50 protein-coding genes, 1 tRNA gene and 1 pseudogene (1 of these 52 only partly in view) are annotated in these 56439 nt (G+C 71.2%); 32 read left to right on the forward strand and 20 right to left on the reverse strand.

Annotated elements, in window-relative coordinates:
- The coding region (locus ACYVOO_RS00745) for an EamA family transporter (RefSeq protein WP_461013718.1) at positions 1–1021 on the reverse strand (1021 nt) is incomplete at its 3' end.
- Between the two features lie 84 nt (positions 1022–1105).
- Here ACYVOO_RS00745 and ACYVOO_RS00750 point away from each other — a divergent pair.
- On the forward strand, positions 1106–2020 hold the full coding sequence (locus ACYVOO_RS00750; RefSeq protein ID WP_461013719.1) for a LysR family transcriptional regulator: 915 nt from the start codon (positions 1106–1108) through the stop codon (positions 2018–2020).
- Between the two features lie 1650 nt (positions 2021–3670).
- Here the strand turns inward: ACYVOO_RS00750 and ACYVOO_RS00755 are convergent.
- Positions 3671–4570, reverse strand: a complete 900-nt coding sequence (locus tag ACYVOO_RS00755) for a DUF4231 domain-containing protein (RefSeq protein ID WP_461013720.1) — start codon at positions 4568–4570, stop codon at positions 3671–3673.
- Between the two features lie 481 nt (positions 4571–5051).
- Entirely contained in the window at positions 5052–5303 is a 252-nt protein-coding gene (locus ACYVOO_RS00760; RefSeq protein WP_461013721.1) for a hypothetical protein, read from the reverse strand.
- Between the two features lie 314 nt (positions 5304–5617).
- Here ACYVOO_RS00760 and ACYVOO_RS00765 point away from each other — a divergent pair, with 314 nt between their 5' ends.
- Positions 5618–6412 carry an NUDIX domain-containing protein gene (locus tag ACYVOO_RS00765; protein WP_461013722.1) on the forward strand — a complete coding sequence of 265 codons (795 nt, stop codon included), beginning with the start codon at positions 5618–5620 and terminating at the stop codon, positions 6410–6412.
- Here the strand turns inward: ACYVOO_RS00765 and ACYVOO_RS00770 are convergent.
- Positions 6396–7496, reverse strand: a complete 1101-nt coding sequence (locus tag ACYVOO_RS00770; protein WP_461013723.1) for an XRE family transcriptional regulator — start codon at positions 7494–7496, stop codon at positions 6396–6398. The two genes, ACYVOO_RS00765 and ACYVOO_RS00770, sit on opposite strands and share 17 nt — an antisense overlap.
- A 1085-nt stretch (positions 7497–8581) precedes the next feature.
- Here ACYVOO_RS00770 and ACYVOO_RS00775 point away from each other — a divergent pair.
- From ACYVOO_RS00775 to ACYVOO_RS00845, 15 genes and pseudogenes are all read left to right on the forward strand, one after another.
- Positions 8582–9244, forward strand: coding sequence for a GGDEF domain-containing protein (locus ACYVOO_RS00775; RefSeq protein WP_461013724.1), 663 nt, complete (start codon positions 8582–8584; stop codon positions 9242–9244).
- Between the two features lie 168 nt (positions 9245–9412).
- On the forward strand, positions 9413–9715 hold the full coding sequence (locus ACYVOO_RS00780; protein ID WP_461013725.1) for a hypothetical protein: 303 nt from the start codon (positions 9413–9415) through the stop codon (positions 9713–9715).
- Positions 9716–9825: 110 nt separating this feature from the next.
- Positions 9826–10053 carry a DUF6284 family protein gene (locus tag ACYVOO_RS00785; protein WP_461013726.1) on the forward strand — a complete coding sequence of 76 codons (228 nt, stop codon included), beginning with the start codon at positions 9826–9828 and terminating at the stop codon, positions 10051–10053.
- Positions 10053–10262, forward strand: coding sequence for a hypothetical protein (locus ACYVOO_RS00790; protein WP_461013727.1), 210 nt, complete (start codon positions 10053–10055; stop codon positions 10260–10262). The genes ACYVOO_RS00785 and ACYVOO_RS00790 overlap by 1 nt, the downstream gene beginning before the upstream one ends.
- Positions 10253–11962, forward strand: coding sequence for a hypothetical protein (locus tag ACYVOO_RS00795; RefSeq protein ID WP_461013728.1), 1710 nt, complete (start codon positions 10253–10255; stop codon positions 11960–11962). The genes ACYVOO_RS00790 and ACYVOO_RS00795 overlap by 10 nt, the downstream gene beginning before the upstream one ends.
- Positions 11962–12292: pseudogene (locus ACYVOO_RS00800) on the forward strand (RRQRL motif-containing zinc-binding protein). Before ACYVOO_RS00795 ends, ACYVOO_RS00800 begins: the two are co-directional and overlap by 1 nt.
- A 114-nt stretch (positions 12293–12406) precedes the next feature.
- Complete coding sequence (locus tag ACYVOO_RS00805) at positions 12407–14353, forward strand: hypothetical protein (RefSeq protein ID WP_461013729.1); 1947 nt, start codon at positions 12407–12409, stop codon at positions 14351–14353.
- 82 nt (positions 14354–14435) lie between these two features.
- The gene (locus ACYVOO_RS00810; protein ID WP_461013730.1) at positions 14436–16634 is read left to right on the forward strand and encodes a hypothetical protein; all 2199 of its coding nucleotides are present in this window, start codon (positions 14436–14438) and stop codon (positions 16632–16634) included.
- 223 nt (positions 16635–16857) lie between these two features.
- Entirely contained in the window at positions 16858–17373 is a 516-nt protein-coding gene (locus ACYVOO_RS00815; protein WP_461013731.1) for a hypothetical protein, read from the forward strand.
- A gap of 10 nt (positions 17374–17383) precedes the next feature.
- Positions 17384–17833, forward strand: coding sequence for a single-stranded DNA-binding protein (locus ACYVOO_RS00820; RefSeq protein ID WP_461013732.1), 450 nt, complete (start codon positions 17384–17386; stop codon positions 17831–17833).
- Between the two features lie 83 nt (positions 17834–17916).
- On the forward strand, positions 17917–18825 hold the full coding sequence (locus ACYVOO_RS00825; RefSeq protein ID WP_461013733.1) for a bifunctional DNA primase/polymerase: 909 nt from the start codon (positions 17917–17919) through the stop codon (positions 18823–18825).
- A 370-nt stretch (positions 18826–19195) separates the two neighbouring features.
- On the forward strand, positions 19196–20440 hold the full coding sequence (locus ACYVOO_RS00830; RefSeq protein WP_461013734.1) for a DUF3631 domain-containing protein: 1245 nt from the start codon (positions 19196–19198) through the stop codon (positions 20438–20440).
- 157 nt (positions 20441–20597) lie between these two features.
- Positions 20598–20768, forward strand: a complete 171-nt coding sequence (locus tag ACYVOO_RS00835) for a hypothetical protein (protein ID WP_461013735.1) — start codon at positions 20598–20600, stop codon at positions 20766–20768.
- 1 nt (position 20769) lies between these two features.
- Entirely contained in the window at positions 20770–20961 is a 192-nt protein-coding gene (locus ACYVOO_RS00840) for a helix-turn-helix transcriptional regulator (protein ID WP_461013736.1), read from the forward strand.
- A gap of 77 nt (positions 20962–21038) precedes the next feature.
- Positions 21039–22403, forward strand: a complete 1365-nt coding sequence (locus ACYVOO_RS00845; RefSeq protein WP_461013737.1) for a tyrosine-type recombinase/integrase — start codon at positions 21039–21041, stop codon at positions 22401–22403.
- A 144-nt stretch (positions 22404–22547) separates the two neighbouring features.
- On the opposite strand, the gene ACYVOO_RS00850 is transcribed toward ACYVOO_RS00845, so the two are convergent.
- The 4 genes from ACYVOO_RS00850 to ACYVOO_RS00865 form a co-directional block, all read right to left on the reverse strand.
- Positions 22548–22635 (reverse strand) — tRNA-Ser (locus tag ACYVOO_RS00850).
- A 197-nt stretch (positions 22636–22832) separates the two neighbouring features.
- The gene (locus ACYVOO_RS00855; protein ID WP_461013738.1) at positions 22833–23831 is read right to left on the reverse strand and encodes a hypothetical protein; all 999 of its coding nucleotides are present in this window, start codon (positions 23829–23831) and stop codon (positions 22833–22835) included.
- Positions 23832–23880: 49 nt separating this feature from the next.
- A complete protein-coding gene (locus ACYVOO_RS00860; protein ID WP_206969986.1) occupies positions 23881–24054 on the reverse strand; it encodes a hypothetical protein in 174 nt (57 codons plus the stop codon).
- Between the two features lie 237 nt (positions 24055–24291).
- On the reverse strand, positions 24292–25998 hold the full coding sequence (locus ACYVOO_RS00865; protein WP_461013739.1) for a S1C family serine protease: 1707 nt from the start codon (positions 25996–25998) through the stop codon (positions 24292–24294).
- Positions 25999–26199: 201 nt separating this feature from the next.
- On the opposite strand from ACYVOO_RS00865, the gene ACYVOO_RS00870 reads away from it, so the two are divergent.
- From ACYVOO_RS00870 to ACYVOO_RS00880, 3 genes are all read left to right on the forward strand, one after another.
- A complete protein-coding gene (locus ACYVOO_RS00870; protein WP_461013740.1) occupies positions 26200–27036 on the forward strand; it encodes a glycerophosphodiester phosphodiesterase in 837 nt (278 codons plus the stop codon).
- A gap of 266 nt (positions 27037–27302) precedes the next feature.
- Positions 27303–27812 (forward strand): ATP-binding protein, encoded by a 510-nt coding sequence (locus tag ACYVOO_RS00875; protein ID WP_461013741.1) that lies wholly within the window; start codon positions 27303–27305, stop codon positions 27810–27812.
- A gap of 307 nt (positions 27813–28119) precedes the next feature.
- Positions 28120–29091 carry a DUF5926 family protein gene (locus tag ACYVOO_RS00880; RefSeq protein ID WP_461013742.1) on the forward strand — a complete coding sequence of 324 codons (972 nt, stop codon included), beginning with the start codon at positions 28120–28122 and terminating at the stop codon, positions 29089–29091.
- Between the two features lie 234 nt (positions 29092–29325).
- On the opposite strand, the gene ACYVOO_RS00885 is transcribed toward ACYVOO_RS00880, so the two are convergent.
- Both ACYVOO_RS00885 and ACYVOO_RS00890 read right to left on the reverse strand, forming a co-directional pair.
- Entirely contained in the window at positions 29326–30042 is a 717-nt protein-coding gene (locus ACYVOO_RS00885) for a hypothetical protein (protein WP_461013743.1), read from the reverse strand.
- Positions 30043–30353: 311 nt separating this feature from the next.
- Complete coding sequence (locus ACYVOO_RS00890) at positions 30354–31136, reverse strand: bifunctional DNA primase/polymerase (RefSeq protein ID WP_461013744.1); 783 nt, start codon at positions 31134–31136, stop codon at positions 30354–30356.
- A gap of 721 nt (positions 31137–31857) precedes the next feature.
- Between ACYVOO_RS00890 and ACYVOO_RS00895 the strand changes: the two genes are divergently transcribed.
- The 3 genes from ACYVOO_RS00895 (at position 31858) to ACYVOO_RS00905 (ending at position 36143) form a co-directional block, all read left to right on the forward strand.
- The gene (locus tag ACYVOO_RS00895; RefSeq protein WP_461013745.1) at positions 31858–33303 is read left to right on the forward strand and encodes a PP2C family protein-serine/threonine phosphatase; all 1446 of its coding nucleotides are present in this window, start codon (positions 31858–31860) and stop codon (positions 33301–33303) included.
- A 184-nt stretch (positions 33304–33487) separates the two neighbouring features.
- A complete protein-coding gene (locus ACYVOO_RS00900; RefSeq protein ID WP_461013746.1) occupies positions 33488–34927 on the forward strand; it encodes an aminopeptidase P family protein in 1440 nt (479 codons plus the stop codon).
- Positions 34928–35141: 214 nt separating this feature from the next.
- On the forward strand, positions 35142–36143 hold the full coding sequence (locus tag ACYVOO_RS00905; protein ID WP_461013853.1) for a PP2C family protein-serine/threonine phosphatase: 1002 nt from the start codon (positions 35142–35144) through the stop codon (positions 36141–36143).
- Between the two features lie 52 nt (positions 36144–36195).
- Here the strand turns inward: ACYVOO_RS00905 and ACYVOO_RS00910 are convergent, their stop codons facing one another.
- The gene (locus ACYVOO_RS00910) at positions 36196–36723 is read right to left on the reverse strand and encodes an ATP-binding protein (RefSeq protein ID WP_461013747.1); all 528 of its coding nucleotides are present in this window, start codon (positions 36721–36723) and stop codon (positions 36196–36198) included.
- Between the two features lie 227 nt (positions 36724–36950).
- Between ACYVOO_RS00910 and ACYVOO_RS00915 the strand changes: the two genes are divergently transcribed.
- The 6 genes from ACYVOO_RS00915 (at position 36951) to efeB (ending at position 43857) form a co-directional block, all read left to right on the forward strand.
- Complete coding sequence (locus ACYVOO_RS00915) at positions 36951–37874, forward strand: hypothetical protein (protein WP_461013748.1); 924 nt, start codon at positions 36951–36953, stop codon at positions 37872–37874.
- A gap of 290 nt (positions 37875–38164) precedes the next feature.
- Positions 38165–38896: a YcnI family copper-binding membrane protein gene (locus tag ACYVOO_RS00920; protein WP_461013749.1), complete on the forward strand. Its 732-nt coding sequence runs from the start codon at positions 38165–38167 to the stop codon at positions 38894–38896.
- 207 nt (positions 38897–39103) lie between these two features.
- Positions 39104–39808, forward strand: a complete 705-nt coding sequence (locus tag ACYVOO_RS00925) for an SCO family protein (protein ID WP_461013750.1) — start codon at positions 39104–39106, stop codon at positions 39806–39808.
- On the forward strand, positions 39805–40320 hold the full coding sequence (locus ACYVOO_RS00930) for a copper chaperone PCu(A)C (protein WP_461013751.1): 516 nt from the start codon (positions 39805–39807) through the stop codon (positions 40318–40320). Before ACYVOO_RS00925 ends, ACYVOO_RS00930 begins: the two co-directional genes overlap by 4 nt.
- A gap of 101 nt (positions 40321–40421) precedes the next feature.
- Complete coding sequence (locus ACYVOO_RS00935; protein WP_461013854.1) at positions 40422–42476, forward strand: copper resistance protein CopC; 2055 nt, start codon at positions 40422–40424, stop codon at positions 42474–42476.
- Positions 42477–42606: 130 nt separating this feature from the next.
- A complete protein-coding gene (efeB, locus tag ACYVOO_RS00940) occupies positions 42607–43857 on the forward strand; it encodes an iron uptake transporter deferrochelatase/peroxidase subunit (RefSeq protein ID WP_461013752.1) in 1251 nt (416 codons plus the stop codon).
- 66 nt (positions 43858–43923) lie between these two features.
- Here efeB and ACYVOO_RS00945 read toward each other — a convergent pair whose 3' ends face one another.
- Positions 43924–44574, reverse strand: coding sequence for a TIGR03086 family metal-binding protein (locus ACYVOO_RS00945; protein WP_461013753.1), 651 nt, complete (start codon positions 44572–44574; stop codon positions 43924–43926).
- 109 nt (positions 44575–44683) lie between these two features.
- Between ACYVOO_RS00945 and ACYVOO_RS00950 the strand changes: the two genes are divergently transcribed.
- Positions 44684–45688 carry a helix-turn-helix transcriptional regulator gene (locus ACYVOO_RS00950; protein WP_461013754.1) on the forward strand — a complete coding sequence of 335 codons (1005 nt, stop codon included), beginning with the start codon at positions 44684–44686 and terminating at the stop codon, positions 45686–45688.
- Positions 45689–45730: 42 nt separating this feature from the next.
- Here the strand turns inward: ACYVOO_RS00950 and ACYVOO_RS00955 are convergent, their stop codons facing one another.
- The 4 genes from ACYVOO_RS00955 to pheA form a co-directional block, all read right to left on the reverse strand.
- Complete coding sequence (locus ACYVOO_RS00955) at positions 45731–46198, reverse strand: MarR family winged helix-turn-helix transcriptional regulator (protein WP_453344342.1); 468 nt, start codon at positions 46196–46198, stop codon at positions 45731–45733.
- A 155-nt stretch (positions 46199–46353) separates the two neighbouring features.
- A complete protein-coding gene (locus ACYVOO_RS00960) occupies positions 46354–47256 on the reverse strand; it encodes an HAD family hydrolase (protein WP_461013755.1) in 903 nt (300 codons plus the stop codon).
- Positions 47253–48530, reverse strand: coding sequence for a serine--tRNA ligase (gene serS / locus ACYVOO_RS00965; protein ID WP_461013756.1), 1278 nt, complete (start codon positions 48528–48530; stop codon positions 47253–47255). Before serS ends, ACYVOO_RS00960 begins: the two co-directional genes overlap by 4 nt.
- A gap of 580 nt (positions 48531–49110) precedes the next feature.
- Positions 49111–50040, reverse strand: a complete 930-nt coding sequence (gene pheA, locus ACYVOO_RS00970; RefSeq protein ID WP_461013757.1) for a prephenate dehydratase — start codon at positions 50038–50040, stop codon at positions 49111–49113.
- Positions 50041–50309: 269 nt separating this feature from the next.
- Here pheA and ACYVOO_RS00975 point away from each other — a divergent pair, with 269 nt between their 5' ends.
- Together ACYVOO_RS00975 and ACYVOO_RS00980 are read left to right on the forward strand one after the other, a co-directional pair.
- Complete coding sequence (locus ACYVOO_RS00975) at positions 50310–50996, forward strand: FadR/GntR family transcriptional regulator (RefSeq protein ID WP_461013855.1); 687 nt, start codon at positions 50310–50312, stop codon at positions 50994–50996.
- A 168-nt stretch (positions 50997–51164) separates the two neighbouring features.
- A complete protein-coding gene (locus ACYVOO_RS00980; protein WP_461013758.1) occupies positions 51165–52502 on the forward strand; it encodes a CynX/NimT family MFS transporter in 1338 nt (445 codons plus the stop codon).
- Positions 52503–52696: 194 nt separating this feature from the next.
- Here the strand turns inward: ACYVOO_RS00980 and ACYVOO_RS00985 are convergent, their stop codons facing one another.
- The 4 genes in view from ACYVOO_RS00985 to ACYVOO_RS01000 are tightly spaced (at most 14 nt apart) and all read right to left on the reverse strand, a layout consistent with a single transcriptional unit that may run on beyond the window.
- Complete coding sequence (locus ACYVOO_RS00985) at positions 52697–53419, reverse strand: ABC transporter permease subunit (RefSeq protein WP_461013759.1); 723 nt, start codon at positions 53417–53419, stop codon at positions 52697–52699.
- A gap of 14 nt (positions 53420–53433) precedes the next feature.
- Positions 53434–54351 (reverse strand): ABC transporter ATP-binding protein, encoded by a 918-nt coding sequence (locus ACYVOO_RS00990; RefSeq protein ID WP_453344336.1) that lies wholly within the window; start codon positions 54349–54351, stop codon positions 53434–53436.
- A gap of 5 nt (positions 54352–54356) precedes the next feature.
- Positions 54357–55316, reverse strand: coding sequence for an ABC transporter permease (locus ACYVOO_RS00995; protein WP_461013760.1), 960 nt, complete (start codon positions 55314–55316; stop codon positions 54357–54359).
- On the reverse strand, positions 55306–56439 hold the 3' portion of the coding sequence (locus tag ACYVOO_RS01000; RefSeq protein WP_461013761.1) for an ABC transporter ATP-binding protein. The gene runs 9 nt beyond the window's last position; 1134 of the gene's 1143 nt are visible here — the last part of the coding sequence; its start codon lies beyond the right edge, outside the window — the gene reads right to left on this strand; it ends in the stop codon at positions 55306–55308. The genes ACYVOO_RS00995 and ACYVOO_RS01000 overlap by 11 nt, the downstream gene beginning before the upstream one ends.

Genomic DNA, 56439 nt, shown 5'->3' on the forward strand with positions numbered 1-56439 from the left:
CGGAACCGGAACCGGAACCGGAGCCGGAACCGGAGCCGGAGCCGGAGCCAGCGTCGGACCCCGTCACGGAACCGGAACCGGAGCCGGAACCGGGGGCGGGAGCGGTGTCGCGTCGGCCCGTACGGATCGCGCCGATACCGGCGATCACGACGCACACGACGCCGACCGCGGAGGCCGCACCCGGCACCTGACCCAGCGCGACGAGGCCGACGGCGAGGGCGATGGCCGGTTCCAGGCTCATCAGGGTGCCGAAGGCGGTGGTCGTCAGCCCGCGGAGGGCGAGGAACTCCAGGCTGAACGGGAGCACGGGGTGGAGCACGGCAAGACCCAGCCCGGTGAGGATCAACGGCCAGGTCAGCGCCCCTGCCAGCTCGCCTGGTCCGGCCACGAACGTGGCGACCAGCGCCGCGACGGGCATCGAGACCGCCAGTCCCTTCAGCCCGGTCACCTGGTCACCGACGCGCTGGGTCAGCAGGATGTACCCCGCCCAGCAGGCCGCGGCGGCGAGCGCGAACCCGACGCCCACGGGGTCGATGCCGCCGTGCCACGGCTCGGTGAGCAGCACCACCCCGACGGCGGCCAGCAGCGCCCACGCCCTGCGTCCGCGCCCACGCCCACGCCCGCCTCCCGCACCGAACATGGAGACGGCCAGCGGCCCGAGGAACTCCAGCGCGCTCGCCGTCCCCAGCGGAATACGGGCCACCGCGAGCATGAACAGCAGCATCAGCCCGCCCGTCACCACGCCGAGTGCCACGCACGCCAGCAGCCCGCGACGGGTGAAAGCGGAGGGTCCGGGCCGCACCAGTACCAGCAGCAGCACACCCGCCCACGCGAGGCGCAGCCACGCGGCGCCCAGCGGACCGAGCTGGTCGAAGAGCTGCACCGAGACGGCGAGCCCGAGCTGGATGCACGCCATGGACGCGACGGCCATGAGGGCACCGCTGCCGGGCCCGGACGAGGCGAAGACGGGACGAGGCCCCGAGGCCAGAGGTTCGGATCCCGGGGGAGAGAAGGAGGACATGACCCCGAGTAGACGATCTGCGAACCATCCCTGTCCACGTGCCGATCATGGACGGTCCGTCCACGATTGCTTAACAATGGAGCCATGGAAACGCGCCGTCTGGAGCTGCTGGCCGAACTGTCCCGGCTCGGCTCGATGCGTGCCGTCGCCGATGTGCTCCGCACCACCACGTCGACGGTCTCCCAGCAGCTCGCCGCCCTGTCCCGCGAGACGGGCACGGCGCTGACGGAGCCCGACGGGCGCGGGGTGCGGCTGACCCCCGCGGGCCGTCGGCTGGCCGAGCACGCGGTGACCATCCTGGCGGCGGTCGAGGCCGCCCGCCTCGACCTCGGCCCCGGCGCTGAGCCCAACGGCACGCTGCGGATCGCCGGGTTCAGCACGGCCATCCGTACGCATCTGCTGCCCGTCGTCGCCGAGCTGGCGGACAGCCACCCACAGGTGCGGGTCCTCATCCGCGAGCACGAACCCCCTGAAGCGCTCGCGGTGCTGGCCGCCGACGAGACGGACCTCGCGCTGACCTACGACTACAACCTCGCGCCCGCGCCCGCCGACCCCACCGTGAAGTCGACGCCGCTGTGGACAGCGGCATGGGGCCTGGGCGTCCCCGCGCACACGCCGTCTCCGTCGCCGTCGCCGTCGCCGTCGGAGAGCGCGGTGGAGGTCTTCGCCCGCTTCCGCGCACAGGACTGGATCGTCAACTCCCGCAACACGGCGGACGAGACGGTGGTCCGCACGATCGCTTCCATGGCCGGGTTCGACCCCCGTGTGACGCACCGGGCCGACAGCCTCGACCTGGTCCAGGACATGATCGCCGCTGGCCTCGGCGTCGGCCTCCTCCCCACGGACCACGCGGACCGCGCACCGTCCCCCAACGTCCGCCTCCTCCCCCTGACCGCCCCGCACGTCGAACTGCGCGCCTACGCCGTCACCCGCCACGGCCGCCTCAACTGGCCACCCCTCACCCTGGTCACCACCCGCCTCACGCCTCCCCCTCCGTGACCACGTCACGCGCCCTCGGCGGAGGTTGGCCACATGTCGGCCACACACGCTGGTCAACGGTGGGATCAGGTGGGACAGGCTGACACGCTCCGTAACGCAGAAGGGGTGCCCCGATTCGGGGCACCCCTTCTGACGTGCGGTGATGCTGACGTAATCAGCTACGCGGAGGCGGTGGGATTTGAACCCACGGTGACGGGTTACGCCACGACGGTTTTCAAGACCAGCCGCTCTGCGAGCCTTTGACCGCTACTGACCTGGCAATACGTGTGTCGTTGGGCGCCGGTCCCCCGCACCTTGGCCGCAGGTTGGCCGTGGAGTCCCAGTACGCGCACCCAGCCAACTGCTCTAGGCATCGTCCTAACCATGATTCTGAGGATCGTGCTCGCACGACTCTCGCGGTTCATAGCTTCCTGGGACGTCGTCACCCATCGCCTGCCAGAACGGAACGGCTTCCCGTTCGTGTCCTCCTAATGTGTGCCAGGCGACCCCTGGGTTGTCGGAGCGCAGCGCCGCTAGGCCAGCTCTGGCCAGACCGCAGCGCTGGTAGTCAGGTGCGGTATAAGGCCACTCCACCCACGCGCGGCAGCACCTATTGCAGACCCAGTACGTGACGGCGAACGCTTCCTCGTCGTGCAACTCGGCTGCTCGTACGCGCCAGCCGGTCCGCTCGAAGGGGCTGGCCTTACGGTCGATCCACGGCCCGGTGGAGCTGGACCGCTGGTCTGCGCCTCGCAAGAACCTTCGCCACTCTTTGGGCTCCCCTATGAACCGAGTCTCGTGCGCTCGATGTGCCAACTCCCGAGCTGCCGCTTGAGCATCATCATTCGAGTTCATGTCCTGGCTCTTCCCCAGCCAATGCGGCGGGAAGAGTCCCGCCCTATTCAACTTGCTCGCTTCGCGCGGCGGGGCATTCAGCCTACGGCACCTGCGTCCTCAAGGCTGTCGGATGCCTCCGCGAGCTTCCGGCGTCGCCCATTGAGCTGGGGAGACTACCGCTCGAACGTCCGTCGTTGTCCGTTAACCTCGGCCTTTCATGACGGTCTGCCGACGGAGTCGGCAGACCGTCATGAAAGGCCGAGGTTAATGCAGAGTCAAGGTGAAGCTCAAGAACCATATGGCGTGGTGGGCACTTCCCGTCGGGCTTCCTCGCGACGTGAAGCACTTGCCTTCGTGCGTGTCCGTGTGAGCCTGCCCGCATAGCTACATAGAAGTCGAACATCTCGGGCGTCAATCAAAAATCAAGCAGAGCCCTGAGCGTGCACTTGAAATGTTCGCAACTGTCATTGTTGAAACGCCAGAAACCGAGGACGCCGCGCGACGGGAAGAGGGTCCACCTATTCACCTGCTGCGATGACGGTTAAGCCGTCCGCCACGTCCATCCAGTGTCGCCTCGTCGTGGTGCAGTTGGCTCCCATCACGGGGTCCAGGAACGCCCATAAATCACCGCACCAGCCGCTGCCACGCTGCCAGCTCACCATCAGGTTAGGATTCCGAGGCACGGGCCCTAAATTTAGGATTCGCCGTGCGATCGGCGAAAGTTGAGACGCCAATCGGCTCATCTTCACACTGAAGTCAATCGACCTGCCAGAGCACCATTCATGGAAATTAGTCAAACTTCCTGAAATTCAATAGCCGGTCATCACCAGAACCTCACTCTGCCAGATCCGCTCTTGGCCTACGACCCGCTGCCCACATGGTGTGCTCTCGCGAGATCGCGGTTTCCGCCTGACTCACGAATTTAGCCCACTGGTCCGCATCTGCATTCTCCTCCAAGAGGGAAAGGATATGCCTGATCTCGCGAGCAGTCAGGCTGTATGCGGTTGCTTCTGTGTCGAGCCGGTGAGCCTGAAACCATGCTGTCATTCCCGCGACGCCTGCACTCACTACCCCCAAAAGGTCAATCGGAACAACACCATATGCCTTGAGCGTTCCCGCTATGATTCCTAGCAACTCTCCTGCTAGCGCACAGCTCCGCCACCTGCGAGAACCCTTATCACGAACTGTCGCCATACGTGAATACCAGTCGACCTGCTCCATCAGACGATTGGTTTTGTAGATTTCGATACGTTCAGCCCTACTGCTGCTGCGACATTGTTCCATCGCCTCATTCACATCAGTACCGGTGGAGACGTCTACGATCTCAAGCCCAAAGCTAATTTCTCGCAAACGACTAAGAAATAGCCTTCGAGCATCATTGGCCGACATGGATTCAGGAAAGGGATCGCCGCACACCGCATAACGCCAAGAAAGCGTCTTACAGGATTCCGCAGCAGCGCGACACTCATACCATCGTCGCTCATCCCGCTGCTGCTCAATATAAAGTCTGACGATGATCGAACCAATGAATGCTAGTGCAGCTAACGCCCCAGCCCAATCGATACCTTGGATATTAAACGTGGCTGCCCCGCACAAGGCTGCCAGAAACAACAGCAAAAGGCTTGCGCGCAGCTGTCCGAAGTAGCGGCGCTTCGAGCGGATGGAACCGGCATCAGCATCCTGAAAGAAAGGGGGAAGCTGATGCCAATTGAACCCTTGCGAGGGATTAATCATATATAACACCTTGGATGGGATGATTGCTCCGTCGGGCATCATACTGACTGGCGACCGGCTACAGGAACAGTACGAATCAGCAGATGCCTACCAGATGCCACTGATCTCGGAAAGGGCGCCTACCACTTCTGCGGTCCGCGTGGTGGGCCGACGTACAGCTCATCCGTACTCGACGATGCACCGGGCCAGAGGCAGCCAGCGGGGACGTCGGGGCGTACCACGAAGGCCCCCTTGCGTACTCCCTCGTTGAAAAATTTTCGCCTCGCCCTGGTAGATGCGGATTCGATATGCGATCTTCGCTGGCCCCGAAAGTGATGGTGCCGCAAGACACTCTCACCCTAGAATGGCGAGATGGCGAATGACTCTAAAGCCTGGACGCCGCACTGGGTAGGAAAAATTCCGCAACTTGAGATCGCAGCAATCGTTGCGAGAGTTCTCCACCGAAAACGGCAGGAATTTGGTGCGTGCGACGAGGCGAACCTCACCCAACCTCGTAGAATTCTTCTGCTTCCACAATGGAGCTGTCCACCCCCTCCGTCCCGTCCCAGCGCCCCAGCAGTAGCCGCTTCGTCACGTCCTCGTGGTCCAAGACGTCATCGATGTGGAAGAGCCGGTCCCCGATGCGCGCGACATCCCCGTGGCGCAGATGCTTACCCACCTTGGCGCCGACCTGACGAGGGAGCTTGAGGTGGAAGGGCTGGGCCCATTTGCGCCCCTGCTCGTCCCTCTTCACTCCTCGTCCTCTTCTGCCTGGTCGCCCTCGTCTTCGGGCTCCGAGATGATCTCGTTGTCGTAGAGGTTGTAGCCGTTGATCTCGTTCGGGTCGCCCATCTCCCGCTCCTTCGCCCCGGACCGCTGCACGGTCGCGTATTCAGGCTCAGCTCGGGCACACAGGTCGTCAAGAGGAACGCAGCGCAGCAACCACACACAACACGTTCGTGTCCGCCCGTACCACCGCAAGGGGCCACGGGCGGTGCCGGTGCCGTCCACCGCGGCCCGCAGTTACGCTGGCACGCACCAGCCGATGAACTGGAGAGTGCTCTGCAAATGGGTCCGAAGGCAACGGCCGCGTACAACGAGATCCGGGGATGGATCGACTCGGGTGAGCTGAAGCCAGGAGAGAAGCTGTCCAGCGAGCGCAAGCTCGAAGAGGTGCTGCCGGTCCGGCGCACCGTCCTGCGGCAGGTGCTGGCGCGTCTCGTCTCCGAGGGGCATCTGGAGGTTCACGGCCGCAGCTCGTATCGCGTCGCCGGAGGCGTCAGCACGCCCACGCCCGAAGGGCTGGAGCCGTGGAAGATCCACGGTGAGCGCAGTGTCTACGAGAACCGGTGGGTGAACCTCGACCTGGTCGACGTCGAGCCCCCTGGGGTTGAGCGCTTCGAGCACCACGTAGTCAGGCTTCACCACGTGGCCGTCGCCGCCGTCATCGACGACCAGGACCGCGTCCTGATGCTCTGGCGCTACCGCTTCGTCCCGCAGTCCTGGGGCTGGGAGCTGCCCGGTGGGATCGTGGACCCGGGCGAGAGCGCACAGGAAACGGCGCTGCGCGAGGTCGAAGAAGAGACCGGCTGGCGGCCGGAGGCCCTGGAGCACGTCGTCAGCTATCAGCCCATGGTCGGCATGGTCGACTCCCCGCACGACATCTTCGTCGGTCGCGGTGCGACGCGGGTCGGCGAGCCGACGGACCTCGAAGAGGCCGGACACGTCGAATGGGTCCCGCTCTCCGACATCCGGGGCCTGATGCGCCGCGGCGACCTCATGGGCTCGGGGACGCTCATCGCGCTGCTGCACGTGCTGGCCAACCGCGGCACCGGTGCCGGCGCTTCTACATCCGACCAGTGAGCAGGTCGATACGGCGCTGGTGACGAACGGACCCCGTGCGCTTCGCCAGCAGCCGGGCCTGCTGGAGATGCTGCCGCGCTTGGTCCCGCTCACCGCGTACGAGATGCGCGTGGGCCAAGTCGCAGCGCATCCCCGCCTGCGCCCGGACGAAGGTGGTGTCCACGGAGTCGAGCGCGGCGTACAGGCTGTCCACCGCCTCGTCGTCGCCCAGGAGCGCGAGCGCGTTGCCGCGCCACCGTGTCAGGTGGCCGTGGTTGAGGAAGATGCTCAGCATGTCCTCGTCCCGCGCTTCGTCGCCAGCCGGGAGGCAGGCGAAGGCCCGGTCCATCGCACGGCGGCAGTCGTCCGGCTGACCGGCCTTCGCGCACAGCTCGGCCTCGGCCGCGTGTAGCCACGCCTGGAGCCGGGGCGACAGCCGCTCCCCGCCGACCTCCCGCGCGTAGCGCACGAGCTTCACGGCGTCGGTGGGCCGCCCGGCCTCTCCGAGGACGTACGCCTGCTCGCCCATGGCGTGGACGAGGTACATCGGCGCGTCCGCTTCCTGCGCGGCCCGCTTCGCCAGCTCGTAGTTGCGCCACGCCCGTTCGACGTAGCCGCCGTCCAGGGCCTGCCACGCGGCGAGAGTCGCGGCCCCGGTCAGCGCGACCGCGACAGGACGACGCGTGTCGGGCAGCACCGCGAACGTCAGGGCCTCTTCGAGGGTCGCCAGGTGGCTGCCCATCTGATCGACCAGGCTGGCCGCGCCCAGTTGACGGTCCATGGTGCGCAGCAGCTCCGTCTGGTCCATGAACGCCTTCACCATGGACTGGCTGACGCTGCGCGCGGAGTCGATGCGGCTGAGCAGGTCGTCATAGCCGTCGGCGGAAGGCGGCAGGGTGGGCACCGATGCGAGCTGCTCGCCCCTCAACTCCTCGTCGGTGCAGCCCAGGAGCGCCCGCAGAATCCCCGCGTAGTGGTCGTTGATCTTGCGCTTGCCGTTCTCCCACTCGGAGACGTAGGTACGCAGGCTCGCCGTACCGGCGATCTCGCTCCCGTGCTGACGCGCGTACGCCTCGATGGCGTGGATGAGTCGTTCCTGCGACATCCCTCGCGCCCCGCGTGCAGCCCGCAGTCCGTTGGCCATCTGCCCCGCTCCCGGCAATAGGTGTCAGCGCCGCTCTCCCAGCATGCCGCACATAGCCGCAGGTCGTCAGGGGTTAACCGCATCCCTTAACCGCCCCGTCGTGAAGGCCGGTTGGCTACCGGCGCGCCTCGAATCGTCGTGTTCTGGATGCACGCCGCGGAGACGAGTCGGCCGGGGAAATCTCCGAACCGCTTGACTCTGGTGCGCACCAGATGCAGTCTTCTGGTGCGCACCAGTCGGGGCCTCGGCCCCGACGGCGCGTGCCGCTCAACGGTCTCCGGAGAACTCCTGACGGAGCTGGAGGTCGACGGGCGGGCTGTTCCTTGAGAACTGGAGATGCGTTCGTTGCGCCGGGTGACACGCCACGGGGGCCTTCCGTAAGGGGGGTGACCGAGGCCCCGAGGTCCGAAGGGTCTTCCGCGAGAGCGGAGGAAGGTGACCGGCGGAACGCCCACAGGGCGTGGCGGACGCATCCGATACGGCGCCCGGAGAGGCCAGAACATCTCCGGACGTGCGGCTGGTGGCCGCGTCGGGTGACACCGGCGCTGCCGTGCTGAGCGAGCGAAGCATCCCCGTACCCGAGTGATCGGGCAGACGGGCGCGAAGACCGAGGCAACTGGCCGTACGACGCGTAAGGGCGGCACACAGGCACCTGGAGAGGGCCTGTCGGAATGCCGCACCTGCGGGAGGCAGCCGGGGCCGATGCCCCCGATTGCCGCTCGTCATGCAGGCAGGGCACTCGCGGCCTTCTGGCCCGGATCTCCCTGCCCGCTTGATGAGTCCGCACATGCAGCGCGCCGTCCCGGGTGGCACCCCAGGACGGCGCTTTACAGGCCCTGAACTGGAGGAACCTGTGAGGAACAGCATGGCACGCGCCGCGTTCGCGGCGAACCCCACCGACTCCGACCCCGACATGGACGAGGCGCTGCGGCGCGTCCTGGCCGGGGGTGGTTCCCGGTGACGGCCGAGCAGCAGCGGCAGATGGAAGAAGACCTTCGGCGCCGCAACGAGCAGTCGCAGCAGGACGCAGCGGCCAAGGACACGCGATGAGCGGCCTGTTGACGGCCGCCGCAGCGGCGGGCCCCCTGGTGGCGGCGTGGAGCGCGCACACGGTGTTCATGCGGCGCCGTCTGGAGGCGGCCCGACGTGATCCGCTCACCGGACTGCACACCCGGCACGCCTTCGAGAAGCGGGCGGCCCGGATGCTGGGCCAGGGCCCATGCGCCGTCGTCGTGATCGACCTGGACGGCTTCAAGCAGGTCAACGACACCTTCGGGCACGCAGCCGGGGACACCGCGATCCGCGAGAGCGGGGCGTGGTTGAACGAATGGCTGACCGTCCACAGCCCCGGCACGGGGATGGCGGCGCGGTTGGGCGGGGACGAGTTCGCCCTCGTGGTGCCCGCCGCAGATCCTGTGACGCTGCGGTCGGCGCTGGCCACTCTGCACGAGTGGATGCGGGTTCCGATCGACCACCAGGGACAGCGGCTGTGCGTGGGCGCCTCCATCGGTGCCTGTGTCGTCGCCGGGAATCCGGCGCCAAAGCTGCCGGTCCTGCTGCGACGGGCAGACGAGGCGATGTACTCGGCCAAGCAGAACGGCGGCGGCGTCCACGTCACTGGCCAGCTCGCCCCCGAGCACGCGTCGGTCAACGGTCGACGCGACGGCCGGGACGGCGCCCACCACCGTGCCTCTTCTTCGTCGGGCTGATCTGCGCCTGACGGCTGCCTCCCTCGTCCGCACCGGCACGGTGCGGACGAGGTCGCAGGGAGCCGGACAGTCCCCGGCCCCACGCGCCGCCGGTGGCTCGTCCCGCCACCACTTCTCCGCGCCAGCGGCGGCGCGCTCCCCCGCTCTTCTCAGAACTGGAGATCCTTCGTGAGCACAGCTCCCCTGCGCCCGGCTCTTCTTCCCGCCTCCGCCTCGACCGTGACCACCCTCCGGTGCGCCGCCGCGCACTCGGAGGACCCCAGCCCGTGCGAGGGCGCCCACGCCGTGGTGCGCGTCGTGGACCAGCACGGCGACGAAGCGACGGGTTGCGTCCACCACGCCGCTCGCATGTACGCCTCGCTTGTCCGGCCGCGGGTCTACCCCTCGCCCGGTCACGGGGGCAAGGCCATCGAGGTCTACAAGCGCGCCGCCGCGCTGGCGCCCTTCGCCTGGGTCAACGCTGCCGCCTGAACCGCAGCTTCTTCCCCACGTTCTCCGCTGCTGCCGGTGGTCATCCCGCCACCGCTACGCCCACCGGCAGCGGCCTCTCCCTTCAGCCTTCTCACCACCGGAGAACCGCCATGAACCCGCTGGTCGCCGTGTCCGACCACGACGCCGTACCCACGGCCGCCGAACTGGCCGTCATCGCTGCGGAGATCGAGCTGCTGGACATCGACATCGCTCTGCTGGACAGGCCCGCCACGCGCTGGGACGAACGGCGTCGTCGACGGGCCCATCGTCGGCTGCTGGCTGCCCGTGCCGCTGTGGCGAACCATCACGACGCCCGAGACCCGAAGGAGGTCGTCTGATGCGCACGACCCGCCGTCACCACTACCTGTGCCCGCTGTGTGGCACGGGCCCCCGTCGTCACCCCCTCGGTGCGCTGCTGCGTTGGGGCTTCGTCCTGGGCGCCGTGACAGCGGTCGCCTTCGATCACCTCGGAGCGGCCCTCACCTTCGGCTTCCTCGCGTGGCTGGCCTTCAAGGCCCGCCCGGAGCGCCGTAGGCGGTGCTGGTGATGGGCCTCGATCTGCACGACGCGGTCAGCGCGTTGCCCGACTGGTGGCCGCTGGCCGCCACCGGCCTCGTGCTGGCCGCGCTGATCGCCACGCACCTGGCGGCACGGCGCTCACGATGGCTGTCCGGGATCGGGCCGCAGGCCGTGGTCGCCCTGGGCGGCGTGGCCGTCTCCGTGCACGGGCTGTGGGGCTTCGCGGGTGAGACCGCGAAGCTCCCGCCCGTGCTGGCCGTCGCCTTCATCGCCGTGTTCGACGCTGCGGAGATGACGCTGCTGGTCATGCTCTACCGCGCCGCCGACCCGAAGGCCGGGTGGACGCGGGAGCTGCGGCTGATGCACCGCACCACCTGGACGCTCGTCGCCTTCTCCGCCGCGATGAACGCCGTCCACGCCCCGAACTGGTGGTCGCGGCCGGTCCTGGCCGCCATTCCGGCGCTGGCCACCTGGCTCATCGAGCTGCAACTGCGCGCCAAGCTCGGCACCCGCGCCAACGGTGAGGACGGCGAAGAGGACACCGCCAGGCCGGGCCCCGCCCGGTTGCTGGCCCTGGTCTGGCAGCACGGCTGGGCAGCGCTGTTCGCCCTCCTGGGGCTCGACGCCCGCTCGTCCTCGTCCGCCATCGCGCGGGCCGCGATGGCGCAGAAGGCCGCACACCGCGTCTACCGCCTGCGCACCGTCTTGGAGGCGGCTGACGTGCGGCAAGACGCGTCTGCCCGTGCGGCTGAACGGACACGGCGGCGGATCGTCCGACGCCGACGCCGGGCGCAGAAGGCGTTGGACCGCGCGGAGGTGGCCACCGACACCGGCCAGGCTCTCGCCGTGGTGCGCCGCCTGGCCGCCCTCACCCGGGCCGACGAGGTCGCCCTGCTGGACTACACCGACCCTCCGGCCGTGCTGGCCCTCATCGAGGGGCTGGCGGTCACGCCTGCCGCCGACCGCCACGCCGCCTCTGTCCGAGCGGCGGAGGCCGAGGACGCGCGGGAGCGCGCGGAAGCCGCGCTTCGGGAAGCCGAGACCGCGCGGCAGCGCGCGGCGGATGAGCTGGCCGCCGCGCGGACGGAGCTGGAAGAGACCACCGCGCAGCGCGAGCGGACGAGCGAGCAACTGCGCACCCTCCAGCGTGAAGCGGAGGATGCGCGACAGCGCGCGGCGGACGCGCGGCGCGAGGAGCAGGACGCGCGGCAGCGCGCGGACGCCTCTCTCGCCGCCGTACGGGAGCAGACAGGGCAGGCCGAACACCGCGCTCGCGAGGTCCTGGAGGGAATCGAGCAGGCGACGGTCGAGCGTCGCCAGGCGCTGGAGGAACTGGGCTCCCGAGCCGAGGAGGTCCGGCGTGAGGTCAGTGCCCGGGAGCAGGCGTTGCGGCAGCTCACCAGCGAAGTACGTGAAGCCCTGACCCTGCGGGACCGCCTTCGCGGTGACCTCGTCCCCCTGTCCGAGGGCGCCCCCGACGCGGCGCTGTCCGGTGAAGGGCCGCTGTTCCGGTCGCAGGCCAAGCAGTCCGGCTGGCAGCACTATCTCGCCGCGCTGGCCGCCTCCGGCGGGCAGGTGGAACCAGCCGCCTCTGAGCTGGCGGAGCGGTTCGGAATCGATGCCGGCAACGCCCGCAACTGGCTGCGCGACTTCCGTACCGCGCGTGCCGCGCAGCTCGCCGCGCAGCCGCGCGGTGACGAAGCCCTGGCCGAAGCGCGCGTCGGCTGATGTTCGGCCACGATCCGACCGGCGCCATCTACGGTCTTCCCTCGTACCCCTGGCGCCTGGCCCCGGAAGGGCTGGCCACGCGTCGGCAGTTACGGGCCCGTGGCTTACGTCCGGGTGGGCAGGAGGCCGTCGCGCAGGTGATGCGCGGACGTCGACGGCGCGAAGCCGGTCCGGCCCATGACACCTGCCCGCACTGCGGCGCTGGCCAAGGCGATGCTCGCGCGGCGTACCTGCCCGCAGTGCCGCACGGACGCGGGCTACTGCATCCCCACTTCGCTCGGAATCTGTGTCTCCTGCGCCTATCCGGACGCGGTCTCGCGCGCCGCCTGAACCCACATCTGCTGTTACTCCCGCCCGGGGCTGCGGTCATCCCGCCATCCGATCGCCCGTCGCCCCGGGTGCCTTCTCTACCAGCCCTTCTCACTGAAGCTGGAGCCCCTGCCTATGACCGACACCGACACGGTGCCCTTCGCCGGAGCGCAGGCCCCACCCGCACCGCACCCCACGACCACGAAGCCGTACGCCAAGACGGGCAAGTCGAGCGAGACGCCACCGGCAGACAAGCCGAACGCACGGCAGCAGACGCAGGAACCGACGGAGACGCTGGGAGGGGTCCTGGCGCCCGGCGGCATCCTCACCGGTGTGATCGGGCTGTGCTGGCTCATCCATCAGTTCGGCCTCTCCGCCGTCGTTCTCGGACTGATCACCTGCGCTGCCGTGGCCGTCGGCACGGTGACGGCAGTGTCCCGACGCCGTACGCGGCGCCCCGGCCGACTCGGCTCCTCCCCAGGCCGGGCGCGTTCTCCCGGCACAGGATCGGGCCGGAGCGGGGGCGGCTTGCGCGGGAGCCGTGCGGGATCACGCACCGGCTCCCGCAATGGGACGTCCTCGCCGCGTTCTTCGGCTGCCAAGCCCGGTCGACGGACGACAGGCGCCGATACGGGCGGACCCGCCGCCTCTCGGAAGCCCTCGGGGCTGAGCGGAGCGAAGAACAGGCCCGCCGCTGCCGGTCGGCTCAACGCCGCACCTCAGCGGCCCGGCGGACCGGGACAGTCCGGCGCTCTGGGCCGCAACGCCGCAGCCACCGGCGGCACTGGCCGCCGCTTGCCCCGCAGCACGAAGCCCGCAGCGGCGGGAGCCAGGACGGGCTCGGGGCAGTTGCCCCGCCCCGGTAGCGGCTCCAAGGCCAGCAGCGGCCTGGGCAGGCTCGGGAAGCACCCGAACCGTAAGCACGCTGGCGGTACGTCCGGCCGTGGTCCTGGAAGCGGAGCGAAGGGCGCGGGGAGGAGCGCGGACATGAAGGGGCAGGGCAAGGACACCTCGCCCCGCGCCGCGACTTCTCCGCTCTCCTCCAAGGCCCGCAAGAGCGCGAAGAAGCTGGGCAAGGCTGCTCTCGGTAACCGGGACCAGGACGCCGCCACCACCCCCGATCCCCGCAAGTTGAAGGCTCAGCCGAAGAAGAGCCGGAAGGGCGAGAAGGCCGGGAAGCCGGGGAAAAGCGGGAAGAAGAAGCGGCGGTCCGCGACCTCGCGTCCCGCGCCGATGAGCATGGCGCGACGCGGTTCGTACTGGGCCGGACGCAAGCTGCGCAAGCACACCAGCGCGCTGACCCGGCAACGCCTCCGCCAGGCCGCGGCCCCGCTCCGGATGGCCGCGCGTGCGGCGCGACGCTACGGCTCCCCGCTGCTGGCACGGGCATGGCGGTACGGCACTCGCGGAGTGCTGAACGCGCACATGGCCTTGGGCTCGGTGCGCTACAGCACGATCGGGCCGAACTGGCTGCGCCCGCTCAGTCGGGTCTTCCACACCCTGACCACGCCCGCCGCGCGCGTCCTCGCGTGGGCGGGAACGCTGGGCTGGCTGAACCGCTGGATGTACCAGCACACCAGCGGCGGCTCCCCGGCCTCAGCCGCCGCGTCGCCGACGGCCCCGCACCGGCGCCGTACCCGCTCCGCTGGAGCGTCGCACCGGCCCATCTCCCACCCCGGAAAGATCACCGCCCCTGCCTCGAAGGGAGTCCCCGTGGGCTCGATCGAACACACGATGCCGCTGCGCTACGCGGCCGAGACCGTCCGCAACGCGGGCGCCATGATGGTGCTGAATCCCGCCGACAACATGGTCGGCTACGAGTCGGTGATGCACGCCCTCACGGATGTGCAGAACGCGATCGGTGACGTGATCCGCATGGCCGCCATGAGCAGCCGCGAGAACTTCAAGGTCAACGCCGCCATTCCCGAGGCGTACGACGACACCTCCGTCTACGCGTACGCGCTGGCCGGACGGCTGGAGTCCATTCCGACCCTGTACCGGATCATCCACGCCGAGCAGATCGACAACATCGAGAACCCCACCCCGCAGGGCGCCAAGTGGGACCAGTCCGCCAACAACTGATCGCGCGCGGGCGGGCCCGGCTTCCTGCCGGGCCCGCCCCGTCCTCGGTCCTCCCGGCTCAACCACGACGAATGGAGAGTTCATGCTGAGCCGACCCCGCTCCCACGAGCCGATCCCCTGGCGGCACGGCGTCATCTCCACGCCGTTGTTCACATCCGCCACCCTCTACGCTGGCGGGCTCGGACTCGGACTGGCCCAGGAGGCCGGGACCGTCCTGCCCCTGGGCTGGATCGGTATCGGCTCGCTGTCCGGGATCGCCGCCGCCGCAGTCTCCCGGTGGCTGCGTACCGGCGGGCAGCACCCGGCCCGACGCTGGTTCCACACCGGCTTCACCGCCGCGTGGACCACTGCGGCGGGCGCGTGGTTCAACTTCACCGCCCACCACACGCCCTGGACGCTCGCCTCTGCCTCAGCCCTCGCTACGGTGACGGCCGCGCTCACGCCGTTCTACGCGATCGACCGCAGCCTCCGGGCCGACGAGATCGCCAACCAGTGGGCGGCCGAAGCGGGCGCCGCCACCGGCGACGCCGTCGCATGGGCGCGGCTCTTCGACGAGGCCGGGGCGCGCGGCGTCCAGGTGGGCAAGTCGGTCCCCACTCGCGGCGGCTACAAGCTGCACCTGCGCCTGACCGAGACCACCGCCAAGCAGTTGCTCGTGCTGCTGCCCACGCTGGAGGTCCGCAAGGGCGACCTGCGCACAGGCTCTCTGCGTCTGGAGCCCACCCCGCAGGCATCCGAGGCGTGGCTGCACGTGTCCACCCGAAACGTGCTTGCCGAGACCATCGACCTGCCCGCCGACGACCACCCGCTGACCATCCGCGAGCCGCTGACGCTCGGGCTGCTGGAGTCGGGGGAGCCCATCGAGATCCTGTTCCGGCAGAACTCGATCCTGGTCGCGGGCATGAAGGGCTCGGGCAAGAGCGTCCTGCTGCACGTCCTGATCTCCCTGCTCACGCGCTGCACCGACGCGGTGATCTGGATGATCGACATGGCCCAGGGCAACACCGCCAAGAGGTGGCTCCGTCCCTGGGCACAGCAGTGGAAGGACGTCGACGGGAATCTGATCGACCGCCCCATCCTGGACTGGGTCGCCACCAGCCCCGGTGAAGCTGTCCGGCTGCTGAACGCCGCCTTGGCCATCGCGGACGGACGCGCGGGACGCATGAAGGGCGGCAAGATCCAGCCCAAGCCGGAGGAGCCCGCCGTCATCGTGCTCTCCGACGAGAACTCGGACCTGATGGCCTGGACTCCGGAGGCGCTCAAGGCCAAGACGCGGCTGCTGAAGAAGGGCCGCAAGGCCGCTGTCGACGTGGTGGACGCCGTCCAGCGCGGTACCGGGCCCAACACCGGTGGCGGGGAGATCGCGAGCCAGTACGACACCGTCATCGGCATGCGGTTCCGGCAGAAGGCGGAAGGACAGTTCGTCTTCCCCGACTACTACCAGCAGGTCAACCTCGCCGAACTCCCCAATCAGGGCTGCCTTTACCTGCTGGACGCCGACCGCGCCCAGGCCGGAGGCGTCGGGCCGGAGCGGGGCAAGGTCTACTTCGCCAACGACGAGGACGAGCACGAGGACGGCTCCCCGCGCGAGGACATCGAGCAGCTCGCCGCTGCCCGCTGGGACATCCGGCCCGACCTGGACGAGACCGCTCAGGCAGACGCCGCTCCTTTCGGCTACCACGAGCGCTGGTCGGACCCGCAGCGCATCGCGTGGCTCCTGGACTCGCTGCACCTACCGACCGCCGACGGCGCCCAGCGTCCCGCGTCCGAGTCGTCTCCGCCGCCCGCTCCGGGGACGGAGACGGAGGTCGGCGGTATCGGCACCCTCACTCCGATGCGGTCCTTCGACTACTACCTCGACAAGGCCAAGAACCCGCAGCCTGATGAGGACGAGCCGGAGGGCCAGCCTTCTCCGTCCGAACCGAGCCCGCCGCCGAACTCGGCGCAGCCGGAGCCGGTGAGCCAGGACGATCCGCGTACGGCGAAGGCCATCGCGGACGCCCTCGCCGAGTTCGAGCGCATCACGGAGCAGGCCGCCGAAGAGGCCGCCGAGGACGAGCAGGCGCCGCCTGCCGCTCCTGGGCCGGAGTGGCTGCCCCGGGCAGTCGACGCGATCGAGTCCGCCGGAGCGATGGGCATGAAGCCCGCCGCGATCGCCGACTTGGTCGGGCGCGATCGGAAGACGGTCCGCGAAGCGCTGAAGGCCGCTGCCGAGCGCGGTGAACTCGCGTACCGGGACCGTGGACCGCACTCCGTCTACGTCCACCCCGACCACATCTGACCATCACACTCAGTTACTGGATAGTGGGTAGTGGGGCGACACCCCACTACCCACTAGCACCCTGTCACAGCGCCCCCGTGACGGAATGAACAGGGGCCCTCACTGGGCGCCCCCACTACCCACTACCCGGTACTCACTACCCACTACAGCTACACAACGTGACCATCGTGCGGGTGGCTCTCCAGCTCACAGGAGGGCCACCCGCCGCCTTTGGAGGCGCATTGTGGAGACCCCCGACGAGATCACCACCCTGATCCGTACCGACCACCAGCAGCCCTACACCGCCTCGCCCGTGGTGCCCGCAATCCCACCCCAGGCCGTGCCCGTCGCCGCGATCCTGCCGAACGGACAGCGCGCCGCCGCCTACCTTCGCCCCGACCAGATCGCCGCTCTCGTCACCGCGCAGCAGCCCGAGTCTCCGGCGCCGGACCAGTCGCCGATCGACACCCGCATCTCCGGCCGGGCCAAGGGCGCGGCCCTCATCGCCCTCGCGAGCGGCGTCGGCACGGGCGCCGCCACGGCGGGGATCGGCTACGGCGCCGGTCTTCTCGCCCAAGCCTCCGAAGGGCTGATGACTGCGGCTCTCGCCCTGGCCATCGCCACGGGCTCCCTCACCGGCGCGCTGCTCTTCGTCCGCTTCTTCTTCGGCGTCCGCCGGTCCACCCAGACCACCCACATCACTCAACACAACGTCGCCACCGGCTTCTTCGGCCGCGCTGGCGGAACGATTCACCACTAAGGAGACCCCCATGGCCATGGGAGAAACCCCCATCACCGTGATCGGCAACCTCACCTCCGACCCGGAGCTGCGCTTCACCCCGTCCGGGGCCGCGCTGGCGAAGTTCACGGTCGCCTCGACCCCGCGCACCTTCGACCGCGAGAGCAACCAGTACAAGGACGGCACCGCGATGTTCCTGCGCTGCTCGGCCTGGCGGCAGTTGGCCGAGCACATCGCTGACTCCCTGGGCAAGGGATCGCGCGTCATCGTCAACGGCCGACTGCGGCAGTTCGACTGGGAGACCGACCAGGGCGAGAACCGCTCGATGCTCACCCTCGAAGTCGACGACATCGGCCCATCGCTCCGGTTCGCCACCGCCAAGACGCAGAAGCGCCAGTCCAACGGATCCACGGGCAACGGCGCTGCCCAGGACCCGTGGAACGCGAGCGCCAAGCAGCAGGGCGAAGAGCCCCCGTTCTGATCACGCCCGGAGGCGACGGTCATCCCGCCAAGGCGCCCGCCGCCTCCGGCCTCCGGCCCTTCTCAGAACTGGAGACCTCCATCATGACCCAACCCGTCACCACGACGGACACTTTTGCGGCACGCGCGGCACTGGCCGCAGCCGAGCGCGGCTGGCACGTCTTCCCTCTCCGCCCCGGCGCCAAGATCCCTGCCGGACACCGCGAGGACCTGTGCCCCCGTACGGGCCGCTGCGCCAACGGGCACCTCAAGCCCGAGCAGCGCGCCACCACCGATCCCGACCTGATCCGGCAGTGCTGGAACCGCCGCCCGTACGGGATCGGCATCGCCACCGGCCCCTCCGGACTGGCCGTCATCGACCTCGACGTCGCCAAGGAGAACAAGAAGGACGCGCCTGACGGCGCGACGACCTTCCAGGCGCTCTGCGAGCGCGCCGGACAGTCAGCGCCCGCGACCTTCACGGTGCGGACCCCGAGCGGTGGGTTGCACCTGTACTACGCCGCCCCCGTCGACGTACGTCTGCACAACACCCAGCGCAAGCTGGGCCCTGGGATCGACACCCGCGCTTGGGGCGGCTACGTGGTCGCCCCGGGCACCGCCGTCAACGGCCAGTCCTACCGCCCGTTGGATCAGGACGCGCCTGTCGCCCCACTCCCTTCGTGGCTTCGGGACCAGCTCGTACCCGCGCCGCGAATCTCTCCGGCCGCCCCGAACCCTGCGCGGTCGGGGAGCAGGTGCGCGGACGCCGTGCTGGAGCGGGAGACGGCGGCTGTAGCCGCCGCGCAAGAGGGAGGCCGGGAAGCCGAGCTGTTCCGGGCCGCACGCGCCATGGGTCGCTTCGTCGCCTGGGGCGACATCTCCCGTGACGTGGTCGAAGAGGCTTTTCAGAAGGCTGGAGAGTCCACGGGGCTGCCCGCTTCCCAGTGCCGCGCCACCCTGCGCAGCGCCCTGAACTGGTCCATCCGCACGTGTAGGCCGCGGGGGACAGCATGAGCCGGACATCCCCCTCTGAAAAGCCTGCTCACCTCGTTCCGGGCCCGGCTCGCCGCTCCTCAGCCGCCCCTCAGCACCGGCCGACGGCCAAGCCGTCGGCCGAAGGCCGTCCTTCTTCTCCACTCGGCACGAGCCGCAGCGCGCCCTCGGGCGCCCCGGACAGCGCGCCGTCCTGGGCAGGACTGCACCTCATCGCGCCGCCCTCGTATCGGGCGGTCCCCTCCGCGACCGCGCTGTGCCCGTGCGGGGAGCTATGGCACGCCCGAGGCCGAGCCGACGTGCTCGCGCTCATCGACACCTACACCACCCACCGCGCCGCGTGCACCGGCCCTCCGCCGATCACGACGGCAACCGACCGCAGGAGCGCCGCATGAACACACCCCCACCCAGCGCCATCGACGGGGCCGCGCTGCTCGCAGAGGTCGAACACTTCCACCGCCGCTTCAACGTCTTCCCGACTGACGCCGCCTACGTGGCCGTAGCCCTGTGGGACGCGCACGCCCACCTGATCGACGCCTTCGACGGCACAGCGCGCCTGGCCTTCCTCTCGCCTGAACCCGGGTCCGGGAAGTCCCGTGCCCTGGAGATCGTAGAAACGCTCACTCCCCAGGCCGAGATTCTCGTGAACGCGTCCGCCAACGCCCTCTTCCGGCTGGTCGAAGGAACCGAGGGCACGCCGACGCTCCTCTTCGATGAGATCGACACCGTCTTCGGTCCGAAGGCCGGGGACAACGAGCCGGTTCGCGGCTTCCTCAACTCCGGCTACCGGCGGGGAGCGAAGTCGCTGCGCTGCGTCGGGGACGGTGCCAACCAGACCGCCGGGTGGTTCTCCTCTTTCTGCGCGGTCGCCATGGCGGGGCTCGGCTCGCTTCCCGACACGATCCTGACTCGCTCGATCATCATCCGCATGCGCAAGCGGGCCCCCAACGAAAAGGTGGAGCCCTACCGCCTGCGTCTCCACGAGAAGCAGGGGCACGCGCTCCGGGACCAGCTCGCGCAGTGGGCGGACCAGGTGCGCGACCAAGTGGCCGACGCCTGGCCGGAGATGCCCGAAGGCGTCTCCGACCGACCCGCCGACGTGTGGGAACCGCTGCTCGCGGTCGCGGATGCCGCTGGCGGGGAGTGGCCCGCGCGAGGCCGCGCCGCCTGCCTGGAGCTGGTGACCGCCGCTCAGGACGGCGACGAAGCTTCCCTCGGCATCCGGCTCCTCACTGATCTGCGCGATTCCGTGTTCTGCGGGGCCGACCGCATGCCTACCGCCGTCATCCTCGAATGCCTGCTGGGCATGGACGACGCGCCATGGGCCGACCTGGACGACAAGCCGCTCAGCCCGCGCAGTCTGGCCAAGCTGCTCGGGCAGTACGTCACCCCCGCCAACAAGCCCATCAAGCCCCGGGGCATTCGCACGCCCTCGGGCTTCCCGAAGGGCTACTACGCGGAAGACCTGGCGGATGCCTGGGCGCGCTACTGCCCCCCTCCCCCTGAGAAGTCCGCAACATCCGCCACGTCCGCCACACCGCAGGTCAGCGATGGTGAACCCGTGGCGGAGACCCCGTCCGAGTCCCGCCACGCACCGGCGGGAGCCGACACGCACCCGCTGACTCTCGTGCGCTGACCAGCCCCGCAGCCGAGCGACGCCAGGGCACCGCAGCGCCCCGGCGTGGCGGCTCCTATCCGCCACAGATCCGCCATCCGCCACGCAAGCACGCCTCTGACCTGCGCTGTGGCGGCGTGGCGGACGTGGCGGATTTCCCAGAAGGGTCCACGGACACATGCGCATCCGCCTCCAAGGCACCGAGGACGAGTGCCGACGCATCGCCGAGACCATCGCCACCGTCCTCGACGTACTGGAAATCAGCCACCCCTACCCCAACCGACCCCCGAGTCGTCTCGTACGCCTCTACCTGACCGTGCAGCCGCCCGCCCCGGAGAAGGAGGTATGACATGCCCCGCACTCGCCAGATGCTCAAGCTCCCCGAAGTCCTCGAAGAGATCGAGATGAGCCGCGCCGCCTTCTACCGCATGCGCGCTCGCGGCCAAGCCCCCAAGCTCCACAAGCTCCCCAACGGCCAGCTCCGCGTGCGTCGCGCTGACCTGGACGCTTGGTGGGACTCCTGCGGAGACGCAGCCGCCTGACCAACAACCGAACGACCAATGGGGCCCGTCGAACGGCGGGCCCCATCTTCTGTGGGAGAGATATGCAGTCGTATGACGTGCGCTTCTGGAACGTGCGTCGGCGGAACAGCAAGAGCGCGCCGTACCAAATTCGCTGGTTCGTGGACGGAGAGGAGTTTCAGGAACCGTTCGTCACGAAGACCCTGGCCGAGGCCCGCCGATCCGAACTGCTGACAGCCGCTCGCAGCGGCGAGGCATTCGACGTGGAGACCGGTCTTCCCGTGAGCGAGCTGCGCAGGCTGAACCGCACCACCTGGTACGAGCACGCTCGGCACTACGTGGACATGAAGTGGCCCGGGGCTGCGGCCAAACACCGGGCCAGCATCGCCGAGAGCCTGACCCTGGCCACAGTGGCGCTCTGCCCGGAGGCAAAGGGGCGACCGGACGAGGCACTGCTTCGCCGGGCGCTGTATCAGTGGGCTTTCAACGCCGGGCGGCGCAAGACCGACCCGCCGCACGACGAGGCAGCAGCTCTCAGGTGGGTGGCCAAGCACTCACCGCCCCTCAACAACCTCGACAGTGCTCAGCGAATGCGATCAGTACTGGACGCCTTGGCGAAGCGCCTGGACGGCAAGGCGGCAGCGGCAAACACGGTGAAGCGTCGCCGGGCCGTGCTGAGCAACTGCCTCCGCATCGCCGTCGAGCGGGAGCTGCTGCCCAGTAACCCTCTGCTGCGCGTGCACTGGGAGACGCCCAAGGCGGTTGAGGAGCTGGACGAACGCAGCGTCGCCACACCAGCCCAGGCCCGTTCGCTCCTGGTCGCCGTACGTGAGCAAGGACCACGGGGTGAGCATCTGGAAGCCTTCTTCGGCTGCATGTACTACGCGGCGATGCGCCCGGAAGAGGTCTCCGTGCTCAGTAGGTCTCAGTGCACCCTCCCTGACGAGGGCTGGGGTCGCCTGGATCTGGCGGGGGCGCGTCCCCAGGTCGGCTCCGCATGGACCGACGACGGCAAGCCGTACGAGGAGCGCGGGCTGAAGCACCGGCCGCGCCGAGCAGTGCGGCCCGTTCCGATCCCGCCGGTACTGGTGGCCCTGCTTCGGGCCCACATCGACCGCTTCGGAACGGGGGAAGACGGGAGGCTCTTCTCGGCTGTTCGCGGCGGGCCGGTCAGGTCGCAGGAGTACGGCGCGGTCTGGAAAGAGGCGCGAAAGCGTGCTCTGACCCCGGAGCAGGCGGCCTCACCGCTGGCGCAGATCCCGTACGACCTGCGGCACGCGTGCGTGTCCTTCTGGCTCCGGTCCGGGGTGAGCCTCGCTGAGGTCGCGCGGCGGGCCGGACAGAGCATCGCCGTTCTTCAGCGCTACTACGCGAAGGTGCTGGACGGCGAGGAAGCCCGCATGAACGAGCTGATCGATCAGGGCTTCGCGGAGCAGGAAGAGAGCGACGAGAGAGCGTCGTGATCACCGCATTTCTTGGCCGCAGGTTGGCCGCACGCGCTGGTCAGGACTGAGACAGACGGGAACGGGGTGAGACAGGCCGACCGCACGAAGGGCCGCCCGGCGAGACCGGGCGGCCCTTGTGACCTGCTACTTCGTTCACCTGTGCGGAGGCGGTGGGATTTGAACCCACGGTGAGGGATCACCTCACGACGGTTTTCAAGACCGTTCCCTTCGGCCGCTCGGGCACACCTCCCCGCGCCACCCCCGTCAGGAGCAGCGCCCGACCAGGGTAGCGGCTCGGTGAGGAGGAGCGGACCGGTGGCCCGTATCCGGTGGCGGGAGGCGTGGCGGCCGGGTCGCCCGCTCAGGGGGTGCCCCGGCCGTCATGCGCCGTTGCCGATGGCCGGCCATCGGCCGACGTGCCCGTTCAGGGGCCCTTCGCAGGCCCGGTCACCAGGTCAGGAGGCGGTCGTGGCCGGAGGTCAGGGTGCCGGAGGAGAGGATGATGTCGAGGTGGTGGTTCGTGCTGCGTGCCCCGTCGGACTCCGCGGTCTCGGGCAGCTCCGCGCCCAGGCCGATGTGGATACCGAAGTGGCGCTCGGTCCAGTGGTACGCCGCCTCGTGCGCCCGCGCCGCCGCGATCACCGCGCGGGACTGGCCGACCCCGAGTTCGCCGACCTGCCGCAGCCCCGGCAGCCTCGTGAGAGCCTCCTCGAGGTCCGCGCAGAGCGGCTTCCTGTTGCCGGACACGCCGACGATCTGGCCCTTGTCGAACGTCAGCGTCAGATCGCCCGGCCGTACGGCCCCGTACTTGCGGCCGAACGGGACCGTGCCGATCACCCAGCCCTCGACGGCGAGTTCGCCGTCCGCTGACCGGGGGAGGCAGGCGACTTCACCGCTGGGCAGTACGTAGTCGTCCGCTTCGAGACCGCTGTACGAGACCCATTCGCTGCCCGAGCAGTCGAAGACGACTCGGCTGGAGGGCTTCGCGGAGTCCTCGGAACCCTTCGGACCCGGTTGTTCCGGTCCCTGATAGACCAGTTCCGAACTGCCCTGAAGCGCTTCCTGGATATCGTTGCAGCGTTCCAGAACGGCGTGCGGGTCCTCCGCGAACAGGGCGGCGAAATTCTCGTCCCATACGTCGACGAGGAGCTTCAGCCGCGTGACCCGCCAGTCGGCGAAGTGCTCCATCGTGTCCTTGTATTCAGGGAAACGACGGGCCACTGTCGCCCGCTTCACATGGAAGCCGAGGAAGCCGACGTCGGGAGTTTTCTTGTAGCGGAGGGCGATTTCCTCTGCCTTCTCGGGAGGCGTTTCCCCCAAGACAATCGTTTCCGTGGAATCCAGCCGCTCCCGGACCGCCTCGGCGATCCGCTCCTGCGCGGCCGGCTCGTGAACGATGACCCAGTGCGTGATCGAGCGCGGGAGGTAGGCGATGAGATGATCCACCGCCTGGCCCCACGCTTCTGAGGTGCCGGTCAGCATCCGCTGGGCTCGGCTACACCCACTTGACTTCTTCGGTCCATATGACGTCGGGCCGACCGTCGTGCCGCACCTTGGGTTTCGGCGGACCGTCGGTCATGAATTCCGTCAGATCAAGGTCGGGCATGACCATGTCGACGGGGAGTTGGGAGTCGCGTTCGGCCTGTTCGGGGGTTGCGAGAGTTCTCACTCTTGTCCCTCCTGTCCTGTTGGACTCAACAGTTCTCAAGGCTGCCGCCCTCCTCGAAACCTGTCAACACCACCTTGTTTCACGGGAGTTGGGGAGTGAGGGATTTCCGCCAGGGCGCCCGGCCAGGTTCCGGGCAGGGAGGTGCGGGCGCGCGAGCAGGCCCCGCTTCCGCCCCGCCCCCAAGCAGGGGCGGGGCGGAAGCGGCGGCACGACGCGGTGTGCGGCGATCCCGATCCGCTAGTCGTCGCCCTTCTTCGAACCGAGCGTGACGTCCACCGTGTGCTCCTGGCCGCCGCGCTTGTAGGTCAGCTTGACCGTCTCGCCCGGCTCGTGGGTCCAGATGGTGCCGATCAGCGTCGGGCCGCTGTCTATGACCGTGTCGTTCAGCTTGGTGATCACATCGCCGGACTTCAGACCGGCCTTGTCCGCCGGGCCGCCCTCGGGGATGGCGGCGGAGCCGCCCTCGCCCTGATCGGCGATCGTCGCGCCGTCGCCGCTCTCGCTCAGCTCGACCGTGGCACCGATGACCGGATAGACGGGCTCACCGGTCTTGAGGAGCTGGCCCGCGACGCGCTGTGCCTGGTTCACGGGGATGGCGAAGCCCAGGCCGATGCTGCCGGACTGCGACTCGCCGCCCATGCCGCCCCCGCCGCCGCTGGGCTGAATGGCGGAGTTGACGCCGATGACCGCGCCCTCCGCGTTCAGCAGCGGGCCGCCGGAGTTGCCGGGGTTGATGGACGCGTCCGTCTGGATGGCGCTCATGTACGACGCGCTGCTGCTCTGGCCGTCGCTGGAGGCCACGGGGCGGTTCTTGGCGCTGACGATGCCCGTCGTGACCGTGCCGGAGAGGCCGAAGGGGGCGCCGATGGCGATCGTGGCATCGCCGACCTGCACCTCGTTGGACTTGCCGAGCGGCAGCGGGTTCAGCTTGCGGTCGTCCGCGTTCTTGAGCTTGAGGACCGCGATGTCATAGCCCTGGGCCTTGCCCACGACCTCGGCCGAATACTTCTTGCCGTCGGAGAACGTGGCCGTCAGCTTGCCGCCGTTTGCCGCGCTGGCCACCACGTGGTTGTTGGTGAGGATGTGGCCCTGCTTGTCGTAGACGAAGCCGGTGCCCGTGCCTTCCTCGCTGCCGCCCGCGGCGTTGATCGTCACGACGCTGGGCAGCGCCTTGGAGGCTATGCCCGCGACGGACTTCGGAGAGCGGTTGAGCGTCTTCGGATCCGAGTCCGAGGAGATGGTGGTGGAGCCCCCGCCGTCACCGCGCTCCGCCGCCACGAAGCCGAGGCCGCCGCCGATGCCGCCCGCGACGAGCGCCACCGCGATGGCCGCGGCGATCAGACCGCCGGAGCGCCGCTTCCTGCCCGGATCGGGCGCGGGCGGGGCAGCCCACGGGTTGTGCGGGTCACCAGGGCCGCCGGGCCCGCCCGGACCACCGGGGCCGGGGCCCCCTGGGCCACCCGGACCGCCTCCGTACGGCGGCATGCCGCTGCCCGCGCCCCACTGCGCGGTGTCCCCGACGCCGGGCGCGCCAGGCGCTCCGGGCGAGCCGGGAACGGGCGGCGGCGGCGCGTGCCCCATCGGCGCGGCCGGGGGCTGCTGGGGAGGGGGAGGCGTGGCGTCTGGCTCGGGCTTGCTCATGACGGGGCCGCCCTGCCCCGCTCCGTCCGCGACGGTGGGCGCGGAGGCGGGGAGCGGAGGCGTGCCGGGCACGCCGGGCGCGGCATCCGCACGCGCGGCGCCGGTACCGCCCGTGCCGCCGCTGCCGCCGCTGCCGCCGGAGGACTCGGCGGGGCCCGGAGCCGCCGACGCCTGGGCGGCGGCCCCCTGGAGGTCGGTCGTCCTCTCTGTCCTCTCTTCGGAATCCCTGTCCGGCACCGCAGGGGGCGTGGGTGTCGGCCCCACCGCCGGTGTGACGGCAGCTCCCTCGTTCTCGGTGCTCACAACTCTCTCCTCAGGTACACGACATCGCAGGGACGGAGGTTCATGTATTCGGGTATCCGTACACAGCCTTTCCCATGGCGTGTCAGACGGGCGTAAGTCGTCGCGCGCCTGTGGACTGTCATCCTTTACGCCACACGTACTGAGCGCATCCGCAGCGGGCCCACGGGGCAGCCATCCGGGTCCCGGTGGCACGATAACCCGGTGAGCTATGAGATCCGCCCGGGGTCACGGGCCTCTCCTTCCCGCCCGATCTCCGTCATCGCGCACCGCGGCGCGTCCGACGAGGCACCGGAACACACCCTCGCCGCCTACCGCAAGGCCATCGAGGAGGGCGCGGACGCGCTGGAGTGCGACGTACGGCTCACCGCCGACGGCCATCTCGTCTGTGTGCACGACCGCCGTGTGAACCGGGTGTCCAACGGCCGGGGCGCCGTATCGGCGCTGGAGCTGGCCGAGTTGGCCGCGCTCGACTTCGGCTCCTGGAAGGGCGGCCCCGGCACCGACCAGTACGAGTCCCCGGACAGCGAGGACTCCGAGCGCACCTCCGTACTGACGCTGGAGCGGCTGCTGCGGCTCGTGGCCGAGGCGCCGCGCCCGGTGGGGCTGGCGATCGAGACGAAGCACCCGACGCGCTGGGCGGGCCACGTCGAGGAGCGGCTGCTGGCGCTGCTGGCGCGCTCGCCCGTGACCTCGCCCGTACGGATCATGAGCTTTTCCGCCCGCTCCCTGCACCGGGTGCGATCGGCGGCGCCGCACATTCCGACCGTGTTCCTGATGCAACTGCTGCTGCCGCGGCACAGGGACGGCAGGCTGCCGCCCGGGGTGCGGATCGCCGGGCCCAGCATCCGCATCCTGCGCGCGCACCCGGAGTACGTGGAACGCGCGCACCGCGCGGGCAACGAGGTGCACGTATGGACGGTGAACGAGCCGGGGGACGTGGAGCTGTGCGTACGGCTCGGCGTGGACGCGGTGATCACCAACCGTCCGCAGCGGGTGCTGGCCCAGCTCGCCGAGGCCGGGGCCCGGGACCCGGGCTGAGCCCGCGCCGCGGGCGTATGCGTGAGTGCGGAATTCCCGGGCACTTTCCGCACGTGACCCCATGTGCCGCGAAGAGTTTCATCCCGCACTCACCTGGAGTGCACCGGCGCATTCGCTCCGTATTCGATCGTTGCGAATGCGTCAAGAGACTATGGATGGCCGGTTTCCGATCCACTTCATGGGGGCATTCATCCCACTGGCGTGGGGCAAAGGAGGTCTCGGGGGTGGCGTTGGTGGTGGCACAGGAGGTGCCTACTTCGTCGACCATGGCCGTGCTCCATGGTCCGGCGGGCGTGGGAGCGGCGCGGCGCAGAATGCGCGAGGAACTACTCGCGAGCGGTGCGCCGGATCCGGTCGTGGAAGACGCGGTGCTCATTCTTTCCGAACTGCTCAGCAATGCGTGCCGGCACGCACGGCCGCTGAGCGAGGACCAGTGCATCCGCGCGGCCTGGAGCCGCGACACAAAGGGCGAACTCACCGTCTCCGTCACGGATGGTGGCGGTCCGACCCGACCACTTCCAGCCACTCCGTCGGTGACGGCGCGTGGTGGCAGGGGCCTCGCCATCATCACGGCCCTCGCCCGTGACTGGGGTGTCGACGAAGAGGTCCACGAACTGCCCGACGGCATGGGTGACGGCGACGAGGCCAAGGGCGTGACCGTCTGGGCCGTGCTGGCCTCCGAGAACGGGTTCGGCGACGGCTACGACAGCGGCAACGGCAACGGCTTCGCCGACAGCCTCGGGTTCGACCTGGCCTCGATCGACGAGCTGCGCTAGGGGAGCACCGGGCGAGCCGCACCGGGAGCGACGGTCGCCGTGTCCACGCGCGCCGTCGCTCACCGTCGCCCGTACCGCGCACCCTCCCGGCGCGAATCCCCCTCTCCGACGCGCCCCGCCCCTCCCGGCGCGGCCTCGTGCGGCCCCGCGCGGACACGGTGCGTGCGCACAGCCCCGCCCCACCCCCTCCCCCTCGGGCCCGGCACCCGGCGCCCGACACGTCCTGCCGGAGTACGGGAGGGCTCAGCGGCTAGGCTCGCGGCGACACTTCGAACCGTCCGTCCGCAGACCTGGAGAACCGCACGCCATGGCCAAGAAGCGCCGACCGCAGACCAAGGCAGCGACGCCGCAGCTCGTCGACGGGGAGGTGCCCGTCGTCGGCGCGCGCGAACCGTGTCCATGCGGCTCGGGCCGCCGATACAAGGCGTGTCACGGGAGGGCAGCGGCCCACGCCGTGACCGAACTGGTCCACCGCCCCTTCGAGGGGCTTCCCGGCGAGGCCGACTGGGTGGCGCTGCGCGAGCTGGTGCCCGCCGCGACGGTGGAACTGACCCTCAAGGACGGGCTGCCGGAGGGCGTGCCCGTGGTGAAGCTGGCGACGGTGCTGCCCATGGCGTGGCCCGCGCTGCGCCGTGACAACGGCGAGGTGCTGCTCGGCCTCCAGAACGACACGGCGTCCGGCGACATCAGCCGCGACCTCGCCGACACCCTCCAGCGCGCGCTGGCCGCCGAGCCGGGTTCGCCCGTCGACACGGGGCGCCCCGCGCCGGACGGGCCGCGGCTCCAGGACCTTCTGGACTTGGAGGCTCCGTTCGCGCCCGAGGTGCACAGCGGCTTCGAGTTCTGGGTGGAGGACGCCGAGCAGGCGGCCACGGGTGAGGTCGCGGCCTCTCTGGAGCGTGCCAATTCAGCCGCCATCCCGACGGCCCGGCTGAGCGGCGTCGAGGGGGCCTACTGGTGCGAGACGCCGGAGAAGAATCATCTGCGCTGGGTGATGACGCACCCCGAGGAGCGGCTTCTCGACGCACTCGCGCGGCTGCACGCGGCGGGCGGATCGTCGCTGGGAGACGACACCCGGCTGGTCGGCTCGTTCCGCGCGCACGGCCTCACGGTGCCCGTCTGGGACCTCCCCAGCTCCATGACCTCGGAAGACTGCGAGAAGCCCGCGGCGGCGTTCGCGGAGAGGCTGGCCGAGGCGCTCGAGTCGACGGCCCCGCTGACCGCCGACGAGCGCAAGGCGCGCAGCGGGCTCGCCAACCGTCAGGTCACTCTGAGCTGACGAGGAATTGAGAGTTCCGCAACGGTCCTGCGGAGAAAATGTGACCGTGACTCGCGTCACATTGGGGTCCGAACTGCCCATACTCACAGGTAAATCGGCGTCCGGATCTGCGCGATCGAATTTGCGAACAGCCGATCTCTTGTTACCTTTTTAGGAGCCCGGTCGCTGGTGCATCCCCCGTCGCCAGCGACCGGGTTCTTTGCTGCCCGGAACCCCGTTCGTGGTTCAACTTCCTTACGGCGCCGACGAGTTGCTCCCGGAGCGCAGCAGCAGCCGCTCCCCGTCGGGCGAGCCGATCTCCAGCACCGCCGAGTACGCCGGACCCCCGCCTTCGCGACCACGCTTCCCCGCGCGCTCCGCGCCCCTCGCGTCGCGCACGCCCTCGCGCGTCCGCTCACGGGGCGTCTCGCAGATGCCGGGCTCGTCGGAGGCTCCGTCCAGTTCGCAGGGCACCTGGACGGAGCTTCCGTCGGGCCGCATGAGGGTGAGCACTCCGCTGAGGGGCCCGTTGGTGGCGTTCCTGTAGTACGAGCGGGCCCAGATCTCACCGCCCTCGGAGACGACACAGGTCTGGGCCTCCACGCCGTCGGGCGAGGCGAGTTCGGGCCCGCACTCCGTCACCGTCTCCTCTCCCGCGCTCTCCCCCGCACCGTCCACGTCCCCTCCGGGCCGCTGAGCGCCTCCCTGAGCGCCCCGCGCACCATCGGGCTCCCCCGCACCGCGCGCGGGCGTACGCGACGACGAGAGGGACGCGGGGGAGGCGTCCGGGGGCGACGACGGGGGAGCGGACACCTCGGGGTCGCCGGAGGACGACGCCCCCGAGGACGGCGCGGGGCCCGCCGTCGCCGCCGCGAGGGGCAGCGCTGCGGCGAGCGCCACCGTGCTCGCCAGCGCGATCAGACGGAGGCGCGCGCCACGCTGCTGGCTGGCGCACTGCTGCGGCTCATGCATGACGGGACCCACCTGCGACTCACGGGGACGGACGACGGAAACGCCCGGGACGAAGCGGCCGGCCACTGAGAGGGCCGGGAACGCGGGGACGGTAGGGCGAAGATATCGGGGCAGACGGGGCCACTCCGGACGGCGAACGCCCGTTTCCCGTACAAGACAGGGCCGCTCCAACCCGTACGAGTGAAGGGCTCGCGCCGTCGGCGCGAGCCCTTCATTTCCCGTGTCGCGTACGCGACGTGCCCGCGAGGGCCGTCACCCGCTCACGACGTCACACTTGGCGACGTCACACCTCACGACGCCGCACGCGGCGCTCAGTACGCGAGCCTGCTGCCCGTGTCCGGGGCCGTCGCGCTCGCCTCGACGAGCACGTCGAGCAGGGTCTCCATCCGCGGCAGCCACGGAGCACCGCCGCCCGCCGTGCCGCCCGCACGGCGTTCAGCGCGTCCTGCCGCGCGCCCGGCGCGCGCGCTTTCGGGCTCCCGCTCCCAGCGGACCTGACCGGCACCCGTGGGCGAGGGGGGCAGTGCGACATAGCCGCCCTCGCCGTGGAAGCGCAGCGAACTGGGCACCCAGTCGTGCGCGTAGAGCAGTTCGCCCAGTTCCTCCAGTTCGTACGGCTCGACCAGGAACGAGAAGCGGGTCAGCGTCGCGGCGACGGGGCCGACGCGCACCCCCAGCCGGTCGAAGTCCGCCAGGGCCTGGACCCCCGCCGCTGCCGGGAGGCTGAGCGCGCACGGCGCGCTGCCGCCCGTGGCAAGGATCAGGGGGGCCATGGGCCGGTTGGTCCACCACCAGCGCACCATGCGCGCGTCGGTCGTCGCCGCCAGCAGTACAGGGTCGAAGGGGTGGGCACCCGGGACCGCGCACTCGGGGTCGGGACAGGAACAGGCCGGTGCCGGCACCGGTGCCGGGGAGGTCGCGGGACCGCCTTCCGGAAGGTCCTGTTCGGACTGGCGTTTGGACGGGGCGGGGGACGGGGAGGACGGGAGGGCCGCGCCAGGGACGACGGGCCAGTGCCACTGGGTGGCACAGGTGAGCGCCGCGTTGCGCAGCGTTGACCGGGTCATGCGTCGCCTTCCGAGGATCTCGCGCATATGCGCTCGTTCCTTTCCGTAAACGCCAAGGGGTCGTCTCGTCAGAGATCGTCTAGCCCATCACACCACGTAGATCTTCAGTGACTGCGCGTAGAGAACAGCGCATCATGCCGTAGGCCGAGCGTGGAACATGGCGGGGGGTGGCGTGCGCCTGGCGCTTGCGCTCCGTACCGCCACTCGTGCGTGGTGCTGCTTGAACTGCGCCTGTCCTGCGTGATGCTTTCCCGCCAGTACGGGGGTGGGTCATGGCCACCGCATCTATAGACGCTGAGTGTTCCCACCGGGTTCCGTACCCGCGACAGCCGCGCCAACCCTCCCGACCAGCAGCCTCAAGAGACGTTGGTGCGTGTGGGTTTGCGGAATGACCCCCAGTCGACAGCAAATATCGCTTCACAGGGGCTGTTTTCCGCCAACCTCGAACACTACCGGCCTGCCCGCGTGAAGTCATCGGCGTCACATGGACACCATCGGCCTCGTAAGGACAATGCTGGACATCCCGACATCGAGCCGTGTACATCTGGAACCATTGATAGCGGAGCAGCATGACATGGGGGTTTGCGATGCTATTGAGAGAAATGAACTGCTGTGAAAGCCCGGGCGCATGAGCCCCCCGAGGTCACCGAAAGTGGCCGGAATCCAACCCGCAATTTCTCCGCCGTCGCAGACTGCGCCCGCTCCGGGCGGCCCCCCTGTGGAGCCCCTCGCCGCCGCTCAGGACCGCATGGCCGAGTCCCTCACCGATCTGACGTCGCTCCACGAACTCACCGAACGGCTCGCGCGCACCGCGACCCTCGATGACGCGCTCCACGAAGTGCTCCGCGCCGGAGCCGCCCTGGTCGGGGCGCGGCGCGGGATGATCGCGCTCGAGGCGTCGGAGCGCGCGGGGCCCGAGCGCACCGTCGGACTCGGTCTCGGGCGCGCCGACCTCGGCCACATCGAGACCGTCCCGCGCGGCTCCGCCTCCCACGCCCGCCTCCTCGACGGACTCGCAGACGACCTCCCCGCCATGCCGGGCGGCTCCACGCGCACCGCCTCCGGAACCGTCGCCGGTATGCACCGTCGCACGGGACACGCACCGCACGCTCCCGGCACGCACACCCCCGGCGCGGACGGTTCCGTATCCGCACCCGCGTCCGCGTCCGCATCCACGTCGGCCCCCGTCGCCCCTGCCCCCGGAACCGGGCACGCGCCGAGCCCTGAGATCGTCCACCCCGACATCGCCGCGGACCGCGCGCTCGACCCCCGTCACCGCGAGGTCGCCGCGCGCCTCGGGTGCGCCGCGAGCTACGCCGTCCCCCTCGCCACCGGGCTCGCGGGCCGCATCGCCGCGGCCGTCTGGCTCTACGACGAGCCCGCGCGCCCCACGGAGCGGCAGCGCCACCTCCTCGGCCGCTATCTGCGGCAGGCGGCCGAACACCTGGCCCACCACCTCGACCTGGACCGCGCCCGCCACGACGTGGCCGCGCTGCGCGAGGAGCTGCTGCCCAGCAGGCTCCCGCGCGTGCCCGGCGTGCGGCTGGCCGTGCGGCACAGGAGCGGACCGCGCGGCGGCGGCGACTGGTACGACGCGCTGCCGCTGCCCGAGGGCGCCCTCGGACTCGCCGTCGGCGGGGTCAGCGGGAGCGGGCCCGGCGCGATGGCGGCGATGGCCAGGCTGCGGGCCTCCCTGCGCGCGTACGCGGTGATGGAGGGCGAGGATCCCGTCGCGGTCCTCTCCGATCTGGAGCTGCTGCTGCGGCTGACGGAGCCGGCGCGCTCGGCGACGGCGCTGTTCGCGTACGCGGAACCCGCCTCGCGCAAGGTGACCGTCGCCGGGGCCGGGCACTGTCCGCCGCTGCTCGTGGGGCCCGCGCGCACGGAGTTCGTCGAGACCACGCTCTCGGCGCCGCTGGGCATGCTCGCCTGCTGGGAGGCGCCCAGCGCCGAGCTGTTCCCGCGCGAGGGCGAGACGCTGCTCCTCTACAGCGACGGGCTGCTGCACCGCACGGGCGCCCCCATGGACCGGGCCCTCGCCCGGCTGCACGCTGCCGTCGCCTGCGCGCCTCCCGTGGTGCGCACGGAGCCGGAGGCGCTGACGGAGCATGTGCTGCGCACGGTGCTGCCCGACGGGCTCGCCGACCAAAAGGACCACCCGGAGGACGTCGTCCTGCTGGCCGCCCGATTCTGACCCCGCTGCCCCCGCTGCCCCTCGCTGGCCCCCACTGCCCCCGTTGCCCTCACTGTCCCCCCGCTGCCCCCATTGACCCGCCGCGCCGTTCTCTGCCGGAAACGTCACAGGTGCGCGGCCCTGGACCAGCCTCCGCTCGCCCATACGATGGAAGGCGGTCTTACACCATCCAGAGGAGGCAGACGTGGCGGACGCCGCCGACGAACAGGCGATCAAGCAGCGGAAGAACGGCCTGTACTCGGGCGTCTCGGACGAGCTGGCCGAGAACATGAAGACCGGCTGGGCCGACACGGAGCTGCGTGACCTGGAGCCCGTGCCCCAGGCGGAGCGCACAGCCGAGCGCCGCGCCCGCCTCTCCGAGCGCTTCCCCGGCGAGCGGCTGGTGATCCCGTCAGGCAACCTCAAGACGCGTTCCAACGACACGGAGTACGCCTTCCGCTCCGCCGTCGAGTACGCCTACCTCACCGGTGACCAGACCGAGGACGGCGTCCTCGTCATGGAGCCCGCCGAGCGGGGCGGCCACGACGCCACGCTCTACCTCCTCCCCCGCTCCGACCGCGAGAACGGCGAGTTCTGGCTCGACGGCCAGGGCGAGCTGTGGGTCGGCCGCCGCAACAGCCTCGGCGAGGCGGCGCAGCTCTACGGGATGCCCTGCGAGGACGTCCGCACCGTCGCCGACGTGCTGCGCGCCGCCACCGGGCCCGTCCGCGTCGTGCGCGGCCACGACGCGGGGGTCGAGGCGGCGCTGACGGACAAGGTGACGGCGGAGCGCGACGAGGAGCTGCGGGTCTTCCTCTCCGAGCTGCGGCTGGTCAAGGACGCGTTCGAGATCGGCGAGCTCCAGAAGGCGTGCGATTCCACCGCGCGCGGCTTCGAGGACGTCGTGAAGGTCCTGGACCGGGCCGAGGCCACCTCGGAGCGGTACATCGAGGGAACGTTCTTCCTGCGCGCCCGCGTCGAGGGCAACGACATCGGCTACGGCTCCATCTGCGCCGCTGGCCCGCACGCCACCACCCTGCACTGGGTGCGCAACGACGGCCCGGTCCGCTCGGGCGACCTGCTCCTGCTGGACGCGGGCGTGGAGACCCACACCCTCTACACCGCCGACGTCACCCGCACGCTCCCCGTCAACGGCCGCTACACCGACTTCCAGCGCAAGATCTACGACGCGGTGTACGAGGCCCAGGAGGCGGGCATCGCCGCGGTGCGCCCCGGCGCCGGGTATCTGGACTTCCACCACGCGGCACAGCGTGTCCTCGCGACGAAGCTGGTCGAGTGGGGTCTGCTGGAGTACGACGTCGAGAAGGTCCTGGAGCTGGGCCTCCAGCGCCGCTGGACCCTGCACGGGACGGGCCACATGCTCGGCATGGACGTGCACGACTGCGCCGCCGCCCGCCGCGAGACCTACGCGGACGGCACCCTGGAGCCGGGCATGTGCCTGACGGTGGAGCCCGGCCTGTACTTCCAGGCCGACGACCTCACCGTCCCCGAGGAGTACCGCGGCATCGGCGTCCGCATCGAGGACGACATCCTCGTCACGGAGGACGGCAACCGCAATCTGTCGGCCGCGCTGCCGCGCACCAGCGCCGACGTCGAGGACTGGATGGCGCGGCTGCGGTCATGAGCCGCGCGCACGGGCGGTGAGGCGCCGCTCCAGGGCCGGCCGGTCAGGGCCGGTCGGTCAGGCCCCGAGAGGGGCGGGGCCCCGGCCCCGATAAGGAGGGGACCGGGAGCGGGGCTTTGCGTAGCCTGAAGGCGTCTGTCACGGACAAGGAAAAGAGCACACGTTGGTCACCCGGTTCCGGCCCGGACTGCTGTCCGCGTTCCCCTTCCTTGCCATGGCCGTCATCGTCGTCGCCGACATGACGGCGGGCCCCGGGGTCGGGCTGACGCCGATGATGGCGCTGGGCCCCGCCTTCGCCGGGCTGATCGGCGGCAAGCGGCGCACCGCCGCGATCGGCGTCGTCGCGCTCGGCCTCTCCTTCGCGCTCATCGTCTACAACGGCCAGGTCGGCGAGCGCCGCGGCTACGCCACGCTGATCTCCGTCGCCGGTGTCGCGGTGGCGGGCCTGGTCGCCACCGCGATGCGGCAGCGGCGCGAGGCCGAGCTGGCCAGCGTCCGGTCCATCGCGGAGGTCGCGCAGCGGGTGCTGCTGCGGCCCGTGCCGCGCAGCGCCGGGCATCTGCGGGCCGCCGTCTCCTACACCTCGGCGGTGGCCGAGGCGCGCATCGGCGGTGACCTGTACGAGGTGGTGACCTCCCCTGCCGGGGTGCGGGTCATCGTCGGCGACGTGCAGGGCAAGGGCCTGGAGGCGGTGGAGACGGCGGCCGTCGTGCTCAACGCCTTCCGGGAGGCCGCCTACGACGAACCCGACCTCGCCACCGTCGGCGACCGCCTGGAACGGGCGCTGGACCGGCATCTGCTGGGGGAGAAGTTCGTGACGGCCGTCCTGGCCGAGGTCCGCGAGCGCGACCGCGCCGTGCTGCTCAACTACGGGCACCCGGCGCCCCTGGTGATACGGCCCGACGGCACCGTCCACTACGCCGAACCGCCGGACCGCGCCCTGCCGCTCGGCCTCGGCATCCACGGCGCGCCCGCGCCGCAGCCGCACCGGGTGCCGTTCGTGCCCGGCGACCAGTTGCTCTTCTACACGGACGGCGTCAGCGAGGCCCGCGACCGCGGCAACACCTTCTATCCGCTGGAGCACCGCTCCGAGCTGCTCAAGGACCCCGATCCGGAGGCGGCGCTGGACGCCGTGCGCCAGGATCTGGAGTCGCACGTCGGGGCGCCGCTGCACGACGACGCGGCGATGCTGCTGCTGCGCTACCGGGACCAGTGAGGGGACGGGGGCGGCGGGCGCGGTCGCGGGTGCGGGTGCGGGGGGCGGGTGCTCAGGACGCCTTCAGCAGCGCGCCCGCGTCCCCGAAGCGCCGGTCCCCGCGCCACTTGAGCGTCTTGTCGAAGCTGACGACCGCGCCGCCGCCGCAGTCCGCGTGATCGCGGAAGCGGACGTGGTCGGCCAGGGATTCGATGAGGAAGAGCCCCCGGCCGTCCTCCGCGTCCACGGCGGCACGGTCCAGGGGCCCGGGTTTCCCTGATTTCCCGCGACGGCCGAATCCAGGGCCGGTGTCCGCCACCTCGATACGGCAGCGGTCGCCGTCGAGGTAGGCGGTGACGCGGTACGCGTCGTCGGAGTGCTCGCCCGTGCGGCCGGTCCCGCCGGCGCCGGGTTCGTCCGTACAGTGCTCGCCCGTACCGTGCTCGACGGCGTTGGCGCACGCCTCGGTGAGGGCGAGTGACAGGTCGTAGGAGATCTCCGGATCGACCCCCGCCGTCTCCATCGCGCCCAGCAGCAGCCTCCGGGCGAGCGGCACACTTGCCGCCTCGCGCCTCAGCTGGAGGGACCACCACATGCTCATGTCCCGACCTCCCAGGCCACGGCTCGACGGTTGGCCACGAGGCCGCCCCGGCCATACCGATACGTATTGCCGCGCCCGGCCCGCGCTACGCGCGTCGTCGACGTGATGCCGCTCATTCGGACGAGGCCCTGAACCCACATGAGCGGCAGATCGCCACGGGAGCACCTTCGTACCCTTCGTACCCTGCCGGGTCCACGGCAGCACTCCGGTGAGATGATGGCGCCGCCATGACTGCCGGGGCGGATCTCAGACTGCTGCGGGCCGCGGTGTTCACCGCGGTCTGCGTCGCGCTGTCCGCCGCCGGGCACGTCCTCGTCGGCGGGGGTGGTGTCCCCCTCTGGTCGCTGGGCCTCGGCTGCGCCGTCGTCTTCGCCGTGGCCGCGCCGCTCGCCGGGCGCGAGCGGTCGCTGCCCGGCATCGCGGCGCTTCTGGCGGTGGGACAGCTCGCGCTGCACACCCTCTTCGCCTGCGGCCAGCAGCCCGTCCCCCGCGCTTCTTCCGGGAGCGCGGAGGGGAGCGGGGGCGCCGGGAGCGGCGGCGGTGTGGTGGCGCTGGCGGAGAAGCTGCTGTGCAACGAGCACGCCGCCGGTTCCCTGAGCGAGTCCGAGGCACGGCGCGTCGTCTCCGACGCCGGGCTGTCCGCGGGGCACCTCACCCAGCAGGCCGGGCAGGCGGGCGCCTCGGGCGCCGCGCACCTGGGCCACGCGGGGCACGCCGGGCACGGCGGCGCCGAAGCGGCGGGCAGCGCGCTGACGGCCGGGTCGGCTGTCGGCACCCCGCTAGAGTGCCTGCGCGACGCGGCGCGCGCAGCGCTCTCCCTGCTCGACGGCCCCATGCTGCTGGGCCATCTGCTCGCCGCGCTCACGCTCGGCTGGCTGCTGCGCCGCGGTGAGGCCGCGCTGTGGCGGCTGGTCAGGCTCTCCGCCGAGTCGGCGGCGCCCGCAGCGGCGCGGCTGCTTCCCGTACGGGCGCTGCGTACGGCGCTCGCCTGGGTACGGGCACTGCGCGCCGGGCTGCTTCCCCAAGCCCCGGCGTGGGCGCGCGCGGAGGGGGAGCGGGACGAGAGCGCGCCCGCTTCGGCGCTCCTCCAGCACTCCGTGCACCGGCGCGGGCCGCCGCGCACGGCGGACGTGTTCGCGCTCGCGGCCTGACGCACGACGCACCGCGCCCCAGCTCTCAGCTCCGGCTTCAGCTCCAGTTCCAGTTCCAGCTCCCGTACGGGTCACCGGAACGGACCGGAACGAGACAGGAGGGGAGGGGCGGGACCGGGCGGGTGGCCGTGTGCGCCTGGACGCGCCGCGCCCCCGTGCCCCTTTTCCTCCCATCCCTCGCGTACCGCCGCGTGCCCGCCTCCGCGTGTGCCCGCGTCCGCGTACGCGTCCGTCGACCTCAGTCCGCGGACCACGACCGGTCCGCCCTGCCCTGTCGGGAGCACCCACAGATGAAGACCTCACGCCGCGACGTCGCGGCCGTCGGCGCCCTCGCCGTCTCAGCGCTCGCCGCCGTCGTCCTGTGCGCCGGACCCGCGTCCGCGCACGTCAGCGTCGATCCGCAGGAGGCCGAGCAAGGCGGCTTCGGCACCGTCAGCTTCAAGGTGCCCAACGAGCGCGACAACGCCTCGACCACCAAGCTCGAAGTCACCCTCCCCACCGACCACCCGCTCGCCTCGGTCATGCCGCAGCCGGTGCCCGGCTGGGACGTGGACGTCACCAAGTCCAAGCTGGACAAGCCGATCGAGATGCACGGCGAGAAGATCACGGAGGCCGTCACCAAGGTGACCTGGACCGGCGGGAAGATCGAGCCCGGCCAGTTCCAGCAGTTCCCCGTCTCCCTCGGACAGCTCCCGGAGGACGAGGACCAGCTCGTCTTCAAGGCGCTCCAGACGTACGACAACAAGGAGGTCGTGCGCTGGATCGAGGAGCCGGAGGAGGGGCAGCCCGAGCCCGAGAACCCGGCGCCCGTCCTCAAGCTGACGCCCGCCGCCGAGGACGAGGACGGCCACGGCGGCGGAGACGACGGCAAGCACGCGGACGACGAGGAGTCGGTCGCCGCCTCCGGTGACGACGCGAGCGGTACGGACACGACGGCGCGCGTGCTCGGCGTCGTCGGGATCGTCGTCGGTGTCGCGGGCGTCGCCTTCGGCGTGCTCGCCGGACGCAGGCGTTCCGCGTGACCGGACACGTCGCAGCGGCTGCCGGAACCGGAGCCGGAGCCGGAGCCCAAACAGGAACCGGAACCCGTACCGGAACCGGAACGGTGACCACGGGGCCGTAGCCGGCCGCCCCGTACCGCAGAGATGACCAGCGGTGCGGGCCCGCGTACGCGGCGGAACGCGTACCGGGCCCGCACCGCCCGCACCCCAGGGAAAGCCAAGACCCCCATGCGCAAGCGCACCACCCACACGACCGGCACGCGGCGCGGCCCGCGGGCCCTCGCCGCCGCCACCGCGGCCTGCGCCGCCGCCGTGCTCGTCCTCGCGGGCTGCGGCTCCTCGGACGACGGCTCGAAGGACTCGGCCGCCGAAGGACCCGCCGCCTCCGTCGAGCCGCAGAAGAAGGGCGGCGTCGTGCTCGACCGCCCCTTCGAGAAGCCGGACCTCACCCTCACCGACACCAAGGGCGAGGAGTACGACCTGATCGAGAAGACCAAGGGCAAGCCCGTGCTGCTGTACTTCGGCTACACGCACTGCCCCGACGTCTGCCCGCTGACGATGAGCAACATCGCCGTCGCCAAGTCGAAGCTGCCGAAGGACGAGCAGAAGAAGCTCCAGGTCGTCTTCGTCACCTCCGATCCCGAGCGGGACACCCCGAAGGAACTCGGCCGCTGGCTGCGCGCCCAGGACCCGTCGTTCACCGGCCTGACCGGCGACTTCGACACCATCCAGGCGGGCGCGCGCGGCCTCGGCATCAACATCGACCCCGCGTACAAGAAGAAGAACGGCGACATCGTCTCGACGCACGGCGCGCAGGTGGTGGCCTTCTCGCCCAAGGACGACAAGGCCCACGTCCTCTACACCGAGGGCAACACCTCGCCGGAGATCCTGGAGAAGGAGCTTCCGAAGATCATCAAGGGGCAGAACCCGTGAGCGCCGCAGACCCCGTGACCCCCGTACGCCGCCTCCCCGCCCTCGCGGGCACGAGCGCCCTCGCGCTCACCCTCGCCCTCGCCGTCACGGGCTGCGCGGCGGAAGCGAAACCGGAACTGAAGGTCAGCGGCGCCTATATGCCGCAGCCCGTCACCGACACCATGGCGGGCGGCTTCCTCACCGTCACCAACAGCGGCGACGAGGCCGACAAGCTGACCTCCGTCAGCAGCGACGTCGGCAAGGAGGCCGAGATCCACCGCACCGTCGGACAGAAGATGGAGCGGGTGAAGTCGCTGAAGGTGCCCGCGAACGGCGAGCTGACGCTCGGCAGGGGCGGGAACCATCTGATGTTCCTCGACCTCGAACGCAAGCCGGCCAAGGGCGAGAAGGTGTCCGTGACGCTGCGCTTCGAGAAGTCCGGCGCCATGAAGGTCTCGGTGCCCGTCGAGTCCACGAACTACGTGCCGGACGGGACCACCGGGAAGTCCAGCGGAGAATCCAGCGGGAAATGAGGGACTGACGCGTGCTGCTCACCGACACCCGCCCCGGCTCATGCTCCGGCCGCACGCGCCGGGGAAAGGGGGCGCGCCGGGCCGCCGCCCTGCCGGTCACCCTGCCAGCCGTGCTGCTCACCCTGCTGCTCGGCGTGCTCCTGAGCCTGCCCGTAGCGCTCGGCACCGCCACGCCCGCCTCGGCGCACGCCGCGCTCACGGGCAGCAGTCCGGCCGAGGGCTCCGTCGTGGACAGCGCGCCCGAAGAGGTCACGCTGAGCTTCTCCGAGGGCGTCGCGATGTCCGACGGCTCGATCCGCGTGCTGGACCCGCGCGGCAAGCGGGTCGACGAGGGCACGGTGCGCGACCTGGGCGGCGCCGACGACGCGGGCGGCGGCTCGGGGGGCAGCACCGTCAAGCGCGGCGTCGGGCTCAAGTCCGGGTTGCCTGACGGCACGTTCACCGTCGCCTGGCAGGCCGTCTCCGCCGACAGCCACCCCGTCTCCGGCGCGTTCACCTTCTCCATCGGCGCCCCCTCCGAGACCACCGCCGCCGTGCCCGAGCAGAACGCGGACGCCGGGGGCGGCACGGTGGGGGTGCTGTACGGGATCGGGCGCTACGCCGCCTACGCGGGCTTCGTGCTGCTCATCGGCGGCGCCGCCTTCGTCCTGGCGTGCTGGCCGCGCGGCGCGACGGTGCGGCCCGTGCAGCGGCTCGTGCTCACCGGCTGGGTGACGCTGACGGCGGCCACGCTGCTGATGCTGTTCCTGCGCACCCCTTATACGGGGTCGGGGGAGCTGGCGGACGCGCTCGACCTGGGCGGGCTGCGCGACGCCGTGGGGACGAAGCCGGGAGCGGCGCTGGTCTCGCGGCTGCTGCTGCTCGGGGCCTCGGCGCTGTTCGTCTCGGTGCTGTTCGGGGCGTACGCGCGCGACCGTGACAGCTCCTCGCGGCGTGACCTCGTCTTCGGCCTCGGCCTGGGCGGCACGGTGGTGGCGGCCGGCCTCGGCGCGACGTGGGCCATGGCCGAGCACGCCTCCACCGGCATCCAGACGGGTCTGGCCATGCCCGTCGACGTGGTCCACCTCCTCGCGGTGGCCACCTGGCTGGGCGGGCTCGCCGCACTGCTGGTCAGCCTCTACTGGGGCCCGCCGATCGAGCGCGCCGCCGTGCTGCGCTTCTCGCGGCTGGCGTTCTGGAGCGTGACGGTGCTCGCGGCGACGGGGCTCTACCAGTCCTGGCGCCAGGTCGGTTCCTGGAGCGCGCTGACCGGTACGTCGTACGGGCAGCTCCTGATCGTCAAGGTGGGCCTCGTGGCGCTGCTGGTCGGCATCGCCTGGATCTCGCGACGGTGGACGGCGAGGCTGGGAGAGACGGCGGAGGCGACGGAGACGGACGCGGACCCTGCGGAGCGGGAGCGGGAGCGGCCCGAGCCCGCAGCCGTGGGGAAGGGTGCTGCCGAGACCTCCACCCGGACCTCCGGAACCCCGGGCGAGGGCACCGGCGCCGGTTCCGGCGCCGGCGCCGGAACCGGAACCTCCGAGAACCCCGGCGAGGCGACGGGCACCGGCCACGGGGAACCCGCCGACCCGAAGCGCGCCGCGCAACTCGCCCGTCAGCGCACCGCCATGGACGCCGCCCGCCGCAAGAAGACGCGCGACGCCGACCCCGTACGCGCGGGCCTGCGCCGCTCGGTCCTCGTCGAGGCGGGCATCGCCGTCGTGCTGCTCGCCGTGACGACGGTGCTGACGGGCACGGAGCCGGGCCGTACGGAAGAGGCGGCCCGCGCGGCGGGCAACGGCTCGGCGGGGGCACCGGCCGAGCGCGGCGGACCCGTCGAACTCGACGTACCGTTCGACACGGGCGGCGAGCACGGCAAGGGCACCGCCTCCCTCCAGCTCGACCCGGGCCGTACGGGCGACAACACCCTCCACCTCCTCACCACCGACCCGGAGGGGACGCCCCTGTCCGTCCCCGAGGTGAAGGTCGCCCTCACGCTGCCCGCCAAGGACATCGGCCCGATCCCCGTCACCCTGGAACCGGTGGCGGGCGAGAACGGCCACTGGGCCGCCACCGGGGTCCAGTTGCCCATGGCGGGACGCTGGAAGGTGGCCGTAACCGTCCGTACGTCGGACATCGACCAGGTGACCGAGAACAGGACGGTGAGGGTGGGATGAGCCGGACGCGTACGTTCCGCACCGCCAGGCCCACCCGCACCGCCAGGCCCACCAGGACCGCCGCACACCCGGCGCCCACCGAACCCCTTACCGCTCCCCGTACCGACCCGCACCCGAAGGCCCGCACCTCATGACCCAGCACGACCACGAACCGCTCGAACCCCGTGCCGTCTCCCGCCGCCGCCTGCTGGGCACCGTCGGCGCGGCGGGGCTGGCGGTCGGCGCGACCGGCGGCGCGGTCGCGAGCGCCGCCGTACGGGACGAGCCGCCCACGGCGCTGACCTCGCTCGGCGCCACCCGGGTGCCGTTCCACGGCACCCACCAGGCGGGCATCCTCACCCCGCAGCAGGCGCACGGCCATCTCGCCGCGTTCGACCTCGCGCCCGGCGCGGGGCGCAAGCAGGCCGCCGCGCTGCTGCGGCGCTGGTCGGCGACGGCGCGCGAGCTGATGGAGGGCGAGGCGCAGGGCGGCGGCCGGGACACGGGCATCGCCCTGGACGCGGGCCCCTCCTCCCTCACCGTGACCTTCGGTTTCGGGCGCGCCTTCTTCTCCCGTACGGGACTTACGGACCAGCTGCCGACCGAGCTGGCACCGCTGCCGGAGTTCTCGGCCGACGCGCTCGACAAGGACCGCTCGGACGGCGAGCTGTGGGTGCAGATCGGCGCGAACGACGCGCTGGTCGCCTTCCACGCGCTGCGCGCGCTCCAGCGGGAGGCCGGGGAGACGGCGAAGCTGCGCTGGCAGATGAACGGCTTCAACCGCTCCCCCGGCGCGACCTCCCACCCCATGACGGTCCGCAATCTCATGGGCCAGGTCGACGGCTCCAACAACCCCAAGCCCGGCGAGAAGGACTTCGACGCGCGCGTCTTCGTCCCCGCCTCCGGCACGCCCGCGTGGATGGCGCACGGCTCGTACGCCGTCGTACGCCGCATCCGCATGCTGCTCGACGACTGGGACAAGAAGTCCCTGGCCGAGCAGGAACGCGTCATCGGCCGCCGCAAGTCCGACGGCGCCCCGCTCACGGGCGGCTCCGAGGACACGGAACCCGACCTGGACAAGCGGTCGGCCGACGGCTCACCCGTGATCGCCGCCGACGCGCACGTCCGCGTCACCTCCCCGGACACCAACGGCGGCGCCGCGATGCTGCGCCGTCCCTTCTCGTACCACGACGGCTTCCGCGACGACGGCGCGCCCGACGCGGGACTGCTGTTCATCGCGTGGCAGGCCGACCCGCTGCGCGGCTTCGTCCCGGTGCAACGCAAGCTCGACCGAGGCGACGCCCTCTCCCGCTTCACCCGCCACGAAGCCAGCGCCCTGTTCGCGGTGCCGGGCGGGCCGGGGAAGGGCGAGTACGTGGGGCAGCGGCTGCTGGAGGGGTAGGGCCGAGGACCGTTCATACGGGCTCGGCCCTCGCCGGGCGGCACGGGCAGCGGCACTGGCGCGGGGTCAGCGGTTCCGCGCCGCCCAGTCCGTGCGCCGTCCGAGCCAGGCAGCCAACTGCCCGTAGACGTCGGCGCCCTCGGGCACCTCGCGCACCGGGCCGAACGGGACGCCCTCTCCCCTGCGCTCCTCGCCCACGGCCAGGCGGGCGACGGCGAGCGCGAACTCCCCCGGCCCGGGGTCGAGTCCGATCTCCGTGTCCAGGGCCTGCGCCAGGTCCCAGATGTGGGTGACATTCTCCATGACGAAGCCCGCGAGCGCGGCACGGCCCGGCACCGTGCCCCAGGGCACGGTCATGGGGGCGTCCAGCTTCGCGTCGTCCTCCCAGGCGGCGAGCGCCAGCGCGCTGGCCTTCTCGTACTCGGCCGCCCAGGCGGCGGCGTCCCCGTCGTCGGCCGGGGCTGCGGAGACGGCGGCGCCCTTGGTCCCGCCCTCCGCGACGAGGGCGACGCCGTGCATGCCCTCCACGAGGTGCGCGATCAGCGCCCGTACGTCGAACTCCTCGCACGGGGTCGGGGCCACCATCCGCTCCCTCGGCACGGCCGCGATCAGCTCGGCGAGCCGGGCCGAGGTCCGCGCGTACAGGGGGCGCGGGTCCGCCCTGTGGTCCTGCGGCGCGGGGGCCTTCGGCGCGGGGGCGTTCACTTCTGCGGTCATGGCGGCTCACTCTCCGATCGGTGCGCGGCCCGGGAATCCCCGGCCGCGTGAGCAGCCTGGAGCAATAACCTGACAACGGCCGTCAGGTTTTCGCGGCACCCTGGGAAGCGTGAAATCCGACCGGCTGCTCTCCATCCTCCTGCTGCTCCAGACCCGTGGCCGCGTCAACGCGGACGAGCTGGCGCGGCGCCTCGAGGTGTCCACGCGCACCATCTACCGCGACATCGAGGCGCTCTCCGCCGCCGGCGTCCCCGTCTACGCCGAGCGCGGGCGGCACGGCGGCATCGCGCTGCTGCCCGGCTTCCGTACGGACGTCACGGGGCTCACGTCCGACGAGGCGCGGGCGCTGTTCGTCCTCACCGCCAGGACGGCGCAGGGCGCGCACTCGGCGCTCGGTCTTGAGGGCGCGCTCGGCTCGGCGCTGCGCAAGGTGATGGCGGCGCTGCCCGCGCCGCACCGGCCTGCGGCCGAACTCACCAGCCGACGCATCCTCGTCGACCCCGAACGCTGGCGCGCCGGGCCGCGCTCGGCCGTCGATCTCGACACCCTGCACACGGCGGTCTTCGCCGACCGGCGGCTGCGCCTGCGCTACCGCCACAGCGGCGAGACCCGCCACCGCACCTACACCGTCGACCCGTACGGCCTGGTCTCCAAGGCGGGCACCTGGTATCTCGTCGCCGACCGCCGGGGCAGCGCCCAGCTCTTCCGCGCCGACCGCGTCGCCTCGGCCGAGGTCCTGGACGCGCCCGTGCGGCGCAGGGAGGGCGTGGAGCTGGCGGACGCGTGGGAGGGGCTGCGCCGTCAGGTCGAGGACCGGCCCACGCAGGTGCGGGTCGGCGTGCGGGTGCGCAGGAGCCGTCTCGACATGTTCGCCCGCATCATGGGCCCGGCCCTGGTGGGGATGCCGGGCAAGGGCGAGGGCGAAGGCGAAGACGAGGGCACGGCGGACACCGTCGACGTCGAGCTGGACCTGGCCGTGCTGCGCGCCGTACGGCAACTGCTCCAGTTCGGCACGGAGATCGAGGTGCTGGGCCCGCCCGAGGCGCGGGCCGAACTCGCCCGCGCCGCCGCCTCCGTCGCCCGCCTCTACGAGGACGACGGGCTGGACGCCTGACGGCGGAGGACGCGTACCCGTACCCGTACCTGCGCCGACGGGTCAGCTCGGCAGCGGTCCGTCGTCGGAACCGGCGAGCACGGCGCGGCAGATCTCGTGCAGTTGGCCGACCTGCTCCGGTGTGAGGTGGTCGAAGAGGGAGAGCCGCGCCTGCTCCACATGGCCGGGAGCCGTCGCCTCCAGTTCGGTGAACCCGGTGTCGGTGAGCGTCGCCAGCGTCGTCCTGTGGTCCCCCGAGTGGCGGCCCCTGCTCACCCAGCCCTTGTCCTCCAGCTTGGCCACGGCGTGCGACAGCCTGCTCGGCGACGAACGCGTGCGCCGCGCCAGCTCGGTCATCGTCAGCGTGCGGCGGTCCGCCTCCGAGAGCATCGCCAGGATCAGGTAGTAGGCGTGCGGCATCCCCGCGTCGCGCTGCAACTGCCGGTCCAGCGACTCCCGTACGCGCTGCGAGGCGCCCAGAAACGCCCGCCACGCCGCCTGTTCCTCGTTGTTCAGCCACCGCGTGCCCATGCGGTCAGCGTACGAGGGCGAAGGGCCGCGACATGCGCCGACGCCCCCTGGCCGGCGTCACCCGTACGGCTCATTCTCAACCGGACCCCGGCCCTCCGGCCCCCGCGCCGCTCGGCCGGGCACGCTCAGCCCGGACACGCTCAGCCCCGGCACGCTCAGCCGAGCATCCGCTCCAGGACCTCGGCGATGCCGTCTTCGTCGTTCGACGAGGTGACCTCGTCCGCGACGGCCAGCAGCTCGGGGTGCGCGTTGGCCATGGCGACGCCGTGCGCCGCCCAGGCGAACATCGGCAGGTCGTTGGGCATGTCGCCGAAGGCGATCGTGTCCGCGGCCGTCACGCCCAGCCTGCGCGCGGCGAGCGCGAGCCCCTTCGCCTTGCTGAGCCCCAGCGGCAGCAGCTCGACGACGCCCTCGCCCGCCATGATCACGCCCACGAGATCGCCGACGGCGGAGCGCGCGGCCGTCGCGAGGTCGTCGTCGCCGAGGGTGGGGTGCTGGATGTAGAGCTTGTTCAGGGGCTCCGCCCACAGCTCGGCCGGGTCCGTGTACGGCAGGCTGGGCAGCGTCGACGCCTCGTGGACGCGGTAACCCGGGCCCACCAGCACCTCGCCGTCCACGCCGTCGCGCGAGGCGGCCAGCATGAGCGGCCCGACCTCGGCCTCGATCTTCGCCAGCGCCAGCCCGGCGAGCTGCCGGTCCAGCGTCATGGAGGTGAGCAGCCGCCGCTCGCCCGCGTCGTAGACCTGCGCGCCCTGGCCGCAGACGGCCAGCCCCTCGTAGCCGAGGTCCTCCAGCACGTGCCTGGTCCAGGGCACAGCGCGGCCGGTGACGACGATGTGCGCGGCGCCGCGCGCGCACGCCGCCTTCAGCGCCTCGCGCGTGCGCGGCGAGATCGTGTCGTCGCCGCGCAGCAGTGTGCCGTCGAGGTCGGTCGCGACGAGGCGGTACGGGAAGGCGCCGTCGGGCGCGGTACCGGCCTCGGCGTCGGGTCCGGCGTCGGTCTCGGCGTCGGTGCGAGGCGCTGGCAGGGGCGCGGGGGAGGAGGCGGGGGCGCTCACTTCGCGACCGGCTCCAGGACCTCTCGTCCGCCCAGATACGGGCGCAGCACCTCGGGGACGCGCACGGATCCGTCGGCCTGCTGGTGGTTCTCCAGCAGCGCGACGATCGTGCGGGGCACCGCGCACAGGGTGCCGTTCAGGGTGGCCAGCGGCCGTACCTTCTTGCCCTCGCGCATGCGGATCGACAGCCTTCGCGACTGGAACTCGGTGCAGTCCGAGGTCGACGTCAGCTCGCGGAACTTGCCCTGGGTCGGGATCCACGCCTCGCAGTCGTACTTGCGCGCCGCCGAGGAGCCGAGATCGCCGGTGGCCACGTCGATCACCTGGAACGGCAGCTCCAGGCTCGTCAGCCACTGCTTCTCCCACTCCAGCAGCCGCAGGTGCTCGGCCTCCGAGTCCTCGGGCGCGACGTAGGAGAACATCTCCACCTTGTCGAACTGGTGGACCCGGAAGATGCCGCGGGTGTCCTTGCCGTACGAGCCCGCCTCGCGCCGGAAGCAGGGCGAGAAGGCGGCGTAGCGCAGGGGGAGCTGCTCGGCGTCGAGGATCTCGTCCATGTGGTAACCGGCGAGGGGGACCTCGGAGGTGCCGACGAGGTAGAAGTCGTCCTTCTCCAGGTGGTACACGTCCTGCGCGGCCTGGCCGAGGAAGCCGGTGCCCTCCATGGCCTGCGGCTTCACGAGCGCGGGCGTCAGCATCGGCGTGAACCCGGCGGCCGTGGCCTGGGCGACGGCCGCGTTGACGAGCGCCAGCTCCAGGAGCGCGCCGACGCCGGTGAGGTAGTAGAAGCGCGAGCCTGAGACCTTGGCGGCGCGCTCGGTGTCGATGGCGCCGAGGAGCTGGCCCAGCTCCAGATGGTCGCGGGGCTCGAAGCCCTCGGCCGCGAAATCGCGCGGGGTGCCGATCGTCTCGCGGACGGTGAAGTCCTCTTCGCCGCCGACGGGGACGTCCGGGTGGACGAGGTTGCCGAGGCCGCGCAGCAGCCGCTGGGTCTCCTCCGCCGCCTCGTTCTGCTCGGCGTCGGCCGCCTTGACCGCGGCGGACAGCTCGCCCGCGCGCTGGAGCAGCTCCGCCTTCTCGTCGCCCGTGGCCTTGGGGATGAGCTTGCCGAGCTGCTTCTGCTCGGAGCGCAGTTCGTCGAAGCGGACGCTGGACGTCCTTCGCCGCTCGTCGGCGGAGAGCAGGGCGTCGACGATGCCGACGTCCTCTCCACGGGCGCGCTGGGAGGCGCGCACTCGGTCGGGGTCCTCACGGAGCAGGCGAAGGTCAATCACCCCGCCAGGGTACCGGGGAGCCCGAGCGGGCCTCGACCGGATAACACGCACCCTCACCGGTGGGTACTTTTGCCCGTTTTGTGGCGCATTGCCAATTCCCACGAATGCGTCAAGACGAATTCCCCGACCCGCCCGAAAGGGGCACTCGCGGCATGGTGGCGGGCCGATCTGGCCTGCCGGTGAAGGGAGTTGGGGCGGAGGGCTGAGCGGGGACTGGGCGGTGACGGCGAAAACTTATCCACAGCCTGGGGGGCTTTCCCTGTGTTTTCCACAGGGCTCGCTCTCCGCCTGTGGAAATTGAACGGCTCGTTCCGCCCAGATTTCCGGCTGGCACAGAATCCCCGGTTCAAACCGTCGCTACACACTCATTCGAGCGGGATTGGCTCACTCCAAAGAGTTGATCGGGGGAATTGGCGTGACGAGGATGGAGGTGCGGTGCTGTGGAGGACTCTGCGGTCTCCATGCGGTTTTGTCGACACTGCCCGATTCGTCTGTCGACTTATGCACAGGTCGCCCCACACCCCTGTGGATAACTCTGTGGAGTCCCTGGGCGCCCTGGGCCCGCCCGTCCGGGGTGTCCTCAGACCCGTCCGTCGAGGCAGCGCGTCAGCCAGTCGGCGGCCTCCACGAACTCCTCGTCCGTCGTCCCGTGCCGCAGCTCCGGGCGCACCTCGTCGGCCCGCGGATACGAGCCCAGATAGCGCACCCGGTCGCACGCCCGCTTGAGCCCCATCAACACTTCGCCGACGCGCCGGTCCGAAACGTGGCCCTCGCAGTCGACGGAGAAGCAGTAGCGGCCGATGCCCTCGCCGGTCGGCCGCGATTCGATGCGCATCATGTTGACCCCGCGCGCCGAATACTCCTGGAGCAGTTCCAGCAGTGCGCCCGGGTGGTCCTCGCGCAGCCAGAAGACGACGGAGGTCTTGTCGGCGCCCGTGGGCGCGGCCGGGCGCGCGGGACGTCCCACCAGCACGAAGCGCGTCTCCGCGTTCTCCGCGTCGTGGATGTCCGTCACCAGCGGTTCGAGCCCGTAGGTGGCAGCCGCGAACTCACCGGCGAAGGCCGCGTCGTACCTGCCCTCCTGCACGAGGCGCGCGCCGTCCGCGTTGGAGGCCGCCGACTCCCACGCCGCCTCCGGCAGGTTCTCCCCCATCCAGCGCCGCACCTGCGGCTGGGCCACGGGGTGGCCCGTCACCGTCTTCACGTCGTCCAGCGTCGTCCCCGGCCGCACCAGCAGCGCGAAGGCGATGGGCAGCAGCACCTCGCGGTAGATCATCAGCGGGCGTCCGCCGGACAGCTCGTCGAGCGTCGCGGTGACGCCGCCCTCGACGGAGTTCTCGATCGGTACGAGCGCGGCGGCGGCCTCCCCGTTCCGTACGGCGTCCAGTGCGGCGGGCACCGACACCATCGGGACCAGCTCACGCGTGGCCGCCTCCGGCAGGGTGCGGATGGCGGCCTCGGTGAAGGTCCCCTCGGGACCGAGATACGTGTAACGGCTCGCAGGTGACATACCGCAACGGTAGTCCGGGGCCCGAAGCCACCGCGGCCCGTCTCACGTACCGGGCCACTGCCGGGCCACGGGGTCACCGGGCGGGGCGGGGCCACCCGGCCCGTGAGGTCCCGGAAGGTTCCGTGGGGCCCCGTGGGGTCCCGTGGGGTTCGGAGGCGAACAGTTGTAGGATGACTGGGCAACCGGGCGAATCCCCGTCCGGGACGACGGACGCGAGGGTTCCGGGCCTGTGGGTTCCGGGCCCGGACACCACGGGCGAGGAGAGCGGCATGGCACTGCGGGCAGCGGGACGCCAGTCCCTGGTCGACACGGTCGTCGACGCGCTGCGGGCCCAGCTCACAGCGGGCGAGTGGGCGGTCGGCGACCGCATCCCCACCGAGCACGCCCTCGCCGAACAGCTCCAGGTCGGCCGCAACACGGTCCGCGAGGCCGTGCGCGTCCTCGTGCACGCCGGGATGCTCCGCTCGCGCCAGGGCGAGGGCACCTTCGTCGTCTCCTGCGCCGACCCCGGCGAGATCATGCGGGGCGTGCAGCGTGCCGGGGTACGGGACGTGCTGGAGCTGCGCATCGCCCTGGAGGCCGAGGGCGCCCGGCTCGCCGCGCTGCGCCACGAGCCCGCCGACATCGCGCGGATGCGGGAGATCCTGGCGGCGCAGCGGGGCCTGGAACGGCAGCACGAGCTGTACGCCGACTACGACGTGGACTTCCACATCGCCGTCGTCGAGGCCGCGCACAACGCGGCGCTCAGCGCGACGTACCGCTGGTTCAGCTCCTCCGTGCGCGAGGCGCTCGTCACCTCGCTGAGCGACGAGCGGATGCCGTTCATCGACGACGGTCCGCACGAGGCCCTCGTCGACGCCATCGCCTCCGGCGACCCCGAGGTGGCCGAGCGGACGGCGCGGGCGCTGCTGGACGTACCGAAACGGGCCGTCGACGCGCTGCTCGCCGAGGGGTGACCGCGCACCGCCGGGTCCGCACTTTCCGGCACGCACCCGCCTTTCGCAGCCATTCCGGCTTTCCGGCGCCCCCTTTCTTTCTCCGATCCCCATTTCTCCCTTCTCCGGCGTGGCAGCGTCGCCACAGCCCTCCTTCTCCGAGCACCACTGGAAAGAGGCAGTCTCCGTATGTCCCCACACCCTCATCAGGAAGGGCTCATAGAGGCCGAACTGATCGACGCCGAGGAGGACCTGGCACCGGTCCCCGCCGTGGCCGCGGCCAGGAAGCGGCTGCGTACGGCGCACCCCTGGCTGCTCCTCGTCGGCATCGTGCTCGCGTCGCTCAACATGCGTGCCGCCCTGGCCGGGGTGTCGCCCGTGCTCGGGGAGATCGGCGACCACTTCGGGCTCACCGCGACCACCAGCAGCCTGGTCACGACCATTCCGCTGGTCTTCATGGGCCTGGCCTCGCCCCTGGGGCCGAAGCTGGCGCGACGCTGGGGTACCGAGGCCGTGCTCCTGGGCGCGCTGGTGCTGCTCGCGTGCGGCATCGTGCTGCGGATCGCGCCGCCCGTCGCCGCGCTGTTCGGCGGGTGCGCCGTGGTGGGCACGGGCATCGCGCTGCTGAACGTGCTGATGCCCGGCCTGATCAAGCGGGACTTCCCCGAGCGGGCCGCCGGGATGACCGCGCTGTACTCGACGGCGATGATCCTGGGCGCGACCGTTTCGGCCGCCGCCGCCGTTCCCCTGGAGCGCGCGCTGGGCGGCTGGCAGGGCTCGCTGGTCTCGTGGTCGCTGCTGGCGGCGGTGGCCGCGCTGGTGTGGGTGCCGCAGACCGTGCTCGCGCGCAGGGGCGTGCGGCACGGGGAGGCGGCGGCCGAGCGGGTGCGCGGGTCGGGCGCGACGGGCGCGGGCGCGGGGAGCGGCGCCGATGGCGGCCGCGAGGCCGTGCGGCTCGCGCGGTCCGGGCTGGCGTGGCAGGTGACCCTCTTCATGGGGTCGCAGTCGCTCATCGCGTACGTGACCATCGCCTGGATGCCGACGATCTTCACGGACCACGGCATGAGCCGCACCACGGCGGGGCTCGTCTTCGCGTTCAGCACGCTGGTGCAGATGGTGGGCTCGTTCATCGTGCCGACGCTGGCCGGGCGGATGCGCGACCAGCGGCTGCTGGCCGTCGCCGTCGTGCTGCTGATGGCGGCGGGCGTCGCGGGGCTCCTGGTGGCGCCGGTGGCCGGTGCCTGGGTCTGGGCGGCGCTGCTGGGCGTCGGCCAGGGCGGCACGCTGGGGCTCGCGCTGACGATGATGGTGCTGCGCACGCGTGACGCGCACACGGCGGCGCGGCTCTCGGGCATGGCGCAGACGTGGGGCTATCTGCTCGCCGCCGTGGGCCCGCTGGCCCTGGGCGCCGTCCACGACGCGACGGGCGGCTGGACCGTGCCCATCGTGCTGATGCTGGCCGTCTGCGCGGGCCTGATGGCGCTCGGCCTCGGGGCGGGGCGGGACAAGAAGCTGGGCGCCGCGTAAGACATACGCGACGGGCGGGGCGTGCGGGATCGGGCGGGGCGGCCCGCGTACGGTGCATGGCGCGCGGCCCCCTGCCCGCCCGCCCCGGTCCCGCGCGGGCCGCCGCACCGCGCGGCCGTAGGAGCCGCGCCCGCCGAGGGGGGAGGAGGCGGGCGCGGCGGTCCACTACGGGCGCGGGTGTGGGCGCGAGGGCTTTACTCCTCCCCGGCCAGCGTCAGGGAGCGCAGCTTCTGGGCCGCGAGCCAGGTGCCCCCGAGGGTCACCACGGCCAGCAGCACCAGCCCTGTGGGCAGCCCCACCTCGGACGTGATCTGCGCGCCGCTGCCCGCCGTCTTCTCGGCCAGCGACAGGGCCCACTGCTGTACGGACAGCGTCCGCGCGCCGGGCACCAGGCTGCCGAAGAGCGCCTCCCAGATCAGCGCGTAGACGAGCCCCAGGACGACCGCGTGCCGCGAGACGGTGCCCAGCAGCAGGAACAGCGCGCTGTAGGCGATCGAGGCCACGGCGGCGGCGACCGCGTAGGCCACCGCGATCTGCTGGCTGTTGCCGTTGAGGACGAACCCGGCGATCAGTGTGGGCACCGCGGAGAAGGCGACCGTGATGCCGATGGCCACGATCAGCTTGGTGACGATGATGGTGGGCCGCTTCAGGGGCTTGGCCAGCAGATAGACGACGGAGCCGTCGTCGATCTCCGGGCCGATCGCGCCCGTACCGGCGATGACGCCGATCAGCGGGACCATCGTGGCGAGCGCGAACCCGCCCAGGAGTTCGGTGGTCACCGCGTCGTCCGCGCCGACCAGGCCGCGCACGGCGACGGCGACGACGAGCAGCAGAAGCGGCAGCGCGCACAGGATCAGTGCCCTGCGCTTGCCCAGCAGGGCCCGGTAGGTGAGCCGGGCGACAGTCGGATCGAACATCACTCGTGCTCCCTTCAGGCCGCGACGAGGTAGGAGAAGACGCTTTCCAGGGACTCGTCCGAGGGCGAGACCGTGAAGAGCCTGATGTTGTTCTCGCGCGCGACGCGCGGGAGCAGTTCGGTGAAGCGGGCGAAATCGATGGCCTGGATGCGCAGGGCCCGTTCGTTCCAGTCGAGTTCGATGCCCGCCGTGGAGCCGTCGGCGATCAGCGCCGAGGCCAGCAGGCGGTCGTCGCTGGAGCGCACGAGATAGCGGTGCGGACGGTCGGTCATCAGGCGGCGGATCTTGCGGAAGTCGCCGCTGGCCGCGTGCCGTCCCGCGACGACCACCTCGATGTGCGAGGCGAGCTGCTCGACCTCCTCCAGGATGTGCGAGGAGAACAGCACGGTGCGGCCCTCGTCGCCCATGCGCCGCAGCAGGTCCATCAGGTGCATGCGCTGCCGCGGGTCCATGCCGTTGAACGGCTCGTCCAGCAGCAGCACGGACGGCTGGTGCACGAGGGCCGACGCCATCTTCACTCGCTGGCGCATGCCCTTGCTGTACGTGGAGACCTTGCGGTCCTGCGCCTGCTCCATCTCGACGGTGGCCAGCGCCTCGCGCGCCGCCGCGTCCGGGTCCGGGAGCTGGTGGAGCCGCGCGTTGGCCTGGACGAACTCCCAGCCCGTGAGGAAGTCGTACATCGACTCCCGCTCGGGGACGAGCCCGATGTGGCGGTAGACCTGCTCGTTGCGCCAGATCACCGTGCCGTCGAGGGTGACGCTTCCGGTGGAGGGCGCCAGGAAACCGCCCATCATGTTGATGAGCGTGGACTTGCCCGCGCCGTTCGGGCCGAGCAGCCCGGTGACACCGGGCCCGATCTCCATGGAGATGTCGTTGACGGCGACGACGTTCCCGAACCAGCGGGACGTGTGGTCGATATGGATCGTGGTCATGGCGGTTACAGCCCGGCCTTTCGGTAGCGGCGCAGCAGCAGGGCGTACGTCCCGGCGAGGAGCGCGGCGACGAGGAGCAGATAGAACGGCGCCTGGGCGTTGGTCAGCACCTCGCCGCCGGGGAAGCCGGACTCCCCGCCGAGGAACTTCGCCTGCACGCCGTCCATGAGCGTGCCCGGCGAGGCCAGCCCGAGCCATCCGACGGCACCGGGGCTGTCCTGCTCGCCCGCGATGGCCTGGAGCGCGGTGATCAGCATGTACGGGATGGTCAGCACGGCGATGATCGCCGCGACCCCGAAGCCCCTGCGAGGGGTGACCGCGGCGATGGCGAGCCCGATGCCCGCGTGGACCACGGCGAACAGGGCGCAGAAGACGATGCCCTGCGCGAGGTCCCGGGTCTGGTCGGCGAAGTCGAGTTTCGCGAGCAGGGCGCCCGCGTACAGGATCACGACGGGCGAGGCGACGAAGACGAAGAGCGCGGCGGAGAGGGCCGCGTACTTCGCCAGGACGTAGTCGACGCGCTCGATGGGGCGGGAGAAGTACAGCGGCACGGTCTTGTAGCGCAGGTCGAGCGAGACGGCCTGGGGCGCCACGGCGGCGATGAAGATGCCGATGACGGGCTGGAGTTGCAGCACGTACGAGCTGTTGCCGAGCGGGAGTTCCTTGGCGCTGGTGGCCACGGTGACGGCGACGACGATCGCCGCCGGCAGACAGACCACGGCGAACAGGATCATCGGCAGCACCTTGGACTTGGCCGACCGGCCGAGTCCGTAGGCGCCGCGCAGCGACTGCGCGAACAGGGAGCGGCGGGCGTAGCCGCGGCCGAGGCGCGGGCCGTCGTAGCCGCGATAGCCGATGTTGTGGATCACGTCCTCGCCGCGGGGCGCGGGCGCTGTCGCGATACCGGACGGGGTGCCGACGGGCGTGTGCTGGTCCGGGTTCTGCTGCTGGGGCTCATGCGACATCGCCGCCGCCTCCCTTCCGCGCCTGCTGGGGCTGCTCCGGCTGGTGGTGTTGAGGCGGCTGGGGCTGAGGAGGCGCCGCGCCGACGGTGGTGGGCGGGGTGGAGGCGGGGGCGGCGGCCGTGCGAGCCGGGGCACCGTCTTCCGCGCCGCGTGCGGGCGCGGAGGCGTCCGCGTCCGCGAAGACCTCGGCGATGCGGTGGCGGCGCTGTTCCATGCGGACGAGACCGAGCCCGAGATCGGCCACGGTGTCCCGGATGGTGTCGAAGACGGCCTCGTCCGACGCGTCCACCATGATCAGGTGCCCGGCCCCCGGCGCGCCCGCGCCCGCCGCCGCCGGCGCCTCGACGGCCAGCCCCGCGCGGGCCAGCGCGGCGCGGAGCGTCGCGGTCCCGTCCGGGTGCGTCTCGGTGTCGGTGACCTCCACGGCCAGCGACGTCGTCCGCTGTGTGAAGTCAGCGGTGGAGGAGGCGCGCAGCAGTTTGCCGCCGTCGATGACGACGACGTCGTCGCAGGTGCGCTCCAGCTCGCCCAGCAGGTGCGAGGTGACCAGGACCGAGATCCCGAAGTCCGTGTGGACGCGGCGGATGAGACCGAGCATCTCGTCACGCCCCGCCGGATCGAGCCCGTTGGTGGGCTCGTCCAGAAGCACGAGCTGGGGATCGTGGACGAGCGCCTGTGCCAGCTTGACGCGTTGCTTCATACCCGTCGAATAGCCGCCCATCGGCCTGTACCGCTCCTCGTACAGGCCGACGTGGCGCAGCGTGTCCGCGGTGCGCTCGCGGGCCGCCGTCGCGGGCAGCCCGGACATCCGCGCCATGTGGACGACGAACTCCGTGGCCGAGACGTCCGGCGGCAGGCAGTCGTGCTCGGGCATATAGCCGACGCGCTCGCGGATGGCCAGGCCCTCCCGCGAGACGTCCAGACCGAGGACGGTGGCGCTGCCCTCCGTCGCCGGGGACAGCCCCAGCAGAATCTTGATCAAGGTCGATTTACCGGCCCCGTTGGCGCCCACCAGGCCGGTCACACCTGGTGTGACGCCCACGGTCAGCCGGTCCAGTGCGGTCACCCGTGGGTACCGCTTGGTCAGGCTCTCTGTCGCGATCACAGTCACGCACACGACGCT

The organism is Streptomyces daliensis (assembly GCF_054782395.1).

What these genes read in the sequence shown, in the direction of transcription:
- ACYVOO_RS00750 (WP_461013719.1), top strand. Translation starts at nt 1,106, where the DNA reads ATGGAAACGCGCCGTCTGGAGCTGCTGGCCGAACTGTCCCGGCTCGGC.
- ACYVOO_RS00755 (WP_461013720.1), bottom strand. Translation starts at nt 4,570, where the DNA reads ATGATTAATCCCTCGCAAGGGTTCAATTGGCATCAGCTTCCCCCTTTC.
- ACYVOO_RS00765 (WP_461013722.1), top strand. Translation starts at nt 5,618, where the DNA reads ATGGGTCCGAAGGCAACGGCCGCGTACAACGAGATCCGGGGATGGATC.
- ACYVOO_RS00770 (WP_461013723.1), bottom strand. Translation starts at nt 7,496, where the DNA reads ATGTCGCAGGAACGACTCATCCACGCCATCGAGGCGTACGCGCGTCAG.
- ACYVOO_RS00775 (WP_461013724.1), top strand. Translation starts at nt 8,582, where the DNA reads ATGAGCGGCCTGTTGACGGCCGCCGCAGCGGCGGGCCCCCTGGTGGCG.
- ACYVOO_RS00785 (WP_461013726.1), top strand. Translation starts at nt 9,826, where the DNA reads ATGAACCCGCTGGTCGCCGTGTCCGACCACGACGCCGTACCCACGGCC.
- ACYVOO_RS00790 (WP_461013727.1), top strand. Translation starts at nt 10,053, where the DNA reads ATGCGCACGACCCGCCGTCACCACTACCTGTGCCCGCTGTGTGGCACG.
- ACYVOO_RS00805 (WP_461013729.1), top strand. Translation starts at nt 12,407, where the DNA reads ATGACCGACACCGACACGGTGCCCTTCGCCGGAGCGCAGGCCCCACCC.
- ACYVOO_RS00810 (WP_461013730.1), top strand. Translation starts at nt 14,436, where the DNA reads ATGCTGAGCCGACCCCGCTCCCACGAGCCGATCCCCTGGCGGCACGGC.
- ACYVOO_RS00820 (WP_461013732.1), top strand. Translation starts at nt 17,384, where the DNA reads ATGGCCATGGGAGAAACCCCCATCACCGTGATCGGCAACCTCACCTCC.
- ACYVOO_RS00825 (WP_461013733.1), top strand. Translation starts at nt 17,917, where the DNA reads ATGACCCAACCCGTCACCACGACGGACACTTTTGCGGCACGCGCGGCA.
- ACYVOO_RS00830 (WP_461013734.1), top strand. Translation starts at nt 19,196, where the DNA reads ATGAACACACCCCCACCCAGCGCCATCGACGGGGCCGCGCTGCTCGCA.
- ACYVOO_RS00835 (WP_461013735.1), top strand. Translation starts at nt 20,598, where the DNA reads ATGCGCATCCGCCTCCAAGGCACCGAGGACGAGTGCCGACGCATCGCC.
- ACYVOO_RS00840 (WP_461013736.1), top strand. Translation starts at nt 20,770, where the DNA reads ATGCCCCGCACTCGCCAGATGCTCAAGCTCCCCGAAGTCCTCGAAGAG.
- ACYVOO_RS00875 (WP_461013741.1), top strand. Translation starts at nt 27,303, where the DNA reads ATGGCCGTGCTCCATGGTCCGGCGGGCGTGGGAGCGGCGCGGCGCAGA.
- ACYVOO_RS00880 (WP_461013742.1), top strand. Translation starts at nt 28,120, where the DNA reads ATGGCCAAGAAGCGCCGACCGCAGACCAAGGCAGCGACGCCGCAGCTC.
- ACYVOO_RS00885 (WP_461013743.1), bottom strand. Translation starts at nt 30,042, where the DNA reads ATGCATGAGCCGCAGCAGTGCGCCAGCCAGCAGCGTGGCGCGCGCCTC.
- ACYVOO_RS00890 (WP_461013744.1), bottom strand. Translation starts at nt 31,136, where the DNA reads ATGCGCGAGATCCTCGGAAGGCGACGCATGACCCGGTCAACGCTGCGC.
- ACYVOO_RS00895 (WP_461013745.1), top strand. Translation starts at nt 31,858, where the DNA reads ATGGCCGAGTCCCTCACCGATCTGACGTCGCTCCACGAACTCACCGAA.
- ACYVOO_RS00905 (WP_461013853.1), top strand. Translation starts at nt 35,142, where the DNA reads ATGGCCGTCATCGTCGTCGCCGACATGACGGCGGGCCCCGGGGTCGGG.
- ACYVOO_RS00910 (WP_461013747.1), bottom strand. Translation starts at nt 36,723, where the DNA reads ATGAGCATGTGGTGGTCCCTCCAGCTGAGGCGCGAGGCGGCAAGTGTG.
- ACYVOO_RS00915 (WP_461013748.1), top strand. Translation starts at nt 36,951, where the DNA reads ATGACTGCCGGGGCGGATCTCAGACTGCTGCGGGCCGCGGTGTTCACC.
- ACYVOO_RS00920 (WP_461013749.1), top strand. Translation starts at nt 38,165, where the DNA reads ATGAAGACCTCACGCCGCGACGTCGCGGCCGTCGGCGCCCTCGCCGTC.
- ACYVOO_RS00925 (WP_461013750.1), top strand. Translation starts at nt 39,104, where the DNA reads ATGCGCAAGCGCACCACCCACACGACCGGCACGCGGCGCGGCCCGCGG.
- efeB (WP_461013752.1), top strand. Translation starts at nt 42,607, where the DNA reads ATGACCCAGCACGACCACGAACCGCTCGAACCCCGTGCCGTCTCCCGC.
- ACYVOO_RS00945 (WP_461013753.1), bottom strand. Translation starts at nt 44,574, where the DNA reads ATGACCGCAGAAGTGAACGCCCCCGCGCCGAAGGCCCCCGCGCCGCAG.
- ACYVOO_RS00955 (WP_453344342.1), bottom strand. Translation starts at nt 46,198, where the DNA reads ATGGGCACGCGGTGGCTGAACAACGAGGAACAGGCGGCGTGGCGGGCG.
- pheA (WP_461013757.1), bottom strand. Translation starts at nt 50,040, where the DNA reads ATGTCACCTGCGAGCCGTTACACGTATCTCGGTCCCGAGGGGACCTTC.
- ACYVOO_RS00975 (WP_461013855.1), top strand. Translation starts at nt 50,310, where the DNA reads ATGGCACTGCGGGCAGCGGGACGCCAGTCCCTGGTCGACACGGTCGTC.
- ACYVOO_RS00980 (WP_461013758.1), top strand. Translation starts at nt 51,165, where the DNA reads ATGTCCCCACACCCTCATCAGGAAGGGCTCATAGAGGCCGAACTGATC.
- ACYVOO_RS00985 (WP_461013759.1), bottom strand. Translation starts at nt 53,419, where the DNA reads ATGTTCGATCCGACTGTCGCCCGGCTCACCTACCGGGCCCTGCTGGGC.
- ACYVOO_RS00990 (WP_453344336.1), bottom strand. Translation starts at nt 54,351, where the DNA reads ATGACCACGATCCATATCGACCACACGTCCCGCTGGTTCGGGAACGTC.
- ACYVOO_RS00995 (WP_461013760.1), bottom strand. Translation starts at nt 55,316, where the DNA reads ATGTCGCATGAGCCCCAGCAGCAGAACCCGGACCAGCACACGCCCGTC.